We start from the raw sequence: 51,008 nt of genomic DNA, 5'->3' as shown, positions 1-51,008 counted from the left end.
CCCGACCTCACGCCCGCATCCGAGACACGCCCCGCATCGGTTCGCCGCCCGGGGCGATGGCGGCTGAGAGCCACCGACGCGGGCACCGCCCTGCCCTCCGAACCCGCCGGTCAGCCACCGAACGGACCCCCGAAGAGTGCCATGGAGTCACCCCCACTGCACCGAAGGACAGGTGGCGGCTAATGAGCACAAAATAGGAACATTGTCAAGACGACATCGGTGATCAGCCTGCGTCGTCGCGAGCGGAGCGACGGAGTGGATGAGATCTGCCGCTTGGTGCCGTCTGCAATGGGTGGATTTCGTTGAAAAACTCCGGACCGGGTCGAGGCGGCACCGCGAACCGATGCAGATGTAGAAATTCCTGCTATCGAGCCGCCTAGAACTTGCTGAAATAGTAGATCTAGATCGCCTATTAGAGACGAATATTCTCCGGAACGCCGCCTTGGATGACGCTTAATGTGCTGCCTCCGAGTTTTTCAACACAATCGGTGGGAAGGGGAAGTTGGCCTTGATGCCCGGACGCGGACCTTCGGCTTTGCGCCCATCGCGGTCGTTCGAGAAGCCTTCGTCCATTCCCACGACGTGGTGCCGCTCCTCCCCGGCGACGCGGTGTCTTGGACCGGCCGGTGACGCGGTTGGTGGCCGCGCCAGGTCCGGTAAAGCGTCCGCCCTCAGGTGTTCGAGGCTCTGAGATCGCGCGGCGCGGTTCCGAAGCGCCGACGGAAGGCGGTGCTGAAGCCCGATGCGTTGGTGAAGCCGCACCGGAGCATGATGGTCGCGATGCTGTCGCTGGCCTGTGCAGGCGCCGACAACTGGCGATGCGCCCGGTCGAGGCGCGCGTCGCGGATCGCCGCCGCCACGCCCTCGCCCTCGGCGAAGGCGGCGTAGAGACGGCTGCGGGAGACGCACAACGCCCGGTACAGGGCGTCGGGACCGAACCCCGGATCGTGGAGGCTGCGTTCGATGTGCACCGCGGCCAGTGACCGCAATGCGTCGGCTGTGACGTCGCCCGTGGGAGCGCCCACCAAACCCCGGAACAGGTGGAGGATGCCCTCGACCGCGATGCCGGCCTCGGCCTCCGTCATGCCCGGCACCAAGGCCGCGTAGGACCGCAGGTAAGTCGTGAACAGCGCATTGAGGGGGCCGTGGCCGATCAGGCGCCCGGCGTAGGCTTCCGGCTCGCCGACATGGGCCCTGAAGGCCGCGCGCGTCGCGCTAAGCCGGATCTCCTCGTAATCCTCGTAAGCCCCGATCAGGAACGGGCGTCCGGAGTCGGTGATGCTGATGTCGCCGGGAGCCATCCGCCCGCCGCGGGTCCCTTGTTCGAAGTACTCGGTACCGCGGAGGACCAGGGCGATTGTGATGGTGTCGCGCCCGTCTTGGCGGACATGGCGCGCCGAGCGCTCGACATCGACCCGCGGGCCCTCGGTGTGCAGCAAGGTGCTGTGGGTCGTGACGGCGACGAGGCGACTGGCTGCGAACGACCGCCGTTCATCGGCCCCGGCGCTGGAGACGCCGGACATGGCTAGCGCCGTGTCGCGCCAGAACTCGAACGCTCGCTTCGACTCGACCTCGGCCGTGCTCTGCCTCAGCGTTTTGACGCGGGGGCGCTCGGTCAATCTATACTCCCTGGTTCAAACGCTTGGAGATCGAGACTCGCTCTGCCTGCAAGGTATGTCTGTTTGTAAATTAGCAAGACTTCGAATTTAGTATTTTTCGTATACGTATGCACCGCGTGCTGGGTCAGGGCTGGAAGCTAAAGCAGGTCAACGGTTGAATAAGCACCTGTAAATGAAGGTGTCAGAGGCAGGGCCAGCTTTGGTGGATCGACTGTTTCAAAGAAGGCGCACTCCTTTCGGCCAGGAAAAATCACCAAGCTGGGTCAGGTTGCCCGCAAGCGGACCTTCTGAACTTCAGAGAAGGGTCGACTGCAGACGCCACCAAGCGTCGGATTTCGTCCCCTGGATCGCTTCGCGGCACGCGCACGGACGGGGCGTCCCCCCACGCAGCCCCTCAATGAAAATCCCGACTCGGATACATCCGCCGGTCCGGGGGCGCGCCGAAATCCGTGGTCTCGGGCGGCAGCCGCATCCCGGCGGCGCGCAGGTCGCGTAAAGACTCGGTGAGGTCGCGAAACCCCTCGGCGACCAGATGGACCACGCCGCTCGCCCGCTGCACCCGGCCGCGCACGGCGAGGAAGCGGGCCTGCATGGCGGCCCGGCGGTTGGCCTCGAACACCGTTTTCCAGATGATCACGTTGGCGATGCCGGTCTCGTCCTCCAAGGTCAGGAACACCACGCCCTTGGCGGTGCCCGGCCGCTGGCGGATCAGCACCAGGCCCGCCACCGTGACCCGGGCGCCCTGGGGCAGGGCCGGGTCGCAATGGGCCCGAGCCGGGATCGCGCCGATCCGGGCGAGCCGGCCGCGGAAGAACGCGACCGGGTGCCCCTGGAGCGACAGGCCGGTGGCGGCGTAATCCTCGGCCACCGCCTCGGACAGGGGCAGGGCCGGTAGATCCACCTGCGGCTCGTGGCGGAACAGGCCGTCATCGGCGTGCCAGGCGAAGAGCGGCAGCGGCGCGTCGAGGAGATGGCCGCGGCGCTCGGTCCCGTCCGCCTTGGCCGCCTTGCGGGAGGAGGTGCCCTCCAGCGTCCGCACCATCCACAGGGCGGCGCGCCGGTCGAGGCCCAGCGACCGGAAGGCGTCGGCCTCGGCCAGGCGCTCCAGGGCGTTGCGCGGCAAAGCGAGGGCCGCCTGCAGGCCCTCGATGCTGGCATAGCCGTTGGCGCGCAACCGGACGAGCCGGTGCATCGCCGCCTCGGGCAGGCCGCTCACCTGCCGCAGGCCGAGACGCACCGCGTGCCGTTTCGGATCCCCGGCCGGCTCCAGGGTGCAGTCCCAGGCGCTGGCATTGACGCAGACGCCCCGCACCTCGACCCCGTGGGCGCGGGCGTCGCGCACCAGCTGGGCCGGCTGATAAAAACCCATCGGCTGGGCATTGAGGATCGCGGCCAGGAACACGTCCGGGTGCCGGCACTTCATCCAGGCCGAGGCGTAGACCAGGAGCGCGAAGCTCGCCGCGTGGCTCTCCGGGAAGCCGTAGGTGGAAAACCCCTTGATCTGCGCGAAGCAGCGCTGGGCGAAATCCGCCGGGTAGCCGCGGCCGGTCATGCCGCCCACGAACTTTTGCTCGAAGCCGCCGATCGAGCCGACATGCCGGAACGTCGCCATCGCCCGGCGCAACCCGTCGGCCTCGGCCGGGGTGAAGCCCGCCGCCGTGATGGCGATCTGCATCGCGTGCTCTTGGAACAGCGGCACGCCGTAGGTCTTGTGCAGCACCGCGTGCAACTCGTCCGCCGGCCCGTGGTCCGGATGCGGAGCCGGATAGACCACCGGCTCGTCCCCCGACCGCCGCCGCAGGTAGGGATGGACCATGTCGCCCTGGATCGGGCCGGGGCGCACGATCGCCACCTGCACGACGAGGTCGTAAAACTCCTTGGGTTTGAGGCGCGGGAGCATCGACATCTGCGCCCGGCTCTCGACCTGGAACACGCCGACGGAATCGGCCTTCGCCAGCATCGCGTAGGTCGCGGCATCGTCCTGCGGCAGCTCGGCCAGGGTCTCGTAGAATTCGCCGTGGTCCCGTTCCAAAAACTCGAGGCCGCGCTTGAGGCAGGTCAGCATGCCGAGCGCCAGCACGTCGACCTTCATCAGGCCGATCGCGTCGATATCGTCCTTGTCCCACTCGATGAAGGTGCGGTCCGCCATGGCGCCGTTGCCCACCGGCACGGTCTCGTCGAGGCGCCCGCGGGTCAGGATGAAGCCGCCGACATGCTGCGACAGGTGGCGGGGAAACCCGATCAGCTGGTGGGCGAGATCGAGCGCCTGCCGGAGCATCGGGTTGTCGGGGTCGAGGCCGGCCTCGCGCACGTGCTTGTCCGGCACGTCCTTGCCCCAGGAGCCCCAGACCGTGTCGGCGATCGCCGCGGTCACGTCCTCGGTGAGGCCCAAGACCTTGCCGACCTCGCGGATCGCCATGCGCGGGCGGTAATGGATCACCGTGGCGCAGAGGGCCGCGCGCTCTCGCCCGTAGCGGTCGTAGAGGTGCTGGATCACCTCCTCGCGACGCGCGTGCTCGAAATCGACGTCGATGTCCGGGGGCTCGCCCCGGTTCTCGGAGATGAACCGGGCAAACAGCAGCCGGTGCTTGGACGGGTCCACGGCGGTGATGCCGAGGCAGAAGCACACGGCGGAATTGGCCGCCGAGCCGCGGCCCTGGCACAGGATGCCCTTGCTCCGGGCGAACTCGACCACGTCGAACAGGGTCAGGAAGTAGCGGGCGTATTCCATCTGCGCGATGAGCCGCAGCTCCTCGCGCAAAGTCGCCTCGACCGCGGCCGGGATGTCGCCGGCATAGCGCCAGCGCGCCCGCTCCCAGGTCTTCTCCTCCAGGTATTCCTGAGGCGTGCGCCCCGGCGGCACCGGCTCGTCGGGGTACTCGTAGTGCAGCTGCCCAAGGGAGAAGCTGCAGCTTTGCGCGATCTCGATGGTGCGGGCGAGCGCCTCCGGATGGTCGGCGAACAGCCGGGCCATCTCGGCGGGGGGCTTCAGGTGGCGCTCGGCATTGGCCTCCAGGCGATAGCCGGCCTCCCCGATCCGGCAGCCCTCGCGGATGCAGGCCACCACGTCCTGGAGCGGGCGCCGTTCGGGATGGTGGTAGAGCGCGTCCGAGACCGCGACCATGGGCGCCCCGTGGCGTTCGCCCAGCTCGACGAGGAGGCCGAGGCGGCGGCGCTCGTCGCCGCGCCGCGCGTGGCTCGCCCCGAGCCAGGTCCGGCCCGGGGCGGCCGCGGCCAGGGCTTCGAGCCGACCCAAAAAACCGTCCGGGGGGCGCAGGCGCCGGCCCGGCGGCATCGCGATGAACATCTGCCCCTCGGCGGCCTCCAGCATCTCGGCGAAGGTGAAGCGGCATTCCCCCTTGCGGCTGCGCCGGTTGCCCCGGGTGAGCAGCCGGCACAGGCGGCCCCAGGCCTGCCGGTCCGCCGGATAGGTCACGGCCTCGAACCCGTCCTCGGTGACGAGGCGCACCCCCGGCAGGATGCGGATCTTCAAACCCTCCGCCTCCAGGGCCCGCGCCGCCGCATGCGCCCGCACCACCCCGGCCACGGTGTTGCGGTCGGCGATCCCGAGGGCCGCGAGCCGGTAGGCTGCGCCTTGCACGACGTATTCCTGCGGATGCGAGGCGCCGCGCAGAAACGAAAAGTTCGTGGTGAGGGCGAGCTCGGCGTAGGCGGGGCCGCTCACGCGAACACCCCGTGGACGAACCATGCGGCCGGACGGCCAGGGGCGTGCGGTCCGTCGCGGTAGAGCCAGAGCCTTCGGCCGGCCTCGCACTCGACCCGGTAATAATCCCGGGCCTCGGCGGGCGCATGCCACCACTCGGCGGCGATCCGCTCCGGCCCCTCGGCATGGACGATCGCGTGGATCCGGGCGCGCCAGCGGAAGCGCCGGGGCGGCCCCTCGGGCACGGTGGAGAGCACGTCGAGGGCGGCCTCGCCCCGGGGGAACAGCACCAGGGGCCGGGGCGGCAGGTGGTCCGGCCAGGAGGTGGGCGCGCTGGTCCAGGGGTTGTCGGACGCACACGAAGCCGGTCGAGGCGCGAGTGCGGGCGAGGTCTGCTCTCGCAAAGAGCCGGGTGAGGGATGCGACCTCTCCGGAGAGACCTGATCCCTCACCCCAACCCGCTCCTGCACGGGAGAGGGAGCCCGTCGCGACTTGCGCGAGGCGCTGTCTGAACCGTGTAGCGTCCACGGGAGGGTGTGGGCGGCCCGCTCGGGGATGTGGCTCGCCCGCGCCCCGAGGCGCAGGAGCGGCCGACCGAGGCGCTGGGTCAGGGCATCCGCGAGGGCGTCGATGCCGTCGCCCTGAGGCGCCGCGCCGAGCTCCGTCTGGCGGACCGACAGGGTGCCGGTCACCGTCACGGTGAGCGCCACGGTCTCGAAGCCGAAGCCGGCATCGAGACCGGCGCCCAGGCGGTCGAGGCGCAGGGACACCAGGGCGGCGACGCGCTCGGGGCAGCGCTCGGGCCGGGACAGGCCGAGATCGAGCACGCGCATCACCCCGTCGACCCGGTGCAGCACGAGGCGCAGGGCGCAGGCGCCGACCCCGTCCCGCTCCAGCCGGGGGGCGATCTCCGCCATCAGCAGCCGGGCGGTGACGACGATGTCCGACTGCCGGCCGATCGGGTCGAGGAAGCCGCGGGCGGCCCGGTAGGCGGCCTCCTCGGTGAGCGGCGCCAGGGGCTCGGGCCGGCGGCCCATCGCCTGGTCGAGGCGCAGCAGCAGGGCCTCACCGAAGCGACGGGCGAGGGGGCCTCGGGACAGGGCATCGACTTCGCCGACCCGGCGCAGGCCGAGCCGCTGCAGGCCCGAGACCGTGCCGGGATCGAGGCGCAGCGCCGCCACGGGCAGCCCCCGCAGGGGCTCCGCGGCCCCGCCGGGGGGCACGACGACCCGGTCGGAGGCCCCGTAGCAGGCCAGCGCGAAGGCGCCGCCGGGGGTGTCGGCGAGCGCGATCCGGGCGGGAATGTTTGACCGCGCCAGGCGCCCGGCCAGGTCGTCCACGAGCTTCGCCTCGCCGCCGCGCAGGTGGCTCGCCCCGGCGACATCGATGTAGAAGCCGTCCGCCGCCTCGGCGGCCCCGAACGGCGCCACACCGGGGGCGTAGCCCTCCGCCCAGCGGCAGAGCCGCAGCAGCGCCGCCCGATCGGAGTCGGGATCGGCGGGATGGACCTGGAGCGGCACGCCGATCCGCGCCCGGACCCGGCCGAGGGGTTCGCCGGGCCGCAGACCCAGGGCCCGGGCCTCCGGGTCGAGGGCGAGGAGCCGCAGGCCACCGGGCCCCTCGGCCGCCACCGCGAGCGGGCCCCGGTCAGGCGCGAGACCGGCCCGCCGCAGCCGCGTCACGGGCCAGTGGCTCAGGCAGACGCAGACGATGCGCGGCATGGTCCCACTCCAGAAGCCAGTCGCCGCCCCGGCCGTTGCGGCAGCGTTCGAGCCGCGCCCGCCAGCGCGGGTTGTCCAGGGTGCCGAACCGGTCCCGGGTGGCCGGGGCCGAGGCGATCCGCCAGCGGGTGGCGGCGCCGTTGGGCAGCCCGGCCTCGGCGGGGCGCAGGATCAGCAGGAGCGGCGGCGCGTCGCCGTCCGCCCCCCCTTCCGCGGCGAGTTGCAGGCGCCGGCCCGGCTTCAGCGGCAGGCCGTCCGCGAGGAGGCCGACGAGCACCGGCAGGGCGCGGGCGTGGAGCGCGGCCTCGAGCGCACGAAACACCTCCGCGTCGCCCCCGGCCTCCAGCAGCAGCAGCCGGGCCGGATCGAGGCCGAGGCCGGCCAGGCCGTGCCCATGGGGCAGGGGCTGGTTCGGCGCGGCGGCGATCAGCGCCGCGCCTTGCGTGCCGGCGAGCCGGGCGGCGCAGAGCGCCAGGGCGAAGCCCAGGGCGGCGACTGCGTCCGCGGGCTCCATCGGGGCGATCTCGTGCGGCGGCCCGAGGGCCAGGCCGCCGCCGGGCAGATGCGCGTCGATCGCCTCCAGGCCCAGGGACAGGACCGGGCGCGGTGCCGCTTGGCCGCCGGGACCCGCCAGGCGCGCCCGCAGGGCCGCCAGCCGCTCCCGGGGGCTTCCCAAAGCGGGATCCCGCCCGGTCTGGTTCGCAGGGTCCGGCCCCATCTCCGCGTGCTCCGATCATGCCGGACGATAGGAACATAACAGGAACATGTTCAAACTGTTTCCGCACGACGCCTGAATCGGACGCTGGGCCAGCGGCTTGGCCTGTGGATGGATGTGGACGCGTGTGGAATCAGCCCGGCCGCCCGCGACCAAAGCCACGGTTGACCGCATCCGTGAGCCGAGACCACAAGTCGTGTGCCGCGCCAGACGTGGCCGACATGGTCCGAGCATGCGCCCAGCCCTCGCCTTGACGATCCTGCTCGCCCTCTCCGGAGCGGCCTCAGCCCAGCAGCCTTCGGATCCCGGGCCCACCGCCCCGAATGCGTCCGAAGGCCGCCCGCGCCCGGTCAAGCCGCGGCCCCGGCAGGCCCCGGTCCCGAGCCAGCCGATCATGATCTACGACGCCCGGATCGAGGCGGGCGACCTGCGGATCTCGGGCTCGGTGCGCAAGCCCGGGACGATCGTCGTCCTGGACGACGACATCTCGATCCAGGCCGACCGGCGCGGGCGCTTCACTTTCCGGGTCCCCTACCGGCCGCCGACCTGCGTGGCGACCCTCAAGGCCGAGCCGGACGAACGCGAGGCCGTGATCGCGAACTGCGCCGCCGAAGGCCCCCCGGGGCCGCCCGGCCCGCAGGGCGCCGCGGGGCCGCCCGGGGAGGCGGGGCCGAAGGGTGATGCGGGTCCGAAGGGCGACCAGGGGCTCAACGGTGAGCCTGGCGCTCCGGGACTCCCGGGGGCCAAGGGGGATCAGGGCGCCAAGGGCGAAGCCGGTATCAAGGGCGAGCCGGGGGCCAAGGGCGAGCCCGGCCCGGTCGGCGGGGCAGGGGCCAGGGGCGAGGCCGGCGCCTCAGCCCTCCGGGCCGTGCGCAAATCCGACTGCGCGGGCGGCTGCACCATCACATGCCCGTCGGAAGAAACGCTGGTCACCGCCCACTGCCTCAAGGCCGGCACCCCGGTCTATGACGGGGAGGGCGCCACCTGCCCGGCAGAGGCCTCGGGGATCGTCGGGTTCTGCACCCGGCCGTGAGGGCTGCGGGTGTCACACATCTCTGTGAAGAACGCTGGGCTCGCTCTCTACCGCACAGGCTTGATGTTCACACATCGACTTGTACAGGCCACGACGCGCCCCCTCTCCCGTGCGGGAGAGGGTTGGGGTGAGGGACCAGGGTCTTCCGGAGAGGTCGCATCCCTCACCCTGTCCCTCTCCCGCACGGGAGAGGGACCCGCGCCTTGAGCGGAGACGTGTGAGTCCGCTCTGTCCCCGCCGGGCGAGGGAATCCCCTCTCAAGGCAGCGCCCTCGTAGAAAAGATCAGGACCCCGCCGCGCAGATCCGAGCCCCAGGCGGCGCGATCGCCCCGATCACCCGCCGGTCTCGCGCAGCCAGCCCAGCATCCCGGCGGCGGCGGCCCGGCCGCCCGCGAAGGCGCCCTGGAGCAGGTAGCCGCCGGTCGGGGCTTCCCAGTCGAGCATCTCGCCGGCCAGGAACAGGCCCGGGTGGGCGCGCAGCATGGCGCGGGTGTCGAGGGCGTCGAGGCGGACTCCGCCCGCCGTCGAGATCGCCCGCTCGATCGGGGCCGAGCCGGTGAGGGCGAGGGGGGCGGCCTTGATCAGCCCGGCCAGCGCCTCGGGCTCGGCCGGGAGGTTTTGGCCGACCGCCTCGCGCAGCAGGCCCGCCGCCACCGGCGAAAGGCCCGCGGCCTTGCGCAGCCGGGTCGCCGCCGAATCCCCAGGCCGGGCGCCGGAGAGTCGGCGGGCCAGAACCTCCAGGGTCAGGTCCGGGCGCAGGTCGACGCGGAGGCGGGCGCTTCCACGCGCGGCGATCGCCGCGCGCAAATGGCGCGACAGGGCGTAGACCGCCCCGCCCTCGATCCCGGCCTCGGTGATCACCGCCTCGCCGCGCACGTGTGTGCCGTCGCAGGCGAGCGCCACCCGCTTGAGCGGTGCCCCGGCGAAACGCTCCCGGAACAGGTCGGACCACGCCACGGTAAAACCGGCATTGGCCGGCTCCAGGGGCGCGACCTCCACCCCAAGCCCTTCGAGGAGCGGCACCCAGCGCCCGTCCGAGCCGAGCCGCGGCCAGCTCGCTCCTCCCAGCGCCAGCAGGGTTGCCCGGGGCCGGATCTCGACCGCGCCATCCGGCGTCTCGAAATGAAAAACACCCTCGGCGATCGCCGTGAGCCGGTGGCGGGTGCGGATCCGGACCCCGAGGCGGTCGAGCCGCACCAGCCAGGCCCGCAGCAGCGGCGACGCCTTGAAGCTCGTCGGAAACACCCGCCCGCTCGACCCCACGAAGGTCGGCTCGCCGAGATCCGCGCACCAGTCCCGCAGCGCCTCCGGGGGGAAGGCCGCGATGGCGGCGTCCAGGTGGCCGACGGGATGGTAGCGCGCCAGAAAGTCCGCGCGCGGCTCGCTGTGGGTGAGGTTGAGGCCGCCGCGCCCGGCGATCAACAGCTTGCGGCCCACCGACGGCATCCGGTCGTAGACCGTGACCGCCCGGCCGGCCTGCGCCAGCACCTCGGCCGCGGCCAGCCCGGCCGGGCCGCCGCCCACGATAGCGATGTCGTTCATGTCGTCCGGCATCGGCCTGGAGAGCGGCAGGCCACCCGTGCCTGTCAAGATGTGTCCGATGTCGGTCGCGTCTCAGGGGCCGAACCGCCTTACCCGGCACCGTTCTGCGACCATGCGGCTCCCTGAGAGCCTGTTTGTCCGCCCGGTTCCCGTCGCGTGACGGTTCCGGTTGACGGAGATCCCACTCTCCCCCTCATCCTGAGGTGCGGCGAAGCCGCCTCGAAGGAGCCCTCCAGGGATCGCGCGGCTGGCTGGAGGGCTCCTTCGAGGCCTCCGCTTCGCTCCGTCGCCTCAGGATGAGGGCGAGGATGGGAAAGATCGGCCAACAGACTCTAACACAAATCCGATAATGCCGGCCAATGAAGCCGCAAAATCGTCCTGCCGTTCGCGGCCGGGATCTGGGAGATGTTTCGTTCGACAACCTGGCCGCCCATACGCTTGTAGAAGCGAAGGGCAGCCTCATTGGCCTCGAAAACCCATAGGTACAGGCCATTTCCCGCCTGCTGGGCGGCAAGCTTTCGCGCGGCCGAGCGCAGCAGTGCCTCGCCGATCTTCCTGCCCCGCATCTCCGGACGGACGTGCAGGTTATCGACCAAGCTGCCCCATCGCCGATCAAGATCACGATGCGTCGCTACGAAGCCGACAAGTCCTTCATCGGACGTCGGGGCGATCTCGACCATGAAATTCGAGGCCGGCGTGTCGAGCTTTCCGAGCCAATGCGAAAGACGATCGTCTTCGATAGGTCCGGCCAGAAACACCGGGTCGAGGATCGCACGATAGGCATCCCGCCAGCTGGCGACGTGGATCGCCGCGATGGTCGGCGCGTCCGTCACCCGCGCGGCCCGATAGATGATGTCGGCCATCCGCAAAGTATGCGCGGGGCATCGCCCGCAGGCAATTCGCCCCGTGTCACGCACAAGGCAGGTGACCGCAGAACGCGTAGGATCCGGCGCTGCGCATCGTTAAGGCCGTACCGCTTGCGCAACCGTGACGCTGTGGCCTCGTTCCCGTCCAGCCGGCCGATCCGGCGCGAACCAGACAGAGGCTTCCGACCCGTGGCGCTTTCCACCGCCGTCACCGCGACCGATCCGTCCACGCCGGCCCCCACCGCCCGGGACCGCCTCAGCCCGGTCGAGATCCGCGCGATCGTGTTCGGCCTGATGACCGCGATGCTGCTCGCGGCCCTCGACCAGACCATCGTGGCGACCGCGATGCCGACCATCGGGCTCGATCTCGGCGACGCCGCGAACCTCCCCTGGATCGTCACCGCCTACCTTCTCGCCTCCACGGCGGTGACGCCGCTCTACGGCAAGCTGTCCGACATCCACGGCCGGCGGATCATGCTGCTGATCGCCATCGCGACCTTCGTGCTCGGCTCGCTCGCCTGCGCGGTAGCCCCCACGATGGTGACCCTGGCGCTCGCCAGGGGCCTCCAGGGCGTCGGCGGCGGCGGGCTGATCGCCCTGTCGCAGACCATCCTGGCCGACATCATGCCGCCCAAGGAGCGGGCGCGCTACCAGGTGGTGATCGCCGGCGTGTTCGTGGCGGCCTCGGTGGCCGGGCCCCTGCTCGGGGGCTTCTTCGCCCAGCATCTGCACTGGTCGCTGATCTTCTGGATCAACCTGCCGATCGGCTTCCTCGCCTTCGCGCTGACCAACGCCAAGCTGAAGCTGCTGCCGCGCAACGAGCGCCGCCACACGCTGGACTATCCCGGCGCCGTCCTGCTGGTGCTGAGCTCGACCACCCTGTTGCTGGCCCTGAGTTGGGGCGGCGTGCGCTATCCCTGGGGCTCCGCGCCGGTGCTCGGCCTGCTCGCCCTGGCGGCCGTGCTGGGCAGCCTGTTCGCGGCGCGCCTCGCCACCGCGGCCGAGCCGCTGATCCCCACGGAGGTGCTGAAGGACCGGGTGGTCTACAGCGCCACCCTGTCCGCCTGCTTCGCGATGGGCACCTTCATCGGCCTGACCATCTACGTGCCGATCTTCCTCGAAGGCGTGATCGGCCTCACCGCCAGCGAATCCGGCATGGCCCTGGTGCCGCTGATGGTCGGCACCGTCACCGGGGCGACGCTGTCGGGCCGGTCGATGCTGCTGTTCCGGCACTACAAGCGCCTGCCGCTCGCCATGATGAGCCTCAGCATCGTGTGCTGCGCCGTCATCGCCCTGGAGGGGCGAGCGCTGCCGTTCTGGCTGATGGAGGTGCTGTTCGCCCTGCTCTCCATGGGGATCGGGACGATCCTGCCGCTCTCCACCATCGCGATCCAGAACGCGGTGGAGACGCACCAGCTCGGCATCGCCACCGCGGCGATGAATTTCTTCCGCTCGCTGGGCGGCGCCCTGATCGTCGCCGCCTTCGGGACGATCGTGCTCGGCGGCGCCACCGGGACCGGGCACGATGTCGAGAGCCTGATCCGCGGGGGCGACCCCGCGCAGCTCGCCCTGACCTTCCGCTCCGTGTTCGCGGCCGCCTGCCTCGGCCTGGTGGCGGCCTTCGGGTTCCTCGCCTACATGGAGGAGCGCCCGCTGGGCGAGCGTCCTGCGGCGAGGCCCGGCCGCGCGCCGGCCACCGACACCCCATCGTAAGGACCCGATCGTGGCTTGGCTGATCCTGCTCGCCGCCGGCCTGCTGGAGGTGGTGTGGGCCTACGCGATGAAGCGCTCCGCGGGCTTCACGGAGCTCGTCCCGAGCGCCGTGACGGTGGCGGCCGCCCTCGGCAGCTTCGTCCTGCTGGCCTTCGCCATGCGCAGCCTGCCGCTCGGCACCGCCTACACGGTCTGGACCGGCATTGGCGCGGTCGGCGCCTTCCTGCTCGGCATCCTGATGCTCGGCGAGAGCGCGAGCCCCCTGCGGATCGCAGCGGCGGCGCTGATCGTTTCGGGCCTGGTGCTGATGAAGCTCTCCGGGGACGCGTGAGACGCGGGATCATCCGGTCGCCGCGTCCGTGCCCTTGATTCGCCCGGTTCGCCCGCTTAACTCGCCCCTATCGGCTGCGGGCCCCTCTGGCGGGCGCTGTTCAGCGCCCGTGATGTCGGAGCCGATGCTTTCCTTCCGGAATCGCATCAGGTCCCGCACATGATGGACGTTCTCACCGTCGAATGGCTCGGTAAGCCATTGTGGATGTGGCTCGGCTTCCACGTCCTGGTCGGCTGCCTTCTGGCCTTCGATCTCGGGCTGCTGCACCGGGACAAGGAGCACGAGATCGGCGTGCGGGAGAGCCTGCTGCTGACCGGCTTCTATCTCGCCCTCGGCCTCGCCTTCGGCGGCTGGATCTGGTGGTATCTCGGCCCGCAGGCGGGCGAGGAATACGTCACCGGCCTCGTGGTCGAGAAGTCGCTGTCGATGGACAACGTCTTCGTCATCGCCATGATCCTGGCCGCGCTCGGCATTCCGCGCGCCGCCCAGCACCGGGTCCTGCTCTGGGGCATCCTCGCCGCCGTGCTGCTGCGCGGCCTGATGATCGGGCTCGGCGCCGCCCTGGTGCATCAGGTCCACTGGGTGCTGTCGCTGTTTGCCGCCTTCCTGATCTTCGCTGGCCTGAAAATCCTGTTCTCGGGGCCCGAGGAGGAGAGCGACTTCCAGAACAGCGCCGTGGTGCGCTGGATCAAGAAGACCTTCCGGGTCACCCCCGAGCTGCACGGCCAGCACTTCGCGGTGCGCCGGCCCGACCCGGCCACCGGCCGCAAGGCCCTGTGGTTCACGCCGCTGGCCCTGGCGCTGGTGCTGGTCAACGGCGCCGACGTGATCTTCGCCGTCGACAGCGTGCCGGCGATCTTCGCGATCACCACCGACACGTTCGTGGTCTACACCTCCAACATCTTCGCGATCCTGGGGCTGCGCGCCCTCTACTTCGCGCTCGCCGCGATGGTCGACCGGTTCGCCTATCTCAAGACCGCGCTCGCCTTCATCCTGATCTTCATCGGCGCCAAGATCGTGGTCGCAGACACGTTCGGGCTCATCCACGTGCAGCCCTGGGTGTCCCTGGTGGTGACCCTGTCGCTGCTGGCGATCGGCGTGTTGTACAGCCTGTGGCGCACACGCACCGACGCCCCGGCCCAAGCGGCCGCCAGCCCGGCGCACGGGCACGAGGCGCGAGCCCATCGGGCCTGAAGTTCCGGTTTCAAAAGGTCCGGGACCTTTTGCGGGTCCAGGGCGGAGCCCTGGAAGGTCTCGTGGGCTCCGCCCCCGAACCCCGCCAAAGGGCTGAGCCCTTTGGAATCCCACGATTTCTCGGTGCTATGCCGGCAGGGCGGCGATCAGGTCGCGCAGGGTGGTGATGGTCGAGGCATCGGCCACGCCGTCCACCCGCATCTGCCGGAAATGGCGCTGGAACGCCGTGACGACCGCATGCGTGCGCGCGTCGAACACACCGGTCACCGGCAGCTCGTAGCCGTAGAGGGCGAACATCGCCTGCAGCGCCTCCACGGGCTGTCCGGCATCGCCCTGAGCGAAGAACCGGCCGTCCCGCAGGCCGGCCGGCGGCACGCTATGGCCGACGCCCTCCGCGGCGAGGCGAGCCCACGGAAACGTCTCGCCCGGATCCTCCTTGCGCTCGGGGGCCACGTCGGAATGGGCCAGGACCCGTTCCGGCGGGATCGGCCAGCGCCCCAGGATATCCCGGGCCAGCGCGATCACGGCGGCGACCTGCGCGTCCGGGTAGGGCGGCAGCCCGCCGGCATGGCCCGGATGGACGATCTCGATCCCGATCGAACAGGAATTGAGGTCGGTGACGCCTTTCCAGGCACCCCGGCCCGCGTGCCAGGCACGGCGCGCCTCCGGCACCATCTGGACGATGCCGCCATCCTCGAACACCAGGTAATGGGCCGAGACCTCGCTCAGCGGGTCGCGCAGCCGCGCCAGCGCGGCGGCCCCGCTGTCCATGCCGGTGTAGTGCAGGATCAACATGTCGGGCCGCGCTCCGCGGCGCTCGCCATGGTTCGGCGAGGGCGCGACGCGGCGGGCGAGGGGGCTGTCCGGGGTCGGCGTCATGGCTGGCTTGTGCCACGGTCGGCGCCAGGATGCGCCGTCGAAATTTCCGGATCGCGCCGGCCCGTCATTGACGGCGTCCGGACGATGCGCCCACATGCGGGCGACAACGGAGGTCGACGATGGCCGGCCCGGTACGGGACAAGACGGCGCCCCGGCGCATCGGCGTGAAGACGTTTCGGGGCAACATAGACGCCTTCCTGCGCGAGGCCCGGAAGGGCAACACGTTCCTGGTCACGTCGCGCGGCGAAGTTCTGGCCGAGATCCGCCCGCCCGCGGAGGCGGTTCGATCAAACCGAACGCCCGGGGCGCTCCGGGGCCGGATCCGCATGGCCTCCGATTTCGATACGCTCCCGCCCGATGTGCTGGCGGCGATGCAGGGCGAGGAGCGGTGAGGCTCCTGCTCGACACCCACGCCCTTCTCTGGTGGCTCAGCGACAGCGACGATCTCGGGCAGCAGGCGCGGGCGCTGATCGCGGATCCCGGCAACGACGTGCTGGTCAGCGTAGCCTCGCTCTGGGAGATCGTCGTCAAGGTTCGGATCGGCAAGCTGCAGGCCGATATCGAGGACATCGACGCGGCCCTCGCTCGGGACCAGTTCGTCCGGCTCGATATCCGGCCCGCGCATCTCGCAGTGCTCGGCGGTCTCCCGAAGCATCCCGATCACCGAGATCCGTTCGATCACCTGCTCATCGCGCAGGCGATCAGCGAGGACGCCACCTTCGTCTCCGAGGACCGGCATGCCCCCCGGTATCCGGTGCGGGTCGCCACCTGCTCCGACCCTGCGGCCTGAGGCGCTCACCGCTACCCGCGCTCCTGCACGATCCGGTCATAGGCGGCGTTGATCGCGGCGAGCCGCTTCGTGGCGATCGTCACGGCCTCGGCCGGCAGGCCCCGGGCCAGCGCCCGGTCGGGATGGTGCTCGGCGGCCAGCGCCCGGTGGCGCGCCTTCACGGCTGCCTGGTCGGCGTCCCGGTCGAGCCCGAGGACCGCGTAGGGGTCGTCCGGCAGCCGCACGTGCCGGGCCGCGATGCGCTGGAAGGCGGCCTCGTCGAAGCCGAAGATGCTCGAAACGGCGCGCAGGTAGCGCTCCTCCGCCTCGTGAAGCGCCCCGTCGGCGCCGGCGATCTGGAACAGGCCGTCGAGCACGTCTTCGAGGAGGGCCGGCTCGTCGCCGAAGGTCGCCGCGAGTTGCCGCGCATAGGCTTCGAAGCCGCTGGTGGTCTTCTTCGCCAGATCGAACAGGCGCTCGACCCCGGCCCGCGCGGACTCTTCGACGCGGACGACCCGGCCGAACGCCTCGACCTCGGAGGGCAGCACGACGCCGTCGGACTTGGCCATCTTGGCGGCCAGAGCCACCAGCCCGGTGGTGAACACCACATCGCGGGGCGTCGGGCCGAACGGCGCACCGATCCGGTCGACCAAAAAATGGCCTGCGACGCCGCCGATCAGCGCCCCGAGCGGTCCGCCGACGGCGAGACCGAGCCCGGCACCGCCGAGCTTGCCCCAAGGACCCTGAGGCTTACCCTGAGGCTTGGCCCCCTGGCTCATGGGCGGCCCGAGCCCGAGCGGCATCGTGGACTCGGTGCGGTCATGGTCGGCGGCTTCGCGTCCGGCACCGGGGACGCGCCCGGCCGAAGCCGGGATAGCCGCTCCTCAGGCGCCGCGGAAGGGCCGGGACGCGCCCGGCCCCGCCGCGTCGAGCCTTAGCGGCAGTAGATGTTGCCGTAGGCGTCCTGGTAGGTGCCGTAGGGGCAGCGCGGCGCAGTCGAGGCGCCCACGATGGCGCCGCCGGCGCCGCCGATCGCGGCACCCGCCAGGGCACCGCCGGCGCGGCCCGTGGCGGCGGCACCGATGGCCGCGCCGGTGAGCGCGCCGAGGCCGGCACCGCCGAGCGCGCGATCCTCCGGGGTGTTGCAGGCGCCCAGCGACAGGGCGGCGATGGTGGCGAGGGCGGCTGCGGTCAGCTTCTTCATGGTCCCCTGATCTCCCTTGTGCATCCGGTCCGGCCGTCGGCCGTGATCGTCGCGGATCCCCGTGAGCTTAGCAGGAAAGGAATGCCCGCCCTACGGCTAAGGTTCCACACCCGGTGATGGAGTTGCGCCCGCTTCCCGTCTCGCCCTATGCCACCGCCTTGAGGCGGCGCGCCGGCCGGGGCGCCGCGGCGCCATCCCGGAGGGTTTTATGTCGAGAGCCACCACGATCGTCCGCCGGGCCGCGGTTCGCCCCGACCGCGTCGCCGACACGGTGAGCCTCGATCACGCCGCCCGGGCGGCCGCCTCCGGATCCCTGGTGGCGGAAGGCGGTCTCGGCTTCGAGGTGGCGCTCACCAAGGCGGCAGCGCTGGAGGACGGCGACGCCCTGCGCCTGGAGGATGGCCGCCTCATTGCGGTGCGGGCTGCCCCGGAAAATCTTCTGGAAGTGCGCGCCGAGAACCCGGCCCGGCTGACCCGGCTGGCCTGGCAACTCGGCGGCAACCACGTCCCCGCCGAGATCGCCGCCGACGTGCTCTACGTCCCGTCCTCCCCGGCCAATGCCGAACTGGTCCGCGGCCAGGGCTGCACCGCGAGCCCGGTCTCACGCCCCTTCCGGCCCGAGCACGCGGCGCACGACCACAGCACCTGCGGGCATGACCATGGCCACGATCATCACGGACATGATCACGGGCATGACCATGGCCACGATCACGGCCATCACGGTCACGACCACGCCGAGGCGCATGATCACGCCAAGACCCATGACGACCATGGGCATCACGGGCATGTCCACGGTCCCGGCTGCAATCACGACCATTAGAAGCCGCTCAACCGGCGACCACGGCATCAAGAGCTTCCGTGCGAAGCTCCCGCCGCCGTGATGGCACGTGCCGCGCCGCAATCTCGGGCCGCGTGATCCCAGAGCTCGGCGTGACTCCGGCTCGCTTCGCTGTGCGCGATGACGACGCGGGATGATCGGGTGGCGCAATCCACCCGGCGCCGTCCCCGCGCAAGGCCGGCTGGCGCCGAAATGGTCCCGCCGAAGAACAGCCGCAATGCAATTCCGAGTCGCCCGCGATATCGGAGTATAAAAATACAGATTTCTCTTTTATTTTCATTTCTAAACTATTTGCGCCTTGCAATCGTAAGAAGCGCCCCAATAAATCGTTACCTTGCTCGTGCTGTTAAGTGTTGCATCCGTATCACAGACTGTAGGCCAAGCTTTCGATACGAAGGCCAGGAATTCATTTCTTGGGCCACCATTCCATGCGTAAGATCGTTGCTTCCCTGACAGCCTTTACGGCGCTGACGGCCGTCGCTTCCGCAGCGGATCTGCCCCGCCGGGCGTATACGCCGCCGCAGCCGCCCGTGCCGGTCTTCACCTGGGCCGGCCCGTACTTCGGCATCAATGCCGGTTACATCACCTCGACCAAGGACAGCGTGACGACGGCCGGCGTGTTTCCGGTCAACAACGGGGTCCGGGTCGGCGACCGTCCGGCCGCGCTGGGCCTGCCGCGGGACGGCTTCACCGGCGGCGGCCAGCTCGGCTACAATTACCAGTTCACGCCGGGCTCCGGCTTCGTCGTCGGCGCCGAGGCCGATCTGGGCTACACCGACCTGAACCGCACCCGCAGCACCACCGGGCGCCTCGGCGGGATCAGCACCTTCCGCGAGTTGGGCAGCTTCCTCGGGACCGTGCGCGGGCGCGTCGGATACGCCTTCGACCGCACCCTGGTGTACGGCACCGGCGGCTTCGCCTATGCGAGCGAGACCTACCGCGGCGTCTTCCAGACGGCGACCGGTCAGCCGAACTTCTATGGCAGCAGCGCGCACGTCGAGACCGGCTACGCGGCCGGCGGCGGCATCGAGTTCGCGCTGCCCACCGATTCCGTGTTCAACGTCTTCCACTCCAGCGCGGTGACCCTGAAGGGCGAGGCGCTGTACTACGATCTCGGCCGTCGCACCGTCCCGCTCGTGGCGGTCGGGCCGGGCGTCGGCGCCTACGCCGCCCGCTTCCGCAACGAGGGCGTGCTCGGCCGCTTCGGCCTGAACTACAAGTTCGGCAGCTAGGGCATTTCAGCCGCCCGTCCCGGTCAGACGGGCTCCGCGACGGGGCCGGTCCGGCACGGGCGGCCCATGCTTTTCTTCGGCCGGCGCATCCCCAGCCCGATCAAACGGGTCGCCCGGTCGAAGGCAGCCCCAGGAGCCAGCTCCTGGGGCCTTTTGGCATTTACAGCCGCTTCGGCACCGGGCGCCGGCAATAGGCGCGCGCCTCCGCCTCCGCGAGGCCGTCCTGGGCCGCCACGCACTGGTCGAGGGTGAGCCCGATGCTGGCCGCGTAGGGCTGGTTCGGCGACAGGGCCTCGCGAGCGAGGCTCGCGAGGTAAAGCAGGAACGCGGCTGCCGCGAGCAGCAGCGCAGCCACGAGGGCACGGTTCAGCATCGGCTCCAGTCCCGGTCTCGCCGAAGGGCCGTGCGGCGTCACGGGAAGCCGACCAGCAGCTGCGCCAGCGCGAGAAGCACGAGGCCCGCGCAGATCAGCGCGAGGGCGGTGCGATCGAAGCCGGTCCGGCGCATGGCGGGCCAGCCTAGCACCCGCGGCGGGCCGGGACGACATCCGGCGCGGCGCTCACTGGAGCAATCCCCACAGGCCCGTCGCCAGGCCGAAGGTCAGCGACACCATCGCGGCGCCGAGCAGCGCTCGGTCGATGATGCGCGCAACCCGATCCACCGGTTGAAACTCGATCATGGCGCCGTCTCCCTCGGGCCGGAGACTGAAGGCCGCCTGTTGCTGCCCTGTGTCGTCACGCCAGCTCGGCGCGTCGGCGGAGCGCAGGAACAGGCCGGGCGGCCCCCCGTTGGACTCATATCCCAACGCGAGACCCCGCATGACCACCGATCCGCTGCAAAAGTACCCACGTCCGCCCTTCGAGGCGCAGCCGCAGAGCTTTCCGGGCAAGACCGGCCGGATGGCGCCCGAGCCCGATCACGGCGAGGACAGCTACAAGGGCTCCGGCAAGCTCACCGGCCAGGTCGCGCTAATCACCGGCGGCGATAGCGGCATCGGCCGCGCGGTGGCGATCGCCTATGCCCGCGAGGGGGCCGACATCGCCATCTCGTACCTGCCCGAGGAGCAGGCGGACGCCGAGGCGGTGAGCGGCTGGATCGAGAAGGCGGGCCGGCGCGCGCTGCTGCTGCCCGGCGACCTCAAGGACCCGGCCTATGGCCGCTCGATCGTCGCCCGCACCGTCGAGACCTTCGGCCGGCTCGACGTGCTGGTCAATAACGGCGCGTTCCAGCAGCCGAACCAGGGCCTGGATTCCATCGAAGACACCATCTTCGAGGACCATTTCCGCACGAACGTGTTCGGCCCGTTCTACGTGACCAAGGCAGCTTTGGCCCACCTGAAGCCCGGCGCCTCGGTGATCTTCACCTCCTCGGTGAACTCCAAGCACCCGATGCCGTCGCTCCTGGCCTACAGCGCCACCAAGGGGGCACTGAGCAACCTCGTGCTGAGCCTCGCGCAGCTCTTGGCCGAGAAGGGCATCCGGGTGAACGGCGTGCTGCCCGGCCCGATCTGGACGCCGTTCATCCCGTCCGGGATGAGCCAGGATTCGGTCAAATCCTTCGGCGACCAGGTGCCGTTCGGCCGCCCCGGCCAGCCGGCCGAGCTCGCCTCCGCCTACGTGATGCTGGCCTCCGAGGACAGCAGCTACACGTCCGGCGCGCTCATCACCGTGGCCGGGGCGATGCCGGTGTTCTGAGCCGGACCGTTCCTGCTTTCTGCATTCGGGAACACCGCCAGGCGCACCACCCGGGCGGTGTCCCACACCCGAGCGCTTTTCGAGGCTCGTCCGCCCGTGGTATCAACGGGGTCTTCTCCTTGATCCACCGGACGATACCGACCGCGCCCCAAGGTGCGGTGCGCCGGCAGGACACGGGTCAACACGGATCTGGCACACGTGACGGCGGCTGAGATGGGCGGCGCACTTCCGGGATGGCGGTTCTCCGTCGCCCCGATGATGGACTGGACGGATCGGCATTGCCGCGCCTTCCATCGCACCCTGTCGGCGCGGGCGCGACTCTACACCGAGATGGTCACCACCGGCGCGGTGCTGCACGGGCCGCGCGAGCGGCTGCTCGGCTTCTCGGCGATGGAGCACCCGGTGGCGATGCAGCTCGGCGGGTCGGACCCGGGCGAGCTGGCGCAGGCCGCGCGGATCGCGGCAGATTTCGGCTACGCGGAGATCAACCTCAATGTCGGCTGCCCGTCGGACCGGGTGCAGGACGGCCGGTTCGGCGCCTGCCTGATGCGCGAGCCGGCCCTGGTCGGCGACTGCGTGGCCGCCCTGAAGGCCGCCGTCTCCGTGCCGGTGACGGTGAAATGCCGGATCGGCGTCGACGACCAAGACCCGGAAGCGGCCCTCGACGCGCTCGCCGACGCGGTCGTGGCCGCCGGGGTGGACGGGCTGATCGTCCATGCCCGCAAGGCCTGGCTCCAGGGCCTGTCGCCCAAGGAGAACCGCGACGTGCCGCCCCTCGATTACGGCCGCGCCGCGCGGCTGAAGCGGCGGCTCGGCGCCCTGCCGGTGGCGGTCAACGGCGGCCTGCGCGACCTGGATGCGGTGCGCGCGCGCCTCGACGAGGTGGACGGCGCGATGGTCGGGCGGGCCGCCTATACCGAGCCGGCACTGCTGCTCGGCGTCGATCCCGAACTGTTCGGCGTGCCGGCGCCAGTGCCGGACGCGTTCGCGGCCGTCGAGGCGTTCGAGCCTTACGTCGCCGCCGCCCTGGCGCGCGGCGAGCGCCTGCACGCGATCACCCGCCATATGCTCGGCCTGTTCAACGGCCGGCCCGGCGCCCGCGCCTTCCGGCGCCACCTCTCGACCCACGGGATGCGGCAAGAGGCCGGCCTCCAGACCCTGCGGGACGCGGTGGCGACGGTCTCGCGCGAAGTGCCGGAGGCGCGGGCAGCCTGAACGCCTCAGGGCGGGCTCAGGATCAGCCGGTCGCCCCGGACCTCGTAGGCGGACAGGCGCGTCAGGAAGGTCTGGCCCAGCAGGTTGCCGGCGAGCGAGCCGGGCCGCGCCACCATGGCGTTCACCCGCCGCTCGGTGATCGTGCCGATGCGCAGCGAATCCAGCTGGATCGGCGCGGCATAGGCGAGACCGTTGGCGGTGGCGACCCGGGCGGTGAAGTCGGCCGGCGCCGGCGTGAGCCCCAAGGCCGCGGCGTTCTCGGCGGTCAGCACGACGCTGCTCGCCCCGGTATCGAACAGGAACGGCTGCACCCGGCCGTTGACCTCGGCCTCGACCCGAAAGTCGCCGTCCGCCCGGCGGGTAATCGTCACCGTGCCGCCGGGACCGGACACCGCCGAGCCGGGCCGCAGATCGCCGAGCACCCGGGCGCCGACGCCCTGGAACCGGTCGCGATAACTGTAGCCGATCACCAGGGCGAGCCCGATCAGCGCCCAGGCGAAGAGCGCGCGCAGGTTCGGGCCGAGTGCGGACCTGAATTGCCGCCAGTAGCCGGCAACCACCAGGGCCAGGATGCCGCCGGTGGAGGCGAGGGCGGCCAAGTGATCGGGCTCGATCACGCCGCCGAGGCTGTCGCTGCCGTCACTCAAGACCAGCACGGCCGTGACCAGCGCGATGGCGGCGAGCCCGAGATAGATCATAACGGCAGCGGCTCCTCCAGGGGCACGAAACCGGCCGCGCGCATCCGGTCCTGAAGCCCGGCCATGATGGTCCGGCGCGTCGCCTCCGGCATCCCGCCCCAGGCGGCGATCTCGTCGCGGCTGCGCCCGCAGCCGCGGCACAGCCCGCTGGCGGCGTCGAGGACGCAAACCTTGGTGCAGGGGGAGGAGGGTTTGGGCGCGGGCGACATCGCCGATCCTTGGCCGAGGGATCGTGGCCCGATCAAGGCCTCACGGCGGGAATGGCGGCACGCTCGGCCATGCCTCCTCGACCAGAAGACCGCCCGCGATACTCCGCACGAGGCGCCGGCCGTCGAGACTCATCGTGACATGCTGTCCGGGCGCGGTCCTGCGGATGGTGTCGGCGATATCGGCGACCCGCGCCATCACGGCGGAGCGCCGATTGAGCGGTAAGGCGACGACGGTGAGCGTACGTCCGGCGAGACTCTGCTGGTCGGCGATATTCTTGTCGTTCGTCACCAGGACGGCATAGCCGGCGGCCTCCGCGGCTCGGATCAATGCGCCATTGCTGACGCTCTTCCAGGCCGTTCTGAAGCGGTCGGCGTCGACGCCGTGCGCGCGCAACGCGTCCGCGAGCTGCCTCGGCACGCCCTCGTCCAGAACCACCCTCACGCCGCTTCCGAACCCGCCAGGGACCGGGACGCGAGCGTGAGGACCCGGACCACGTCGTCCCGATCGAGGGTCTGATAGGCGTCCAGGATCTCGTCGACCGAGAGGCCGTCGGCCAGGTTCTCGAACAGCACCTCGACGGGCACGCGGGTCCCCCGGAAGACGCGTCGGCCGCTCATGATTTCGGGATCCGAGGTGATGAGATCCTCGAGCGTTGGTCCGCGCTGCAAATCGGCCGTCATGGCGATGGCTCCACGGCTTGCGACAGATCGCCTGTCCAAGGCCATCATGTCGGAACGGCAGACCGGTCTCAATCCGCCGCCACCAGGGCCAGCAGCGCCGCGATCTCGGACACCTGCTGGCAGGCGCCGATCACGTCGCCGGTCTGGCCGCCGATCTTGTGCCGGGCGAGGCGGGTGAGGGCCAGTGCCGCGAGGCCGGCGCACAGGATCGCCAGCGCGACGCCGCGCAGCGGCAGGCCGAGGATTACGCCGGCGAGCGCCACCCCGAGACCGATCCCGAGGGCGATCCAGAGACTCGCCCGGTCCGGGCGGCCGACCGCGGCGGAGAGGCCGCCCGGCCGGGCCGGCGGCAGCAGCACCATCGGGGCGAGCGCCGCGAGCCGCGACAGGGCGGCGACCAGGATCAGCGCGGTCGCGGCCGCGTAGCCGGTGCGGTCGAGGAGCGTCGCCAGCGCGCCGATGCGCAGCGCCAGCGCCAGGACCAGGGCCGCCCCGCCATAGGCGCCGATCCGGCTGTCGCGCATGATCTCCAGGCGGCGCTCGAGGGTGGCACCGCCGCCGAAGCCGTCGGCGACGTCGGCCAGGCCGTCCTCGTGGAGCGCCCCCGTGGCCAGGACCATCACGGCTACCGCCAGGGTCGCGGCCAGGAACGGCCCGAGCCCGATCCACCAGCCCACCGTCAGCGTCAGGGCGGCGGGGAGAGCGAGGATCAGGCCGGCGAGGGGCAGCATGCGGGGGAGGGCGGTGAAATCGGGGACCCGGTGCGGGTCCGGCTCACCGGGCAGTTGCGGCACGGGCAGGCGGGAGTAGAACCGCAGGCACCCGGCGAGGTCGTAGAGGGCGCCGCGCCCGGGCCAATCGGCCTCCCCGCCGGTCTGCCTGTCCATCGCGGTCTCTCCCCCACCGCCCCCGGCGGGGCGAGCCGATCGCGAACGGTCGGGCGGCGCAGGATCACTATAGTCGCCCCGATACGCCGTCGTCTCCCCGTTCGCGGGCGCCCACAGGAAATCATCGCCGCCATGACCGACGCCGCAAAGACAGATCCGGGCCCGTTCGACGATATCCGCAACCTGCTCAAGGCGATGCCGGGCCCCGACCGGGACGCGCAGGAGGCGGTGGCCGCCCGCGACGCGACCCTGACCAAGCCGGCGGGCTCCCTGGGGCGGCTGGAAAACCTCGTGTCCTGGCTGGCGGCCTGGCAGGGCAAGGCGCCGCCGAGCCTCGACCGGCCGCTGGTCTGCGTCTTCGCCGGCAGCCACGGGGTGACGCGCAAGGGCGTCTCGGCCTTCCCGGACGCGGTCAACCGCCAGATGCTCGACAATTTCGCCGCCGGCGGGGCGGCGATCAACCAGATCTGCGCGGCCTACGGGCTCGGCTTCAAGGTGTTCGACCTCGCCCTCGACATGCCGACCGGCGACATCACCGAGGGGCCGGCGCTGGACGAGCGCGCCACGGTGGCGACCATGGCGTTCGGCATGGAGGCGGTGGCCGCCGGCACTGATTGCCTCGGCATCGGCGAGATGGGCATCGGCAACACCACGGTGGCGGCCGCCCTCTATGCCGCCCTGTTCGGGGGCGAGCCCGCCCACTGGGTCGGGCGCGGCACCGGAATCGATCAGGACGGCCTAGCCCGGAAGGTGGCGGCCGTGGAGGCGGCGCTGGCTTACCATGCCGGCCATCTCGGGGACCCGCTCCAGGTGCTGGCCCGGCTCGGCGGCCGCGAGATCGCCGCCATGGCCGGGGCGATCCTGGCCGCGCGCCTGCAGCGCATCCCGGTGGTGATCGACGGCTACGTCGCCACCGCGGCGGCGGCGCTGCTCCACGCCGCCGACCCGTCGGCCCTCGACCATTGCCTGGCCGGCCACGTCTCCGCGGAGGGCGTCCACGCGGAGGTGCTGGAGCGGCTCGGCCTCGTGCCGCTGCTGGCCCTGGGGATGCGGCTCGGCGAGGGCTCGGGCGCCGCCATGGCGATCGGCCTGCTCAAGGGCGCGCTCGCCTGCCACACCGGCATGGCGACCTTCGCCCAGGCGGGGGTTTCGGGCAAGAGCGGCGGGTAGGCGCGCGGGCCACGATTCGATGCTATACCGGGCGGAACCGATAACGGATCCGTCGATCCCGCGTCCCTCCCACCAGATCACCTCATCCTGAGGTGGCGCAGCGAAGCGGAGCCCTCGAAGGAGGGTTTCAGGATTCGCGGCGATCCCTGGAGGGCTCCTTCGAGTCCCGTCGATCTTCGATCGTCGGGCACCTCAGGATGAGGGCGCGGGTGGGATCGCTGCGACGAACATGATGAACATCACCCAAGCCTTCACCTTCGAGGCGGCCCACCGGCTGCCGAACGTGCCCGCGACGCATCGCTGCCACCGGATGCACGGGCATTCCTACCGGGTCGAGCTGACCGTCTCCGGGCCCGTGGATCCGCAGACCGGCTGGGTGATCGACTTCTACGACATCGAAAAGATCTTCGGTCCGCTGCTGGAGCGGCTCGACCACCATTGCCTCAACGAGATCGAGGGGCTGGAGAACCCGACCGCGGAGAACATCGCGGCCTGGATCTGGCATCGGCTGCGGCCGGACCTGCCGGGGCTCGCCCGGGTGCGGGTCGCGGAGACGCCGATGTCCTGGGCGGAGTACGATGGCGACTGACGCTGCGATCATCGGCGACCGGTCGGCGCTGGTGCTGTTCTCCGGCGGCCAGGATTCGGCCACCTGCCTCGCCTGGGCGCTCGACCGGTTCGACCATGTGGAGACCCTGGGCTTCGATTACGGCCAGCGCCACCGGGTCGAGCTCGAACGCCGGGCCGTCCTGCGCGCCGGCATGGGCCGCGTCCAGCCGGCCTGGGTCTTGCGCCTCGGCGAGGATCACACGGTCGCGCTCGACGCTTTGGGAAAAATCTCCGAGACGGCGCTGACCCGGGACGCCGAGATCGGGTTCGAGGAATCGGGCCTGCCCAACACCTTCGTGCCCGGCCGCAACCTCGTGTTCCTGACCTTCGCGGCGGCGCTCGCCTATCGGCGCGGCATCCGGCACGTGGTCGGCGGCATGTGCGAGACCGACTATTCCGGCTATCCCGATTGCCGGGACGATACGATCAAGGCGCTGCAGGTGGCGCTCAACCTCGGCATGGAGCGCCGGTTCGTGCTGCACACGCCGCTGATGTGGCTCGACAAGGCGCAGACCTGGGGTCTCGCCGAGGCGCTGGGCGGGCGCCCGCTGGTCGAGCTGATCGTCGAGGACAGCCACACCTGCTATCTCGGCGAGCGCGGGGCGCGCCACGCCTGGGGCTACGGCTGCGGCACCTGCCCGGCCTGCCGGCTGCGGGCGGATGGGTTTGCCCGCTTCACCGCGTCTGCGGCCTGAGGCCGTCGACCAGCACCGCCAGGGTCCCCGCGAAGGCCGTGGGGCTCGCGAACAGCCGCTCCATCAGCAGCGCCCCCTCCAGGGTGGCGATGACGTAGCGGGCGAGCACCGCGGGCTCCGGACCGGACCGCACGCTGCCGTCCACCTGACCCTCACGCAGGACCGCCTCCAGCCAGGCGAGATGCCCCTCGAAGAACGTCGCGATGTCGCCGCGCAGGCGCTCGGGCAGGGCCTCGCCCTCGATCGCGAGGGCCGCGCACAGGCAGCCGAGCCCTTGCTCGACGCCGCCGAGATAGAGCTTTCCATAGGCCGCGATCCGGCCCGGTCCGTCCGGCACCTCGGCCCGGATCGTCGTGAGCGCGGCGTCGTAGCGGGCCGCGTAGGCGGCCACCAGGGCGGCCCCGAGATCGACCTTGGTGGGGAAGTGATGGTGGATGCTTGCCTTGCGGATGCTCACCGCCTCGGCGAGGTCGGCGTAGCTGAACCCGGCATAGCCGCGCCCCCGGACCAGGGTCTCGGCCTGACTCAGCAGCTCGGCGCGGGTGTCTCGCATCGCTCGGACAACGTCTCTCTCGGCTCGCGCGAACGTGTGACCGCCGGGCGCCGGGCGGCCAATCTGCCACTTGACCGCGCAAAGATCTACCTACTTAATGGTAGGCAATAAGAACACCTCACACATCGCCCGCTGCACTGTCGTGCTCGGCGGGAGAACACCCGGCCACCAGGCCTTGTGTGAGAGACGCCAAACAGGGAGGTTCCGGCATGACGGCATCCGCCGTCCATCCAGGCGAACCCGCCGCCGCGGGCCGCACCCTGTCGCGGCGTCACGCCCTGTTCGCCGGCCTTTGCCTGTGCTGCCTGCCGAGCCTGGGGCGCGCCGCCGAGAGCTTCACGCTGGAGGAGGTCGGCCCGGGCATCTTTATGCGCCAGGGCCTGATCGCCGACGCCACCGCCGACAATGCCGACGCCATCGCTAATATCGGTTTCCTCATCGGCCGGGACGGCGTGCTCGTCACCGAGACCGGCGGCAGCCTCGCGGACGGCCAGTGGCTGCGAGCCGAGATCGCCAAGCGGACCCCAAAGCCGATCACCCATGTGGTGCTCACCCATGTCCACCCGGACCACGTGTTCGGGGCCGGGGCCTTCGTGCAGGACAGGCCGGTCTTCATCGGCCACGCCAAGCTCACCGAGGCGCTGGGTGCCCGGGGCGAGTTCTACCGTCAGCGCCTGGTCGAGTTGCTCGGCGCCGATCGCACCGGCCCGGTGGTCTACCCGACGATGAGCGTGGCCGACACCGCCGAGATCGACCTCGGCGACCGCCGCCTGACCTTCACGGCACACGGGCCGGCCCATACCACCTGCGACCTGTCGATGCGCGATTCCGGCAGCGGCCTGCTGTTCCCCGCCGACCTGCTGTTCGTGAACCGGATCCCGTCGCTCGACGGCAGCCTCAGGGGCTGGCTCAAAGAGATCGAGTGGCTGAAGGGCATGGGCGCGACCCGGGCGGTGCCGGGCCACGGGCCGGTCTCGGTCGATCTCGCCCCCGCGCTCGCCGACCTTTCCGGCTACCTGACGGCGCTGCGCGACGGCACCCGCGCGGCGATCGCCAAGGATGTCCCGATCGACAAGGCGGTGGCCAGCGTCGCCCGGGACCAGCGGGACAAATGGGCCCTGTTCGACACCTATAACGGCCGCAACGTCACCGTGGCCTACCAGGAACTCGAGTGGGAATAGTTTTTTAGAAACGCCATACTGAGAGCACCCGGGAGAAACGCCATGACGCTCAGAACCGCACACACGGCAGCGCTCGCCCTCATCCTCGCCACCTCCGCCCTGGCGGGTCCGGCCCTGGCCGCCGGCGCCTCCGACACCGAGCAGGAGCGGACCGCGCGCTGGCAGGAGATCGCCAAGTCGATCTTCGGCGACCGCGCCATCGAGACCACCAACAGCCTGGTGAAGATCGACGCGCCGGCCCGGGCACTCGACGCCGCCCTGGTGCCGATCACCCTGACCATGCCCGAGCCGTCCCGGATCAAGGCGGTGTCGCTGGTGATCGACGACAACCCGGCGCCCTACGCGGCCAAGTTCGAGTTCGGGCCGGCCGCCGACCCGGCGGAGCTTAAGCTGCGGGTGCGGGTCAACAACTACACCGACATGCACGCCGTAGTGGAGACCCAGGACGGCAAGCTCTACGAGGCCAAGCAGTTCGTGAAGGCCTCCGGTGGCTGCTCCGCCCCGATGGGCATGAGCGACGAGGAGGCCATGAAGGGCATGGGCGACATGCGCATGAAGTTCGCCGAGACGGGAGCCGGCAAGCCCGTGGAGGCGACGCTGATGATCCGTCACCCGAACTTTTCGGGCATGCAGATGAACCAGGTCACCCGCGACTACACGCCGGCCCGCTACATCGACAAGCTCACCGTCTCGGCCGGCGACACGACGGTCTTCACCATGACGGGCGACATCTCGATCTCGTCGAACCCGGTGATCAACTTCGCATTCAAGCCGGACGGCAAGCCGCTCAAGGTCGCGGCGAGCGACAATGCCGGCGGCAGCTGGCAGCACAGCTTCACCCCGCCGAGCCCGACCAACTGACCATGGCGCGTCTGATCCTGATCGGCCGGCTTGCGGCAGCCTTGGCCGCCATCGGCTGCCTCGCCGCCGCCCCGGCGGATTCGCCCGTGAACGTGCCCGAGCCGGAGGGGCTCTATGCCGGCCCGCCGAAGGGCTACACCCCGCAGACGCTGACAGGCGCCGCGGTGATCGATGCCGAAAAACTCGCCGCGCTGATGGCGGGGCCGGACAAGCCGGTTCTGATCGACGTCGCCGCCCCCGACCGCAAACCGTCGAACTTCCCCGCCGGCCGGCTCTGGCTACCGGTGCATCCCTCGATCCCCGGCTCGGTCTGGATGCCGGAGGCCGGGGCCGAGCCCCTGGCCCCGGAGCGCGAGGCCCTGTTCTACGCCCGGGTCGCCGAGCTGACCGGCGGCGACCCGGCCAAGCCCGTCGTGGTGTTCTGCCACGTCGAGTGCTGGGGCAGCTGGAACGCGGCCAAGCGGCTGGTCCGCAAGGGCTATACCGGCGTGCGCTGGTTCCCCGAGGGCGTCGAGGGCTGGCAGGAGACGCACGAGACCACGGCCCTGCGCGAGGATCCGGTGTGGAAGGCGGCGGCCGAGCCGCAGGCGGGGCGCTGACCGGCGGGGCGGGGCGGTGTATATCGCCCGGCGAAAACGCGACGCGCGCTCCTCCCCCTTGCGGGGAGGAGTTGGAGGTGGGGGTGGTGCAGAAGGCACCGTCACGCGCGATCCTGCACCACCCCTGGCCCCTCCCCGCAAGGGGGAGGGGAAAGCGCATGCACTTCAAAGGGTTGGCGTCAGGCGGCAACCTGTGAATCCAGTGGCCCGAACGGGGACGAACCCCGCGCTCGACCGGGATGCCGAAAGAGGTCTGAACCATGTCGCAGGTCGTGCAGTCCCGCCGGCTCCGAGCCATCGACATCGGCAAGCGCAAGGCCGAGGGGCGCAAGATCATCGCGCTCACCGCCTATCATGCCCACACCGCCGGCATCGTCGATCCCTATTGCGACTTCATCCTGGTGGGCGATTCGCTCGGCATGGTGATGCACGGGATGGAATCGACCATTCCCGTCACCCTGGAGATGATGATCCTGCAGGCGCAGGCGGTGATCCGCGGCACCGCCAAGGCACTGGTGGTGGTCGACATGCCGTTCGGCTCCTACGAGGCGAGCCGGGAGCAGGCCTTCCTCAACGCCGCTCGGGTGCTCAAGGAAACCGGGGCGGGGGCGATCAAGATGGAGGGCGGGGCCCATTTCGCCGAGACGGTGGCGTTTCTGGTCCAGCGCGGCGTGCCGGTGATGGGCCATATCGGCCTCACGCCGCAGGCGGTGAACACGATGGGCGGGTTCAAGGTCCAGGGCCGGGCGCCGGACGACGAGCGCCGCCTGCTGGAGGACGCCCGAGCGATCTCCGAGGCCGGCGCCTTCGCGATCGTGCTGGAGGGCATCGTCGAGCCGGTGGCGCGCGCGATCGCGACGTCCCCGCAGGTCACCGCCGCCACGATCGGCATCGGCGCCTCGGCGGTCTGCGACGGGCAGATCCTGGTGCTGGAGGACATGCTCGGCCTGTCCGAGCGCACCCCGAAATTCGTGCGCCAGTTCGGGTCGCTGCGCGGCCATATCGAGGAGGCCGTGAAGGCCTATGCCGACGAGGTGCGGGCCGGGCGGTTCCCGGCGGACGATCATACCTACGGCTAGAGCGCTCGCAGCCGAAGTGGATTCCGGTTCGGCGTCAGCGCGCGCGTTCGATGGTCCAGGCGCGCGACCTACGCTGCGCGGCCGGTCTCGGCCCTATCGGGCAGGAGCGCCATGAGGGCGGACAGGGCGGCGCTGGCCTCCCCTGACCAGACCAGGCGGGTCCGGTTGCGGCGCATGTGCGGCGGCAGCGGATGGCGCTCGACCGCCGTACTCAGCACCGCGTGGTCGAGCACTTCCGCCGGCACGATGGCCATGCCGGTGCCGGCCGCCACGCAGGCCACGATGGCGTGGTACGAGCTCATCTCCAGAACCCGGTCGTAGGACGCCCCCTCTTCGGCCAGCCACTCGATCAGGCGCTGCCGGTAGGAGCAGCCGTGCGGGAACGCCACCAGGGTCCGGCGGCGGGAGCCATCGCCGATCCCGGGCGCATCCCGGCCGGTGATCAGCACCAGTTCCTCGTCGAAGGCCGGCACCGACGACAAGCTTGCGTGATCGACCGGCTCGGAGACGAAGGCCGCCTCGATCTCGAAGCGCTCCAGTTGCCTCAGCATGGCCCGGGTCGTGCCGGTCTGCAGCTCAATCGTGACGTCGGGGAACTGCGCGTGGAAGGCCGACAGGATCGGCGGCAGCCGCGCGCCCGCCGCGCTCTCCAGCGAGCCCAGCCGCAGGACGCCGCGGACGACGCCGCTGCGCAACTCCTGCTCGGCCAGATCGGCCATCCGCAGCAGCGTCTCGGCATGGCCCAGGAGGGTGCGTCCGGCCTCGGTGAGGCTCAGGCTGCGGCCCTCGCGGCGGAACAAGGCGACGCCCAGCCGCGCCTCGAACTGCTTGATCCGGGTCGTAACGTTGGACGGGACCCGATGCAGCCGCTTCGCCGCCCGGGTCACCCCGCCCTCGCGCACCACGCTGCGGAAGATGTCGAGGTCGTCGAGGTCCATCGTTCTCATGACGAGAAACGTACGTCACAAAAATTCATTTTCCAAGAACATCGGGAGGGTGTTCAAGGGGTGCCGACATGAGCACGCTCCAGCACGCCCCAACCGATTCCGAACGCGCGCCCTGGCCGGTCGTCGGCAGCGGCCTCGTCGCCCTGGCGGTCGCCATGGGCATCGGCCGATTCGCGTTTACGCCGCTGATGCCGCTGATGATGCGCGACGGCACCCTCAGCGCCGCCGCGGGCGCCGAATGGGCCGCGGCGAACTATGTCGGATATCTGGTCGGCGCCCTGACGGCCTCGTGGTTCGCCGGCAATCCGCGGCTGGGCCTGCTCTTGAGCCTGGCCGGCGTGGCGCTGATGACGGTGGCGATGGCGGCGGTCGATCACGACGCGCCGGCCGCTCTCGGGGCCGGGCTGCGGGCCTTGGCCGGGGTGTTCAGCGCCTGGGCCCTGGTCTGCGCGAGCGGCTGGTGCCTCGCCGAGCTGGCCCGGCGTCGGGTCGGCGCGCTCGGGGCCTGGATCTACACCGGCGTCGGCTTAGGCGTCGCGCTCGCCGGCACGCTGGCCTGGCTCGGCGGGATCCAGCCGGCGGCCCGGCTGTGGCTCGAACTGGGGCTGGTCGCCGGGCTCGGCGCGCTGCTGGTCTGGTCCCTGTCCCGGGGGCAGGGCACGGCCCCGGCCGAGATCGAGGAGCGCGAAGCCGCTTCTTTCGCCCGTCCCCTCCGCAGCGGGCAGGCGGCCCTGGTCCTGTGCTACGGCATCTTCGGGTTCGGCTACATCGTGCCGGCGACGTTCCTGCCGGCGATGGCCCGCGAACTGGCCTCCGACCCAAAAGTGTTCGGCTTGACCTGGCCGCTGTTCGGCCTGGCCGCGGCCCTGTCGGTCGCGGCCGTGGCCCGCTGGCTGACGCGCGTGCCGCGCCAGCGCCTCTGGGCGGCGGCGCAGGGCGTCATGGCGCTCGGCACCGGCCTGCCCCTGGTCGCCCACGCCCTCTGGGCGGTCGCGGCCTCGGCCGTTCTGGTGGGCGGCACGTTCATGGTCGCCACCATGGCGGGCCTGCAGCTGGCCCGCGAGGCGCGGCCCGACAACCCGACGCCGCTTCTCGCCCGCATGACCGCCGCCTTTGCCGCCGGACAGATCGTCGGCCCGGTTCTGGTGCGCCTCCTCGGTCCCGGCCGCTGGGCCGGCTGGGACGCCCTGGACTGCACCGGCGCCGTCGCCACTCTGCTGCTGGTGCTGACGGCGTTGTGGCTGTGGCGCGCCGCGCGGCCCTCAGCGGATATCCTGATGCCCGCCTGACACGACGTGGGGTAAAATGCCGCTTCCACGATCGGCTTTGCCGGCGCAGCAGGGTGACCCGGCGCCGGCTACGTTCGGCATCAGCGCCGCAGCAGTCTGTGATGGACGGACCCTGGTGCTGACATACACGCTCGGCCTGTCCGAGCGCTCGCCAGAGCTATGTGTCCGTTCGGACGGATGCGGGGTCATATTGAAGAGGCGATTAAGGCCGACGCAAACGAGGGACGGATCGGTCGATTTCTGAACAGGAATCACCTCTACAGGTAGCGGTTCCGGTTAGGATGCCAGCAAATCTGCGGCCATTTAAGGTCTATTACAGCCAATCTTAGCTGTATTCGAATATCCTGAAAATTGCCTTCCGACCGTAGGCCCTGTGCGATACGATTAGGCATGAGCATCAACGAACCGAAAGACAGCAGTTATTATAAACTCATTCCCCTGGAATGGCTTAGCGATGCCACGATAGTTGGCGCTGTGGTGCGAGGCTACTCCAGCGGCATAGCGGAATTTCCAGATCTCTACGAGCCAGCAATCGCAGCGGTAAAATCTCTAATAGTCCCGCTGGGAGGTAAATTTGCGATGTGTTTCAGGGCAATTGCGAAACAGGAACCTCAATTGATTTTTGAAGAAGTCGTTACTTTTCATGGCGAAGAAATAAAGACTAATCTCAATGTACGACAAGGCGTGGTTCCAGCTGGGCATTACGCCTTCCTAATATTGCCTATCTGCAATGAGAACGAAGACTACATCAGGCGTCGTGCAGATTCTATTAGAGGCTTGTTGACTCTCGTTGCCGGTCACACAGCAATGCTTGATTTAGTATTCGAGCAAAGATTCGATCTCTCCAAACCAGACCAAATTTCTCGTGTATCGAAGGTTGTAGAGAATCACGTTCATCCAAACACATGGCGCATTTTTAGCACTGACACATTACAAGCGGCGAAAGAAGCCTTCGAAAATTGCCCCACCGAAATTAGATCGCGCGCAGAGTTAGCATTCGGATTTATCGCCCGATCGACAAATGTAATCGATCAATCCTCTCGGTATGCAAATATTTGGATAGCTTTAGAAATTGCGGCCGGCGGGAACAGCGCACTAAAAAAATTCTTAAATAGTCTCGATCCTGCATTTGCAAAAGAGGCCAAGAGATTTATTGATACACGCAATAATTTATTCCATGAAGGACGACATCCTACCGTCAATCAGACGGACGAACGCTTCCTATGCGCATGTGTCGTGGCGCTCATTCTCCGGCAGATTGGAATAACAGACCCTGCATTCAACGATTTAGTCAAAGAAAGATTAATATCTCGCGCCGCCTATGAATAAGGTCGGCAGTGGTTTTTGAACGCATGGGCGATTTTTGCACTGAAAACTTCATTATATCCGCTTCCTGAAATATATTAAGCGAACGATGCATCAATAATTAATTATACTTGCCGTGTTTAGATTTTAAATATCATATTTTATGATAACATCTCATTGATACTGAAAATAGACCGAGCAAGAAGCTACGTACAACAAATCTCGCACGATCACTACGCAACCATTGCTCATCCACCCATCACCCCACCCGCCGCAACGGCAGCCGCAGCCCCGGGGCCGGGCGCTCCAAAAGAACCTCCCGGCGGAAGCGCACCAAGCGTGCCGGCCGGCCGGCGGTGCCGCTGGTCAGGGCTTCGGTCTCCTCCACCAGCCCCTGCTGGGCCACGAGCCGGCGAAAATTCTGCTTGTGCAGCTGCGTGCCCGACAGCGCTTCGACGGTGCGCTGGAGCTGGAGCAGGGTGAAGGCCGGGGGCATCAACTCGAACACCACCGGGCGATACTTGATCTTGCCGCGCAGGCGGCCGATCGCGGTAGCGAGCACCCGGCGGTGGTCGAACGCCATGGGCACGCCGGTCGGGTCGTTCTGCACCGCCGGGCCGGCATTGCCGCGCGCCTCCGGGATCAGGCCGGCCTCGAACAGCAATTCGTAGCGCTCCAGCACCCGCTCCTCGTTCCAGGTGCCGCCGTTCATCCCGAAGGTGAGGCCGAGCCGGTCGAGGCGGCGGGTCCGGATGGCGCAATCCTCGGGCTCGGCCGCCCAGGCCGCGAGCCGGCTCTCGATCGCGTCGAGCTGGGGCGGGCGGCCTTTGCGGAAGTCCTCGTACGGGAGGTAGCGATACCAGTTCTGCCAGGCCGCCTCGGCGAGGCCGGCCGGGCGCTCCTCGCGGACCAGGGCGAGATAGGCCACCGAGAGCGCGTGCGCCTCCGGCGCCTCGTCCCCGCCGGAGCGGTCGCGGTCGCCGAAGGTATAGAGCTGCTCGACATAGCCGAGGCGCTGATGGGTCTGCCGCTCCACCCAGGCGCGCAGGCCGCGCTCCAGGGTGGCGTGCTCGGGCACGAGCGGCCCGGCCGGCAGGCCGTCGCCGCGGCCCGGCGCCTGGTCCGGGACCCGGATGGTCAGGGCACGCGGCTCCCCCTTGGTCGCCGCGACGATCACCGCGACGAGGCCCACGGAGGAGCGCTCCGGCAGGGCCTGTACCCCGCGCGCACCCGTCTGCGCCTCGCCGACCGTCATCGCCCCTCGAAACCCTCTCCCGCCGGGCGCGGGATTTTTTCAGACCGGATCCGTCCCTATAGGGGGACAGGATCGCCCCGCGTCAACGCGGCCGTGTGACCGGACGGGTTGCCAAGCCGGCGGGCGCTGCCCAAACAGGGCCGCCCGAGATGGGCCGGCGTAGGGCCGGCGCGGGGTCAATTCCGGCGGGAGCAGGCGACCACGATGGCAGCGAGCGCGATCTCCGCGACGGCCGGGAGCCGGCCCGTCGACCTGCGGCTCTACGGTCTCCTCGATGTCGGAATCTGCGGGGCGGACGGGGACCATCTCGCCCGGCTCGCCGCCGACGCGGTGACGGGGGGCGCCACCCTGCTTCAATACCGCGAGAAGGACATCCCGGATGCCCGCGCCGCCCTGGCGCGGATCCGGGCGATCCAGGCCGCCGTGGGGGGCCGGGTGCCGGTTCTGGTCAACGACCGGGTCGATCTCGCCCTGGCGGCGGGGGCGGATGGCGTCCATCTCGGCCAGAGCGATCTCCACCCGGCCGAGGCGCGCCGCCTGCTGGGGGAGGGGGCGATCATCGGGTTGACCGTCAAGACCGCCGCCCAGGCCGACGAGCTGTACCGGCTCCCGGTCGATTACGCCTGCATCGGCGGCGTGTTCGCCACCACCAGCAAGGACAATCCCGACCCGCCGGTCGGCCTCGATGGGTTTTCGCGCATCGCCTTCCGGGCCCGGCTCGCCCGGGGCGCGGGCCTGCCGCTCGGCGCCATCGCGGGGATCGGCCTGCACAACGCCGCCCCGGTGATCGCCGCGGGGGCGGACGGCGTGGCGGTGATCACCGCCCTGTTCGGGACCGAGCCGGTGCGGCAGCGCGCCCGGGAGCTGCGCGCGGCCATCGACGCCGCCCTGACGGCGCGGGGAGCCGCCCGATGAGCGGCGCTAGCCCGATCGCGGTCACCATCGCGGGCTCGGATTCCGGCGGCGGCGCCGGCATCCAGGCCGACCTCAAGACCTTCTCGGCGCTCGGCGTCTACGGCGCCAGCGTGATCACGGCACTCACGGCCCAGAACACAAGGGGCGTCCAGGGCATCCACGACGTGCCGGCCGATTTCGTGGCTCGGCAGATCGACAGCGTCTTCTCCGACCTCGCGGTCGACGCCGTGAAGATCGGCATGCTGTCGCAGATCGCGGTGATCGAAGCGGTCGCCGACGGGCTGGCACGGCAGGCCGGCAAGATCCCGGTGGTCCTCGACCCCGTGATGGTCGCCACAAGCGGCGACCGGCTGATCTCGGAGGATGCCGTGGCGGCGCTCCGGGACCGGCTGCTGGCGCGGGCCGACCTGATCACCCCCAACCTGCCGGAGGCGGCGGTGCTGCTCGGCGAGGCCGTGGCCGAAGACGAGGCGGGTGCCGCGGCCCAGGCCCGGCGGCTGGTGGCGCTCGGCGCCCGCGCCGTGCTGATCAAGGGCGGCCATGGGACCGGCGCCATGAGCGTCGACCATCTTGTAACCGCCGACGGTCACGCGCAGACCTTCGCGGCCCCGCGCCTCGCCACGCGGAACACCCACGGCACCGGTTGCACTCTGTCCTCCGCGATCGCGGCCGGGCTGGCCCGGGGCCTGACGCTGCCGGAGGCTGTGGCGGCCGCCAAGGATTACCTCACGGCGGCGCTCATGGCGGCGGATCGGCTGGCGATCGGCTCCGGTCACGGACCGGTCCACCACTTTCACGCGATCTGGCCCTAACTTAAGGGGGGCGCCCGCCTTGCGTCCGGACGGCGATTGCGTTTGAAGAAGCGCACGATCGTTCGGATAACGGAACGGCCTGGGTGGACCGGTGACGATGCAGGACCAGGCGGAACGGCCCGACCGGGCGCGCGGACGCGACCTGTTGACCGGGGCGCAGGTGCTCTCCGGCCAGCTCGGCAAGACGATCCAGCGCCTGCGCAAGGCCTACAACCTCTCGCTGTCGGAGCTCGCCGAGCAATCGGGCGTGGCGAAATCGATCATCAGCCAGATCGAGCGCAACGAGACCAATCCGACGCTGGCGACGATCTGGCGTCTGTCCCAGGCGCTCGACGTGTCGATCGACCGGGTCCTGGCGGCCGGCGACGAGGAGCCGTTCATCGAAAAGACCTCCCGGGCGGACACGCCGATCCTGGTCTCGGAAGACGGCAAGGTCCGGCTGGCGATCACCGGCTGGATCAAGACGATCGAGTGGCTACAATGGTACGAGGTCACGGCCGATCCCGGCGGCGTGCTCGATTCGGACCCGCACCAGCGCGGCTCGGTGGAATCGCTCTCGGTGGCCGAGGGCGCGTTCGAGGTCGAGATCGGCGGCAGCGTGCAACGCGCCCGGGCCGGCGAGTCCCTGCGCTACCGCTGCGACCGCCCGCACCTCGTCCGCTGCACCGAAGGCCCGGCCCGGGCTACCATGGTGGTGATCCTGAAGGCGGCGGTGATGGAGTGACCGTGTCGCGGCTCAAGCCGCGCCACGTCACCGCCCGGTATTCACCCACCGCACCACGTCGGCCAGCACGATGGTCAGCGCCTGGTCGAGGGCTTGGGCGCCGTTGCCGGCATCGATCTTCGCCACCGGCACCCGGGCGGTGAAGATCCGGGCGGCGGTGACCTTGCCGGTGCCGTCGGCCACCAGCTTCAGCGACAGGTCGACCACCGCCTCCCCGGTCGTCGCCTGGATGTCGAAGGCGCGGATCTCGCTGATCAGCTGGTAATCGGCCACGACCTTGTCGCCGGGCCGGCTGACCGAGCGGAGCCGGCCGGAATTCTCCAGGCTCTGGAGAAGGCGGGTCTGGATCAGCCGCGGCAGCCGGTCGGCCCATTGGCCGCCGCCCAGGAAGGCGAGGGCGCCGCCGCCTTCGCGCACGATGATCCGATCGGCCTCGAACGGCTGGATGCCCACCGGCTCCGAGACCGCGATCGAGCGGCCGGCCGCGACCGGGCGCCCGGCCGGGGGCAACGCCGCGAGATCGAAGGTCAGCGGTGCCGCGCCGCCACCGCAGCCGCCCAGCAGGGTGGCGAGCAGCGCAGCGGCGGCGAGGAGGTGGGACGAGCGGGCCATACGCACAACCTGAGGAACCCCGCCGACGCGCGGCGGAGCTGTATAAGCTATGCCGCAGAAACTATCCCTCGCCCGTATCCGTGCCGTGCGCCGGGACACATCGACCCGGCGCGCGGCACTTTCACCGGCCGCCGTTGTATTCGGGCAACGATGGCTTGCCGCCGAAGATCACCTGGCTCGGGTCGCGCTCCAGGCTGCGCACGGTGCGGTTCAGGGTGTTCAGCGTGCGCTGGCCGTCCCCCGACAGGGCCTCGACCTCCCGGCGTCCGGTGCCGCTGAGCCGGCCGAAATTGGTCGAGATGCTGGCGGTGCGCTTATCGAGGTTCTCCGACATGACGCGGAAGGCCTTGCCGGCGTCGCGCACCGAGACCGCAGCGGCGCGGATCTCGGTGAACGTGCTGGAGCCCTCCTGGCCGGCGGCGGAGCCGAGGAAGCTCTGAGCGCCGTTGAGCACCCCGTCGATCTTGTCGGCGGAGGCGTTGAGCTTGGCCGCGAGCGAACGGGCATCGTGCACCGCCCCCTCGATGTCGGGGCTGGACTTGGACAGGGCCGCCGAGAAGCGGTCGGCATTGTCGATCACGTGGCCGAGCTTCACCCCATCCACCGCCTTGACCAGGGTCGCGATGTTCGGGCCGGCCTCGGCCAGCGTCTTCGAGAACGCCTCGACGTTGGTGAGCGCGCGGTTGATCGCGCCCTCGTTGCCGGCCACGATCCGGTCGAGGCGGGCCAGCATGTCGTCGGCGCGCTGCGCCACCTGGCGGGCCAGCGCCATCATGTCCTGCATGTCGGAGGAATCGGCGAAGATCGTCGGCGGCTCACCGTTGGCCATCGGCGTGAGCACCGGCGCGTCGGCGTTGCCGCCCGACAGGGAGATCACCGAGACGCCGGTCAGCATCGCCGAGTCGAGGCGGGCGCGGGTATCGGCCCGGAGCGGCGTCGAGGGATCGACCTTGATCTGGGCGAGCACCCGGCGCGGGTCCTGGGGGGCGAGGCGGATATCGGTGACCTCGCCGACCTTGATGCCATTGAAGTTCACGCTCGATCCGCGGGAGAGGCCCCCGACCGAGCCGGAGAACACGATGCGGACGGTCTGGCTGACCTGCCGCGACGAGCCGCCGGAGAGCCACAGCACGGTGCCGAAACCCGCCAGGATGACGGCGAGGGTGAAGGCCCCGATGAGGGCGTAGTTCGCGCGGGTTTCCATGCGGTCAGCCTGCGGTTCCGCTCGGCGAAACAAGTCCGGCCGAGCTGCGTGTCGCCGATCCCGGACGGGAGCGGGACGGGATCAGGGGGAAGGGACGGTCAGGCATGCGCCGGCACGCCTGTGGTGATGGCGCGGGCGCGCTTGCCGTGGAAATACGAACGCAACCAGGGATGGTCGCTCGCCAGCATCTCCTCGATCGTCCCGGCGGCGATGATCTGGCCGTCGCCGAGCGCCGCGATGCGGTCGCAGGCGGTGTAGAGGCTGTCGAGGTCGTGGGTGACCATGAACACGGTCAGGCCCAGCGTCTCCTTCAGGGTGGAGACGAGGTCGTCGAACTCGCCCGCGCCGATCGGGTCGAGACCCGAGGTCGGCTCGTCCAGGAACAGGATCTCGGGATCGAGGGCCAAGGAGCGGGCGAGCGCCGCGCGCTTGATCATGCCGCCGGACAGCTCCGAGGGCAGCTTGTCGGCGGCGTCCGGTTGCAAGCCGACCATCTCGATCTTGAGCCGGGCGAACTCGTCGAGCAGGCGCTCGGACAGGTTCAGGTGCTCGCGCATCGGCATCTGGATGTTCTGCTTGACCGTGAGCGCCGAGAACAGGGCGCCCTGCTGGAACAGCACGCCCCAGCGCTGCTCCATGCGGCGGCGCTCGGCATGGGTCATGCCGTCGACGTCGCGGCCGAACACCTCGATCGTGCCGGCCCGTTTCGGCGTGAGGCCGAGGATCGTCCGGGTCAGCACCGACTTGCCCTGGCCCGAGGGCCCGACGAAGCCCATGATCTCGCCCGCCCGGATGTCGAGGTTCAGACCTTTCAGGATGTTGCGGTCCCGGAAGCCGACCACGAGGTCGCGCACCCGGATGATGGGCGCGGGGCCGGCTTCGGTCTCGGGCATGGCGGGGGCGATCATCAGGACGGGCTCAGAAATCGATCGCGGCGAAGAACACCGCGAACAATCCATCGAGGACGATGACCATGAAGATGGACTTCACGACTGAGGCGGTGACGTGGCGGCCGAGCGATTCGGCCGAGCCTTCCACGGCGAAGCCCTCGATCGTGGCGAGGATCCCGATGATCAGCGCCATGAACGGCGCCTTGATCAGGCCGACCATGACGTGGTGCACGCCCACCGCCGCCTGGAGCCGGACCAGGAACTGATCCAGCGTCAGGCCGCCGTACAGCATGGCGGTGAGGCCGCCGCCGGTGAGCGCGGCGATGTCGCCGATCAGGGTCAGCATCGGCAGGCCGACCATCAGGGCCAGCACCCGCGGCACGATCAGGATCTCGACGGGATCGAGGCCCATGACCCGCAGGGCATCGACCTCCTCGCGCATGCGCATCGAGCCGATCTCGGCGGTGATCGCCGAGCCGGACCGGCCCGCGACCATGATCGAGGTCAGCAGCACGCCCATCTCGCGCAGGATCAGCAGCCCGATCAGGTTCACCACGAAGGTCTGGGCGCCGAAGCGCTGGAGCTGGAAGATGCCCTGCTGGGCGACGATGCCGCCGACCAGGAACGAGATCAGCACGATGATCGGCGTGCCATTGAACGCCACCTGCTGGATCTGATTGACCAGCGCCGTGCCCCGGAAGGTGCCCGGCCGCAGGGCGACCCGCCCGCAGGCGGCGATCACCTCGCCCAGGAAGGCGAGGGCGGTGACGAATTCCCGGCCGCCGCGCACGGTCTCGCGGCCGACCGTGTCGAGGGCGCCGAGGATGCGGCCGGGCCGGGCCGGTGCCGCGGGGTCGGGCTCGCGCAGGCGGACCTCGCCCAGCAGGGTGCGGTGCTCGGGCCGCACGCCGACATAGGTCAGCGCGCCCCCCGCCTGCGCGATCTCGGCGCGGGTCCGCTCGAGCACCCAGGCGCCCAGCGTATCCAGCCGTTCGATCCCCGACAGGTCGACCGCCACGGCGCCGGCCCGGCCGGCGGCCAGGAGACGCGCGGCGTTCGCCTCAACGGTCGGCGCCTGATCGGCGGTCCAGCGCCCGTCGAGCGCCAACCGGCCTTCCGCCGGCCGGTCCCGCAGCGACGCGCCGGGAACCATGCCCTCGCTCAGCAAGACCCTCACTCCTCGATTGGAGGCACCACCCTGCCGTGGGGTTATGTCGACATTACGGTTGACGATCCGTGTCCAACGTCACCCCCTCGGCGCGGCCGGAGGCGAGCGCCAAGCCCAGCCCGCAGGCGGCGAGCGGCGCCATCAGCAGGAAGGCGAGGGGGCCGCCGGCCCGGTAGGCAACGCCGCTCAGCAGGGTCGCGCCCACGGAGATGCTCGCGTTGACGGCGCTGAGCGTGCCCTGCGCCCGCCCCCGGGCGCCCTCGGGGGCGAAGGCCGACACCGCCGCCATCGCGCCGAGCTGCGTCGCCCCGAAGGTCAGGCCGTGCAGGCCCTGGAGCGGGACCAGGGCGGCCAGGTGGTCGCCGAGGAGGTACATGCCGACGGCGCGCAGGATCGCCGCACCGGCGCCGAGGGTCAGGAGACGCACGGGGCTGCGCCAGGACGCGGGCAGGGCAGTGATGCCGGCAAACAGCGCGATCTCGGCCAGAACGCCGGTGGCCCAGAGCGCGCCGACCCAGACCGGCGATATGCCCTGGCTCGTCCAGTAGATGCTGCCGAACCCGTAGATCGCTCCGTGGCTCGCCTGAATCGCCGCCGCCGCGCCGATGCACAGCCAGAGCGTCAGCGGCAGGCGCGGCCGGACGGCGCCGGCCGGGACCTGGGGCAGGGCCACGACCGACCGGCTGCGCCAGGCCACGAGTCCCGCCGCCAGGGCGAGGCCGGTGAGCAGCAGCGGCACCGCCAGTTGGCCGCCGAGCGCCGAGAGCAGGAGGCCGCCCGCCAGGTTGGCGAGCAGGAACGCGATGGAGCCCGCCATCCGGATCCGGGCATAGACCAGGCGGGCGTCGCGGCGCACGGCCGCCAGGGTCAGGTAGTCGATGCACGGGACCAGTGGCGCACCAGCCACGGCGTTGAGGATCACGAGCATCGCGAGAAACGGCCAGCCGATCCCGGCGGCGCCGGGCATCAGCGCGTAGGTCAGGCTGAGGGCGAGGCTGCCGAGCAGGATCAGCCGGCGCGGGCCCAAGCCCCGGTCGAGCAGGCTCATCAGCGGCGCCGTCGCGACGATCCGGGTGGCGATCGGCAGGGCCAGGAGCACGCCGATCACGCCGGCATCGAGGCCGAGGCCATCGAGCCAGAGCGGCATGAACGGCATCGCGATGCCGATCTCGGTGAAGACGACGGCGTAGAGCAGCGACAGGCGCGCCGGGCCGGATGGACGAAGCACGGATGGGGGTTTCTCGGACGAGGCGGGTTCGGAGCCCGGACGCCGTAAGCGCCCGTTAAACCCTCCCTGTCAATTTGCGGACCTCCGGGTCGTGCCGTGTGCCGGCCGTCGCCGCACCGGCCTTTCGGGTTCGGAGGGATCCCATGTCCGGTTCTGCCCCCGCGAGTGCCCCGGCCGAATACGAAGCGATCGAGGCGACGATCGGCCTCACCGAGCGCGGGCGCTGGTTCCTGGCCGAATACGCCCGCCGCAACCGCGCCGCCGAGACCGAGATGCTGCTCGGGGCGATGAGCCGGCTCGAACGCGCGGTGACCACCGACCGGGACCACCAGACCTTCGGGCAGTTGCACGGCAATCTCGTCGAGATGGCCGCGGCGATCAGCCAGACCAAGGCCGAGATCGCCGCGATCAGCGCCCGCGACAGCAAGCAGACCCGCCTCACCCAGGCTTCCCTGGCGCTGGACGCCATCGTGCGGGAGACCGAGCAGGCGACCTCCGACATCCTCGGCTCGGCCGAGGCGATCCAGGAAGCGGCCTGGACCCTGCGCGAGCGGGGCGCCGACGCCCCGACCTGCGACACCCTCGATCGGCACGCGACGGCGATCTACACCGCCTGCTCGTTCCAGGACCTCACCGCCCAGCGCACCGCCCGGATCGTCTACACCCTGCGCTACCTCGAAGACCGGCTCGCGTCGATGATCGCGATCTGGGGCGGCGAGCCCGAGCGGGTCCCGCCGATGCCGCGCGATCCGGCGATCGGCCCGGAAGCCCCGCCGTCCGATCTCTGCCAGAGCGACATCGACCGCTACATCGCCCTCGAGGTTCCGGCCGTCACGGCGGCGGCCCGCGTCGCCCACCCCGGCAGCCCGCCGCTCCACGAGGACATCGTGTTCCTGCCAGTCTCGGACCGGGAGGGGGCCGAGGCGGTCGAGGAAGCCGAGATGTTTGACGCGGCCGAAGCGCCCGCCCCGGTCATGCTCGACGACGACGTGGTCGATCAGGACGATGGTGCCGAGTCAGCACCCGAAGAGGACTGGCCCGACGCGGATTGGGCCGACCCTGACACCGCCGCCCCGGAACCCGCCGCCGAGCCGGAGGCGACGATCCTGAGCTTCGCGGCGATCGACGCGCTGCCGCCGGAGCAGCGGCTCGCCCTGTTCGCCTGACGGCGCCGAGCGGCCCTGCTATCAGGGGCGCCCGCCCGCCGAGGGTCGTGAGGCAGAAAACCCCCGTGGCCCTGAACCTGATCAAGCTCTGCGTCGGACCCGCCTCCATCGCCGACCTCGAAGCCCGTCAGGAGCGGTACCGGGCCGAGGCCCTGCGCGAGGGCCGGCCGGCCGGCCCGTTCCACGTCACCCGCACCCTGCCGAAGCGCCATCGCGAGATTGCCGGCAAGGGCTCGATCTACTGGGTGATCCGCGGGACCCTGTCCTGCCGGCAGGCGATTACCGCGATTGAGAAGCTGACCGACGAGGACGGTATCCCGCGCTGCCGGCTGGTTTTCGACCCGCGCCTCGTTCCGGTGTCGCCCCGCCCCTGCCGCCCGTTCCAGGGCTGGCGCTACCTCACGGCCCACGACGCGCCGGCCGATCTCGGGGCCGGGCAATCGGGCGACCTCGCCGAGATGCCCGAAGCGCTACGCCGCGAGCTGGTCGGCCTCGGCCTCCTGTAAAGGGCTGTCCGGCCGATCTTTCCGACCAAAGCCCTCATCCTGAGGTGCTGCGTAGCAGCCTCGAAGGAGCCCTCCAGCCAGCCGCGCGATCCCTGGAGGGCTCCTTCGAGGCCTCCGCTACGCTTCGGCACCTCAGGATGAGGGGGGAGATTGAGATATTCATTGGCCGGAACCGTCATACGACTGCCATCGGGCGGTCAGACGGGCTCTGGCACCGTTTCGCCGGTGCGGGCGCTTTGAGCGCCCGCACCGATTGTGGTCCTACGCCCCGTCGAAGCGCCCGCTGGCATGGGCCAACATCGTGTAGACCTTGCCGGTCTCCGAGGTGAGGTAGGCGTCGGTCCGCTTGGCGTCGCTGTCGTTCTTGACCACGTCGCCCAAGAGCCGCTCGAACTCACCCACGTAGCGGTCGACGCTGCGGCGGAACTCCGCATCCGACCGGTAGCGGCGCTGGATCTCCGCGAAGGTGGTCCGGCCCTGCGGCGTGTAGATGCGCGGGTCGAACAGGTTCGGCTCGCCCCGGCGATAGCGCTCCCACAGGTCGACCACGGTCCGGTGCTCGATCATCCGGGCGATGTCGGTCGAGATCGTGTCCAGGGCGATCCGGCCGGTCTCGGCAGGAGCCTGGGACGTTGCCTGGGCCGGTGTCTGGGACGGGCGGCCCGCCGGAGCAGCGCCGTTGGTCGCCTCCGCCTCGGCATCGTCGTCCTCATCCAGGGAGGCGCGGGTCAGCAGATCGGACAGCCAGCCGCGCTTGGCACCGCCGGCCGTCATGGCGACGGGGCGGGCGGTCGCGGAGGGCCGGGGCGCCTCGATCCGGGCCGGGGCTGCGGTGGACCGCGCCGGAGCCGCGGGCGCCGGCAGGGCCGGAGCCGACACGGTCTGGACAGGCGCCGCGGACGGGGCCGGAGCGCTGCTGGCCTGCGGCGCCGCGACGGCGCGGGAACCGCCCTCCGCCACCCGCCGCTGGGCCTGCGGCTGGGCGACGTCCACCGAGCGGGTGGTGCGGGAGACCAGGGCCGACAGCTCGTTGAGGGCCTTGATCTGGTCGGCCACCACCCGGCGCATCTCGCCGGTGGCATCCTGTGTCTCGCGCGGCAGATCGAGGACGCCCCGGGCGAGTTCGGCGCGGGTCGCGTCGAGTTCGCCCCGGATCGAGCCCGCCATCTCCCGCAGGGACGACACGGAGGCGCCGAACTTGGTCTGCGCCTCGTCGAGACCGCTGCGCATCTCCCGCGCCGCCTCCTCGATGGCCTGGCGCACGCCCTGGGCTGCCTTCTCGCTCTCGGCGCCGGCGCTGTCCTTCAGGCCCTCGAAGGCGCTGGTGACCGAAGCCCCCGCACCCTCGGCCGAGCGCGTCAGCGACTCGCCGACGGCGCGGGCGCGCTCCTCGGCACTGCGCAGCGTGCGCTCGATCGTCTCGGCGAGCGCGCCGCCCTGCTGCTCCAGGGCGCTGGCGCGGGTCTCGAAGCCGGCCAGCGCCTCGGCCAGCGCCGCCTCGCGGCCCGACAGGGTCGCCCCAAGCCGCTCCTCGATCGCCGCGAGCGAGGACGCCGCCCGGTCGAGCGCCGAGACGTGCACGGACGTCTGCTCGCTCAGCGCGCGGCCCCGTCCATCAAGGGTCTCGGCGAGGCCGGACGCCTCGCGAAGCGCCGTATTGGCGACCTCGCGCAGGGCCTCGACCTGGGCCGCGACGCCCGCGGTGGCGCGGCCGGTCTCGGCGGCGATGCGCTGCAGCGCCGACTGGACCTGCTCGACCCGGCCGGCCAGACCCTGCTCGATCGCGCCGAGATTGGTGCCGGCACCGGACACCAGCTCGCCGAGCGCCGCGTTGGCGCCCTCGATCCGCTGGAGGACGGCGCCCAGCTCCCGGCCGAGCCGGTCGTTGGTCTCGAACAGCTCGGTGAGGGCGCGGCCCGCACCGTCGTCGATGGCGGCCCGGAGCAGCTCGGCCGAGGCCCGCGACTGCGCGGCGAGTTCCTCGGTCTGCAGCCGCAGGGTCTCGGCCAGCGGCACGCCGGTCTCGATCAGCACACGCTCGATCGAATCGGCCCGGTCGGCCAGGGCGCGGGACAGGTCGAGCATCGGCCCGTCGATGGCGGCGCGCAGGCGGGCGACATGCCCTTCCAGGCTGTCGCCGACCGCACGGCCGCTGCCGTCGACGCTGGCGATCAGCGCCCCGCCCTTCTCCTCGATGGCGCGGACCAGCGCCTCGGCGCTCTCCGCGAGACGGCGGGACAGGGCCTCGCCGCGGGCATCGACCAGGGCGCCGAGCGCGGTGGCGCGGCGCTCGAAGCCGGCCCCCAAAGCCTCGGTGCGGGCATCGATTAGGCCCGCCAGCGCGGCCTCGCGCCGGCTGAGCGTCTCGGCCAGCGCAGCGTTATGCGCGTCGACCTGCTCGGCATGCGCCCGCGCCCGCTCGTCGAGGGCGGCCACCAGGCTGGCGGTGCGCTCGTCCATGAGGCCGGCGAAGGCGTCGTGGCGGTCGTCGAAGGCGTTGGCCAGCGTCTCGGCGCGCTGGGCGACCAGGGTGGCGAACAACCGCATGCGGCTGTCGATGCGCTGGGTGAAGGCGTCGGCGCGGGCGTCGACGCCCCGGGCCAGCGCCTCGGTCTGCGTCTCGACGGAGTGCACCAGAGCGGCGGTACGTCCTTCGACCACGCCGTCCAGGTCACGGATCCGAGCGTCGAAGGCCTCGACCAGCGAGCCGGTGCGGCCTTGCGCGGCGTCGAGCAGCGACTGGCTGCGCTCGTCGACGAGCGCCTCGATCGCCGAACGCGCCTCGTCGAAGGTCGCGCGCAAGGTCTCGATCCGGGCGTCCAGGAGGGCGGCGACGCCCATGGGGGCCGCGTCGAGGAGGTTGCGCAGGTCCTGCGTGCGCGCCTGGACCGCCATGGCGATCTCCCGGCCGCGGTTCTCCACGGAGGTTTCGAGACTGGCCTGCGCCCGCTCGAACAGGGTCCGGAGCTGACCGCTGCGGGCCTCAAGGGTCTCGGCGAACTGGGTCTCGCGCGCTTCGAGCAGGCCGGCGATGGCCGGGCTTGCCTGCTCGATCGCCCTCTGCAGGGCCTCGGTCCGATGCTCGATCGTCCCGGCGATCTCGCGGCTGCGGCCATCGACCATGCGGTCGATCTCGGCCTGAGCCCGCGCGAACAGGGCCTCGAGCTGGCCGCTGCGGGCCTCGAAGGCCTCGGCGAGCTGGTGCTCCCGGGCCTCCATCAGGCCGGCAATGGCCGGGCTCGCCTGCTCGATCGCCGTCTGCAGGGCCTGGGTCCGATGCTCGATCGTCCCGGCGATCTCACGGCCACGGCCATCGACCATGCGGTCGATCTCGGCTTGAGCCCGCTCGAACAGGGCCTCAAGCTGCCCGCTGCGGGCCTCGAACGCCTCGGCGAGCTGGTGCTCCCGGGCCTCCATCAGGCCGGCGATGGCCGGGCTCGCCTGCTCGATCACGCTCTGCAGGGCCTGGGTGCGGTGCTCGATCGTCCCGGCGATCTCGCGGCTGCGGCCATCGACCAGACGGTCGATCTCCGACTGCGCCCGCTCGAACAGGGCGCGCAGGTCGGCGAAGCGCGCGTCCAGCAGGTCGGCCATGTCGGTGGGAGCGGCGTCGAGGGTCTGGCGCAGGCCCTCGGTCCGGGTCGTGATCGTGTCGGCGAGTTCCTGGCCGCGTACCTCCACGAGGTCGCGCAGGCCGGCCTGGGCCTCCTCGAACAGGGCCCGCAGGCGCTGCGTGCGGCTGTCGAGGGTGGCGGCGAGCTGGCGCTCCCGGGTCTCGACCAGGGCGGTGACGGCGGCGGGCGCCTCCTCCAGCATCGTCCGCAGGGCCTGGATCTTCGTGTCGACCGAGGCGGCGAAGCGGCCACCGCCGCCTTCCACCACCGCGTCGAGGGCGTTGTGGGCTTCCTCGAACAGGGTCCGAAGGCCCTGGGCGCGGGCCTCCAGGGTCTCGGCGAGGCGGTTGCCGCGGCCCTCGACCAGGTTCTCCAAGTGGCCGAGACGCTCGTCGAACAGGCTGCCGAGGGCCTGCGTCCGGGAATCCAGGCTGCCGGCGGCGTTGCCGTAGGCGTCCTCGACGGCAGCGATCAGGGCACGGCCGCGGCTGTCCAGCGCCTCGTTGAGCGGGCCCATGCGGCCGTCGAGGGTGCTGGCCAGGGTGCCGGCATGGCCGTCCAGCATCACGCGGATCTGGTTGGTTCGGTCGTCGAGCAGGCCGTGGACCGAGCGCACGCCCTCATCGAGCAGGCCGCTGATATCGGCGGTGCGGCTCGACAGGGTGTGGCCCAGGCGTCCTTCGCCGGCCTCGAGCATCCGCTCGGCATCCGCGATGGTCTGCTGCAGCTTGGAAAGGACGCTCTCGCCACGCTGGTCGATCAGCTCGGCCAGCGAGGTGCCGCCGCGGTCGAACAGGCGCGCCAACTCGGTGATGCGGCCGCCGATCGCGCCGAACACGCTCCGGCCCTTCTCGTCGAGCTCGCTCGACATGGCGGTGATGCGCTCGTCGATCAGCTTCGCCAGCAGTTCCGAACGCTCGGCGAAGGCCGCGCGCACGGCCTCGGTCCGGGCGGACAGGGCGGCGTCGGCGCTCTGGGCGCGCTCGTCCACCAGCTGGACGATCTCCTGCACGCGCCCCGACAGCGAGGCTTCGAGAACGCGCGTCGATTCCGCGACGGCGCCGGTGAGGGTGCCGATGCTCTCGGCCATCGCCTTGTCGATCCAGCCGGTGCGGTCGGTGATCGTGGCGACCAGGTCGCGGGTGCGGCCGGCCAGTTCCTCGTCCACGGCGCGGGTGCGCGCCTCGATCAGGCGGATCGCCTCGAAGGCCTGCACGCCGAAGCTCTCGTCCACCAGGCGGGCGCGCTCCTCCAGGGCGTTGGCGATCTCCTGCAGGCGGCTGATGACGCCGGCATCGAAATGCTCCGCGCTGCCCGCGATGCGGCGGGCCATCTCGGCGGTGCGCCGGTCGATATCCTGCCCGAGCCCTTCGGCCCGGCCGTCGAGCACCGCGACCAGGTTGCGGCTGCCCTCTTCCATGATCCGGGCCATCTCCCCGGTCCGGGCGGCCAGCGCCTCGTTCAGGGCCTTGCCGCGGGAGTCGATCCGGCCGTCGACGTGGTCGACCAGGTTCGCCACGACCTCGCCGATCTCGGCCGCGCGCTGGGCCGAGCGCGCCTCCAGATTGCCGAGATGGGTCTCGACCAGGCTGCCAGCCTCGCGGGCGCGGGTCGCGATGGTCTCGGCCACCGCCTGGCCCTTGACGGTGATGAGGCGGTCCATCTCCTCCAGACGGGCTCCGACGGTCTCGCCCAAGGTCGCGGTGTCGCGGCCGATGCGGTCGGCCAGGATGTCGCCGCGGGCGATGGTCTCCTGCAGGGCGGAGAGGCGGCTGCCCAGCGTCTCGTCGATGGCCCGGACGCGCACGTCCGCGGTCTCGGCGAAGCTCGCGCCGGTCTGGCTGAGGGTGTCGGCGATGCGCGCGCCCTGGCTCGCCACCGCGAGCACGATGTCGCGGCCGGTGCCGCTGATCCGGGTCTGG

At 70.7% G+C, this 51,008-nt stretch carries 49 protein-coding genes; 24 read left to right on the top strand and 25 right to left on the bottom strand.

The window, feature by feature from the left end; genetic code table 11:
- Positions 1-671 precede the first annotated feature (671 nt).
- The 4 genes from MKK67_RS08170 to MKK67_RS08155 all read right to left on the bottom strand — a co-directional run bounded on the left by MKK67_RS08170 (position 672) and on the right by MKK67_RS08155 (position 7,722).
- Positions 672-1,619 (bottom strand): helix-turn-helix domain-containing protein, encoded by a 948-nt coding sequence (locus tag MKK67_RS08170; RefSeq protein ID WP_243963327.1) that lies wholly within the window; start codon positions 1,617-1,619, stop codon positions 672-674.
- Between the two features lie 394 nt (positions 1,620-2,013).
- Positions 2,014-5,328 carry an error-prone DNA polymerase gene (locus MKK67_RS08165; RefSeq protein ID WP_243963326.1) on the bottom strand — a complete coding sequence of 1,105 codons (3,315 nt, stop codon included), beginning with the start codon at positions 5,326-5,328 and terminating at the stop codon, positions 2,014-2,016.
- The gene (locus MKK67_RS08160; protein WP_243963324.1) at positions 5,301-7,004 is read right to left on the bottom strand and encodes a DNA polymerase Y family protein; all 1,704 of its coding nucleotides are present in this window, start codon (positions 7,002-7,004) and stop codon (positions 5,301-5,303) included. Before MKK67_RS08160 ends, MKK67_RS08165 begins: the two co-directional genes overlap by 28 nt.
- Positions 6,931-7,722 (bottom strand): ImuA family protein, encoded by a 792-nt coding sequence (locus tag MKK67_RS08155; RefSeq protein WP_243963322.1) that lies wholly within the window; start codon positions 7,720-7,722, stop codon positions 6,931-6,933. Before MKK67_RS08155 ends, MKK67_RS08160 begins: the two co-directional genes overlap by 74 nt.
- A 229-nt stretch (positions 7,723-7,951) precedes the next feature.
- Between MKK67_RS08155 and MKK67_RS08150 the strand changes: the two genes are divergently transcribed.
- Positions 7,952-8,752: a collagen-like protein gene (locus MKK67_RS08150; protein ID WP_243963320.1), complete on the top strand. Its 801-nt coding sequence runs from the start codon at positions 7,952-7,954 to the stop codon at positions 8,750-8,752.
- Between the two features lie 333 nt (positions 8,753-9,085).
- Here the strand turns inward: MKK67_RS08150 and MKK67_RS08145 are convergent, their stop codons facing one another.
- A complete protein-coding gene (locus MKK67_RS08145; RefSeq protein WP_243963336.1) occupies positions 9,086-10,306 on the bottom strand; it encodes a TIGR03862 family flavoprotein in 1,221 nt (406 codons plus the stop codon).
- Positions 10,307-10,626: 320 nt separating this feature from the next.
- Positions 10,627-11,157, bottom strand: a complete 531-nt coding sequence (locus tag MKK67_RS08140) for a GNAT family N-acetyltransferase (protein ID WP_243963318.1) — start codon at positions 11,155-11,157, stop codon at positions 10,627-10,629.
- A 192-nt stretch (positions 11,158-11,349) separates the two neighbouring features.
- Here MKK67_RS08140 and MKK67_RS08135 point away from each other — a divergent pair, with 192 nt between their 5' ends.
- The 3 genes from MKK67_RS08135 (at position 11,350) to MKK67_RS08125 (ending at position 14,398) form a co-directional block, all read left to right on the top strand.
- Positions 11,350-12,873, top strand: a complete 1,524-nt coding sequence (locus tag MKK67_RS08135) for an MDR family MFS transporter (protein WP_409568380.1) — start codon at positions 11,350-11,352, stop codon at positions 12,871-12,873.
- Between the two features lie 10 nt (positions 12,874-12,883).
- Complete coding sequence (gene sugE, locus MKK67_RS08130; protein WP_243963316.1) at positions 12,884-13,204, top strand: quaternary ammonium compound efflux SMR transporter SugE; 321 nt, start codon at positions 12,884-12,886, stop codon at positions 13,202-13,204.
- 159 nt (positions 13,205-13,363) lie between these two features.
- Positions 13,364-14,398 (top strand): TerC family protein, encoded by a 1,035-nt coding sequence (locus MKK67_RS08125; protein ID WP_243963315.1) that lies wholly within the window; start codon positions 13,364-13,366, stop codon positions 14,396-14,398.
- Between the two features lie 126 nt (positions 14,399-14,524).
- On the opposite strand, the gene MKK67_RS08120 is transcribed toward MKK67_RS08125, so the two are convergent.
- Positions 14,525-15,277, bottom strand: coding sequence for an N-acetylmuramoyl-L-alanine amidase (locus MKK67_RS08120; protein ID WP_243963314.1), 753 nt, complete (start codon positions 15,275-15,277; stop codon positions 14,525-14,527).
- Between the two features lie 119 nt (positions 15,278-15,396).
- Between MKK67_RS08120 and MKK67_RS08115 the strand changes: the two genes are divergently transcribed.
- Together MKK67_RS08115 and MKK67_RS08110 are read left to right on the top strand one after the other, a co-directional pair.
- A complete protein-coding gene (locus MKK67_RS08115) occupies positions 15,397-15,669 on the top strand; it encodes a prevent-host-death protein (protein ID WP_243963313.1) in 273 nt (90 codons plus the stop codon).
- The gene (locus MKK67_RS08110; protein WP_243963312.1) at positions 15,666-16,067 is read left to right on the top strand and encodes a type II toxin-antitoxin system VapC family toxin; all 402 of its coding nucleotides are present in this window, start codon (positions 15,666-15,668) and stop codon (positions 16,065-16,067) included. The genes MKK67_RS08115 and MKK67_RS08110 overlap by 4 nt, the downstream gene beginning before the upstream one ends.
- Before the next feature lie 11 nt (positions 16,068-16,078).
- Here the strand turns inward: MKK67_RS08110 and MKK67_RS08105 are convergent, their stop codons facing one another.
- Together MKK67_RS08105 and MKK67_RS08100 are read right to left on the bottom strand one after the other, a co-directional pair.
- The gene (locus MKK67_RS08105) at positions 16,079-16,825 is read right to left on the bottom strand and encodes a J domain-containing protein (protein WP_243963333.1); all 747 of its coding nucleotides are present in this window, start codon (positions 16,823-16,825) and stop codon (positions 16,079-16,081) included.
- A 155-nt stretch (positions 16,826-16,980) separates the two neighbouring features.
- The gene (locus MKK67_RS08100) at positions 16,981-17,250 is read right to left on the bottom strand and encodes a hypothetical protein (protein ID WP_243940570.1); all 270 of its coding nucleotides are present in this window, start codon (positions 17,248-17,250) and stop codon (positions 16,981-16,983) included.
- A gap of 208 nt (positions 17,251-17,458) precedes the next feature.
- On the opposite strand from MKK67_RS08100, the gene MKK67_RS08095 reads away from it, so the two are divergent.
- Both MKK67_RS08095 and MKK67_RS08090 read left to right on the top strand, forming a co-directional pair.
- Positions 17,459-18,070 (top strand): urease accessory protein UreE, encoded by a 612-nt coding sequence (locus MKK67_RS08095; RefSeq protein WP_243963311.1) that lies wholly within the window; start codon positions 17,459-17,461, stop codon positions 18,068-18,070.
- Between the two features lie 446 nt (positions 18,071-18,516).
- Positions 18,517-19,320, top strand: coding sequence for an outer membrane protein (locus MKK67_RS08090; protein WP_243963309.1), 804 nt, complete (start codon positions 18,517-18,519; stop codon positions 19,318-19,320).
- Between the two features lie 160 nt (positions 19,321-19,480).
- Here MKK67_RS08090 and MKK67_RS08085 read toward each other — a convergent pair whose 3' ends face one another.
- On the bottom strand, positions 19,481-19,693 hold the full coding sequence (locus MKK67_RS08085; protein ID WP_243963307.1) for a hypothetical protein: 213 nt from the start codon (positions 19,691-19,693) through the stop codon (positions 19,481-19,483).
- A gap of 186 nt (positions 19,694-19,879) precedes the next feature.
- Positions 19,880-20,140 carry a hypothetical protein gene (locus MKK67_RS08080; RefSeq protein WP_243963306.1) on the bottom strand — a complete coding sequence of 87 codons (261 nt, stop codon included), beginning with the start codon at positions 20,138-20,140 and terminating at the stop codon, positions 19,880-19,882.
- On the opposite strand from MKK67_RS08080, the gene MKK67_RS08075 reads away from it, so the two are divergent.
- Both MKK67_RS08075 and dusA read left to right on the top strand, forming a co-directional pair.
- On the top strand, positions 20,139-21,014 hold the full coding sequence (locus MKK67_RS08075) for an SDR family oxidoreductase (protein ID WP_243963305.1): 876 nt from the start codon (positions 20,139-20,141) through the stop codon (positions 21,012-21,014). The two genes, MKK67_RS08080 and MKK67_RS08075, sit on opposite strands and share 2 nt — an antisense overlap.
- A gap of 213 nt (positions 21,015-21,227) precedes the next feature.
- Positions 21,228-22,229, top strand: coding sequence for a tRNA dihydrouridine(20/20a) synthase DusA (dusA, locus tag MKK67_RS08070; RefSeq protein ID WP_279601502.1), 1,002 nt, complete (start codon positions 21,228-21,230; stop codon positions 22,227-22,229).
- 5 nt (positions 22,230-22,234) lie between these two features.
- On the opposite strand, the gene MKK67_RS08065 is transcribed toward dusA, so the two are convergent.
- The 5 genes from MKK67_RS08065 to cobS form a co-directional block, all read right to left on the bottom strand.
- Positions 22,235-22,927 carry a TIGR02281 family clan AA aspartic protease gene (locus MKK67_RS08065; protein ID WP_243963304.1) on the bottom strand — a complete coding sequence of 231 codons (693 nt, stop codon included), beginning with the start codon at positions 22,925-22,927 and terminating at the stop codon, positions 22,235-22,237.
- Entirely contained in the window at positions 22,924-23,136 is a 213-nt protein-coding gene (locus MKK67_RS08060) for a DUF1289 domain-containing protein (protein WP_243963302.1), read from the bottom strand. Before MKK67_RS08060 ends, MKK67_RS08065 begins: the two co-directional genes overlap by 4 nt.
- A gap of 40 nt (positions 23,137-23,176) precedes the next feature.
- Positions 23,177-23,572 (bottom strand): DUF5615 family PIN-like protein, encoded by a 396-nt coding sequence (locus MKK67_RS08055; protein ID WP_243963300.1) that lies wholly within the window; start codon positions 23,570-23,572, stop codon positions 23,177-23,179.
- 2 nt (positions 23,573-23,574) lie between these two features.
- The gene (locus MKK67_RS08050; protein ID WP_279601498.1) at positions 23,575-23,817 is read right to left on the bottom strand and encodes a DUF433 domain-containing protein; all 243 of its coding nucleotides are present in this window, start codon (positions 23,815-23,817) and stop codon (positions 23,575-23,577) included.
- Between the two features lie 68 nt (positions 23,818-23,885).
- Positions 23,886-24,704, bottom strand: coding sequence for an adenosylcobinamide-GDP ribazoletransferase (gene cobS / locus MKK67_RS08045; protein WP_243963296.1), 819 nt, complete (start codon positions 24,702-24,704; stop codon positions 23,886-23,888).
- Positions 24,705-24,836: 132 nt separating this feature from the next.
- Here cobS and cobT point away from each other — a divergent pair, with 132 nt between their 5' ends.
- The 3 genes from cobT (at position 24,837) to queC (ending at position 27,178) form a co-directional block, all read left to right on the top strand.
- Positions 24,837-25,874 carry a nicotinate-nucleotide--dimethylbenzimidazole phosphoribosyltransferase gene (gene cobT, locus MKK67_RS08040; RefSeq protein WP_243963294.1) on the top strand — a complete coding sequence of 346 codons (1,038 nt, stop codon included), beginning with the start codon at positions 24,837-24,839 and terminating at the stop codon, positions 25,872-25,874.
- Positions 25,875-26,106: 232 nt separating this feature from the next.
- Complete coding sequence (queD, locus tag MKK67_RS08035) at positions 26,107-26,463, top strand: 6-carboxytetrahydropterin synthase QueD (protein WP_243963331.1); 357 nt, start codon at positions 26,107-26,109, stop codon at positions 26,461-26,463.
- A complete protein-coding gene (queC, locus tag MKK67_RS08030) occupies positions 26,453-27,178 on the top strand; it encodes a 7-cyano-7-deazaguanine synthase QueC (protein WP_243963292.1) in 726 nt (241 codons plus the stop codon). Before queD ends, queC begins: the two co-directional genes overlap by 11 nt.
- On the opposite strand, the gene MKK67_RS08025 is transcribed toward queC, so the two are convergent.
- The gene (locus tag MKK67_RS08025; RefSeq protein ID WP_243963290.1) at positions 27,159-27,731 is read right to left on the bottom strand and encodes a TetR/AcrR family transcriptional regulator; all 573 of its coding nucleotides are present in this window, start codon (positions 27,729-27,731) and stop codon (positions 27,159-27,161) included. The two genes, queC and MKK67_RS08025, sit on opposite strands and share 20 nt — an antisense overlap.
- 209 nt (positions 27,732-27,940) lie before the next feature.
- Here MKK67_RS08025 and MKK67_RS08020 point away from each other — a divergent pair, with 209 nt between their 5' ends.
- The 4 genes from MKK67_RS08020 to panB all read left to right on the top strand — a co-directional run bounded on the left by MKK67_RS08020 (position 27,941) and on the right by panB (position 31,451).
- Positions 27,941-28,912, top strand: a complete 972-nt coding sequence (locus MKK67_RS08020) for a quinoprotein relay system zinc metallohydrolase 2 (RefSeq protein WP_243963289.1) — start codon at positions 27,941-27,943, stop codon at positions 28,910-28,912.
- 42 nt (positions 28,913-28,954) lie between these two features.
- A complete protein-coding gene (locus tag MKK67_RS08015; protein WP_243963288.1) occupies positions 28,955-29,773 on the top strand; it encodes a quinoprotein dehydrogenase-associated SoxYZ-like carrier in 819 nt (272 codons plus the stop codon).
- 2 nt (positions 29,774-29,775) lie between these two features.
- Positions 29,776-30,372, top strand: a complete 597-nt coding sequence (locus MKK67_RS08010; RefSeq protein ID WP_243963287.1) for a rhodanese-like domain-containing protein — start codon at positions 29,776-29,778, stop codon at positions 30,370-30,372.
- 260 nt (positions 30,373-30,632) lie between these two features.
- Positions 30,633-31,451 (top strand): 3-methyl-2-oxobutanoate hydroxymethyltransferase, encoded by an 819-nt coding sequence (panB, locus tag MKK67_RS08005; protein WP_243963286.1) that lies wholly within the window; start codon positions 30,633-30,635, stop codon positions 31,449-31,451.
- A gap of 68 nt (positions 31,452-31,519) precedes the next feature.
- On the opposite strand, the gene MKK67_RS08000 is transcribed toward panB, so the two are convergent.
- Positions 31,520-32,389 (bottom strand): LysR family transcriptional regulator, encoded by an 870-nt coding sequence (locus tag MKK67_RS08000; protein ID WP_243963285.1) that lies wholly within the window; start codon positions 32,387-32,389, stop codon positions 31,520-31,522.
- Positions 32,390-32,466: 77 nt separating this feature from the next.
- Here MKK67_RS08000 and MKK67_RS07995 point away from each other — a divergent pair, with 77 nt between their 5' ends.
- Together MKK67_RS07995 and MKK67_RS07990 are read left to right on the top strand one after the other, a co-directional pair.
- Positions 32,467-33,687 carry a YbfB/YjiJ family MFS transporter gene (locus MKK67_RS07995; RefSeq protein ID WP_243963284.1) on the top strand — a complete coding sequence of 407 codons (1,221 nt, stop codon included), beginning with the start codon at positions 32,467-32,469 and terminating at the stop codon, positions 33,685-33,687.
- A 390-nt stretch (positions 33,688-34,077) separates the two neighbouring features.
- Positions 34,078-35,016 (top strand): hypothetical protein, encoded by a 939-nt coding sequence (locus MKK67_RS07990; protein ID WP_243963282.1) that lies wholly within the window; start codon positions 34,078-34,080, stop codon positions 35,014-35,016.
- Between the two features lie 235 nt (positions 35,017-35,251).
- Here the strand turns inward: MKK67_RS07990 and MKK67_RS07985 are convergent, their stop codons facing one another.
- Positions 35,252-36,247, bottom strand: a complete 996-nt coding sequence (locus MKK67_RS07985; protein ID WP_243963281.1) for an NUDIX hydrolase — start codon at positions 36,245-36,247, stop codon at positions 35,252-35,254.
- 204 nt (positions 36,248-36,451) lie between these two features.
- On the opposite strand from MKK67_RS07985, the gene thiE reads away from it, so the two are divergent.
- The 3 genes from thiE to MKK67_RS07970 all read left to right on the top strand — a co-directional run bounded on the left by thiE (position 36,452) and on the right by MKK67_RS07970 (position 38,698).
- On the top strand, positions 36,452-37,162 hold the full coding sequence (thiE, locus tag MKK67_RS07980) for a thiamine phosphate synthase (RefSeq protein WP_243963280.1): 711 nt from the start codon (positions 36,452-36,454) through the stop codon (positions 37,160-37,162).
- Positions 37,159-37,974 (top strand): bifunctional hydroxymethylpyrimidine kinase/phosphomethylpyrimidine kinase, encoded by an 816-nt coding sequence (gene thiD, locus MKK67_RS07975; protein WP_243963279.1) that lies wholly within the window; start codon positions 37,159-37,161, stop codon positions 37,972-37,974. The genes thiE and thiD overlap by 4 nt, the downstream gene beginning before the upstream one ends.
- A gap of 97 nt (positions 37,975-38,071) precedes the next feature.
- Positions 38,072-38,698 carry a helix-turn-helix domain-containing protein gene (locus MKK67_RS07970; RefSeq protein ID WP_243963330.1) on the top strand — a complete coding sequence of 209 codons (627 nt, stop codon included), beginning with the start codon at positions 38,072-38,074 and terminating at the stop codon, positions 38,696-38,698.
- Positions 38,699-38,725: 27 nt separating this feature from the next.
- On the opposite strand, the gene MKK67_RS07965 is transcribed toward MKK67_RS07970, so the two are convergent.
- From MKK67_RS07965 to MKK67_RS07945, 5 genes are all read right to left on the bottom strand, one after another.
- Complete coding sequence (locus MKK67_RS07965) at positions 38,726-39,310, bottom strand: ABC-type transport auxiliary lipoprotein family protein (RefSeq protein ID WP_243963278.1); 585 nt, start codon at positions 39,308-39,310, stop codon at positions 38,726-38,728.
- Between the two features lie 121 nt (positions 39,311-39,431).
- Positions 39,432-40,514, bottom strand: a complete 1,083-nt coding sequence (locus MKK67_RS07960; protein ID WP_243963277.1) for an MlaD family protein — start codon at positions 40,512-40,514, stop codon at positions 39,432-39,434.
- A gap of 98 nt (positions 40,515-40,612) precedes the next feature.
- Complete coding sequence (locus tag MKK67_RS07955; RefSeq protein WP_243963276.1) at positions 40,613-41,422, bottom strand: ABC transporter ATP-binding protein; 810 nt, start codon at positions 41,420-41,422, stop codon at positions 40,613-40,615.
- Between the two features lie 10 nt (positions 41,423-41,432).
- Positions 41,433-42,557, bottom strand: a complete 1,125-nt coding sequence (locus tag MKK67_RS07950) for an ABC transporter permease (RefSeq protein WP_243963329.1) — start codon at positions 42,555-42,557, stop codon at positions 41,433-41,435.
- A gap of 67 nt (positions 42,558-42,624) precedes the next feature.
- Positions 42,625-43,800, bottom strand: coding sequence for an MFS transporter (locus MKK67_RS07945; protein WP_243963275.1), 1,176 nt, complete (start codon positions 43,798-43,800; stop codon positions 42,625-42,627).
- A 143-nt stretch (positions 43,801-43,943) separates the two neighbouring features.
- Between MKK67_RS07945 and MKK67_RS07940 the strand changes: the two genes are divergently transcribed.
- Entirely contained in the window at positions 43,944-44,966 is a 1,023-nt protein-coding gene (locus MKK67_RS07940) for a hypothetical protein (protein WP_243963273.1), read from the top strand.
- A 65-nt stretch (positions 44,967-45,031) separates the two neighbouring features.
- Positions 45,032-45,472 carry a DUF1489 family protein gene (locus tag MKK67_RS07935; RefSeq protein ID WP_243963328.1) on the top strand — a complete coding sequence of 147 codons (441 nt, stop codon included), beginning with the start codon at positions 45,032-45,034 and terminating at the stop codon, positions 45,470-45,472.
- Positions 45,473-45,733: 261 nt separating this feature from the next.
- On the opposite strand, the gene MKK67_RS07930 is transcribed toward MKK67_RS07935, so the two are convergent.
- On the bottom strand, positions 45,734-51,008 hold a 5,275-nt coding region (locus tag MKK67_RS07930), incomplete at its 5' end, for a hypothetical protein (protein WP_243963271.1).

It is taken from the genome of Methylobacterium sp. J-072 (assembly GCF_022829425.1).
Classification (GTDB): domain Bacteria; phylum Pseudomonadota; class Alphaproteobacteria; order Rhizobiales; family Beijerinckiaceae; genus Methylobacterium.
Note: the sequence above shows the minus strand (reverse complement) of the source record. Positions and strands in the feature narration are given on the sequence as shown.

What these genes read in the sequence shown, in the direction of transcription:
- MKK67_RS08020 (WP_243963289.1), top strand. Translation starts at nt 27,941, where the DNA reads ATGACGGCATCCGCCGTCCATCCAGGCGAACCCGCCGCCGCGGGCCGC.
- thiD (WP_243963279.1), top strand. Translation starts at nt 37,159, where the DNA reads ATGAGCGGCGCTAGCCCGATCGCGGTCACCATCGCGGGCTCGGATTCC.
- thiE (WP_243963280.1), top strand. Translation starts at nt 36,452, where the DNA reads ATGGCAGCGAGCGCGATCTCCGCGACGGCCGGGAGCCGGCCCGTCGAC.
- MKK67_RS08010 (WP_243963287.1), top strand. Translation starts at nt 29,776, where the DNA reads ATGGCGCGTCTGATCCTGATCGGCCGGCTTGCGGCAGCCTTGGCCGCC.
- MKK67_RS08150 (WP_243963320.1), top strand. Translation starts at nt 7,952, where the DNA reads ATGCGCCCAGCCCTCGCCTTGACGATCCTGCTCGCCCTCTCCGGAGCG.
- MKK67_RS08065 (WP_243963304.1), bottom strand. Translation starts at nt 22,927, where the DNA reads ATGATCTATCTCGGGCTCGCCGCCATCGCGCTGGTCACGGCCGTGCTG.
- MKK67_RS07965 (WP_243963278.1), bottom strand. Translation starts at nt 39,310, where the DNA reads ATGGCCCGCTCGTCCCACCTCCTCGCCGCCGCTGCGCTGCTCGCCACC.
- panB (WP_243963286.1), top strand. Translation starts at nt 30,633, where the DNA reads ATGTCGCAGGTCGTGCAGTCCCGCCGGCTCCGAGCCATCGACATCGGC.
- queD (WP_243963331.1), top strand. Translation starts at nt 26,107, where the DNA reads ATGAACATCACCCAAGCCTTCACCTTCGAGGCGGCCCACCGGCTGCCG.
- cobS (WP_243963296.1), bottom strand. Translation starts at nt 24,704, where the DNA reads ATGGACAGGCAGACCGGCGGGGAGGCCGATTGGCCCGGGCGCGGCGCC.
- MKK67_RS08125 (WP_243963315.1), top strand. Translation starts at nt 13,364, where the DNA reads ATGATGGACGTTCTCACCGTCGAATGGCTCGGTAAGCCATTGTGGATG.
- MKK67_RS08095 (WP_243963311.1), top strand. Translation starts at nt 17,459, where the DNA reads ATGTCGAGAGCCACCACGATCGTCCGCCGGGCCGCGGTTCGCCCCGAC.
- MKK67_RS08050 (WP_279601498.1), bottom strand. Translation starts at nt 23,817, where the DNA reads ATGACGGCCGATTTGCAGCGCGGACCAACGCTCGAGGATCTCATCACC.
- MKK67_RS08075 (WP_243963305.1), top strand. Translation starts at nt 20,139, where the DNA reads ATGACCACCGATCCGCTGCAAAAGTACCCACGTCCGCCCTTCGAGGCG.
- MKK67_RS07955 (WP_243963276.1), bottom strand. Translation starts at nt 41,422, where the DNA reads ATGATCGCCCCCGCCATGCCCGAGACCGAAGCCGGCCCCGCGCCCATC.
- MKK67_RS08140 (WP_243963318.1), bottom strand. Translation starts at nt 11,157, where the DNA reads ATGGCCGACATCATCTATCGGGCCGCGCGGGTGACGGACGCGCCGACC.
- MKK67_RS07940 (WP_243963273.1), top strand. Translation starts at nt 43,944, where the DNA reads ATGTCCGGTTCTGCCCCCGCGAGTGCCCCGGCCGAATACGAAGCGATC.
- cobT (WP_243963294.1), top strand. Translation starts at nt 24,837, where the DNA reads ATGACCGACGCCGCAAAGACAGATCCGGGCCCGTTCGACGATATCCGC.
- dusA (WP_279601502.1), top strand. Translation starts at nt 21,228, where the DNA reads ATGGGCGGCGCACTTCCGGGATGGCGGTTCTCCGTCGCCCCGATGATG.
- MKK67_RS07950 (WP_243963329.1), bottom strand. Translation starts at nt 42,557, where the DNA reads ATGGTTCCCGGCGCGTCGCTGCGGGACCGGCCGGCGGAAGGCCGGTTG.
- MKK67_RS08115 (WP_243963313.1), top strand. Translation starts at nt 15,397, where the DNA reads ATGGCCGGCCCGGTACGGGACAAGACGGCGCCCCGGCGCATCGGCGTG.
- MKK67_RS07960 (WP_243963277.1), bottom strand. Translation starts at nt 40,514, where the DNA reads ATGGAAACCCGCGCGAACTACGCCCTCATCGGGGCCTTCACCCTCGCC.
- queC (WP_243963292.1), top strand. Translation starts at nt 26,453, where the DNA reads ATGGCGACTGACGCTGCGATCATCGGCGACCGGTCGGCGCTGGTGCTG.
- MKK67_RS08155 (WP_243963322.1), bottom strand. Translation starts at nt 7,722, where the DNA reads ATGGGGCCGGACCCTGCGAACCAGACCGGGCGGGATCCCGCTTTGGGA.
- MKK67_RS07995 (WP_243963284.1), top strand. Translation starts at nt 32,467, where the DNA reads ATGAGCACGCTCCAGCACGCCCCAACCGATTCCGAACGCGCGCCCTGG.
- MKK67_RS08160 (WP_243963324.1), bottom strand. Translation starts at nt 7,004, where the DNA reads ATGCCGCGCATCGTCTGCGTCTGCCTGAGCCACTGGCCCGTGACGCGG.
- MKK67_RS08025 (WP_243963290.1), bottom strand. Translation starts at nt 27,731, where the DNA reads ATGCGAGACACCCGCGCCGAGCTGCTGAGTCAGGCCGAGACCCTGGTC.
- MKK67_RS08100 (WP_243940570.1), bottom strand. Translation starts at nt 17,250, where the DNA reads ATGAAGAAGCTGACCGCAGCCGCCCTCGCCACCATCGCCGCCCTGTCG.
- MKK67_RS08080 (WP_243963306.1), bottom strand. Translation starts at nt 20,140, where the DNA reads ATGCGGGGTCTCGCGTTGGGATATGAGTCCAACGGGGGGCCGCCCGGC.
- MKK67_RS08105 (WP_243963333.1), bottom strand. Translation starts at nt 16,825, where the DNA reads ATGAGCCAGGGGGCCAAGCCTCAGGGTAAGCCTCAGGGTCCTTGGGGC.
- MKK67_RS08090 (WP_243963309.1), top strand. Translation starts at nt 18,517, where the DNA reads ATGCGTAAGATCGTTGCTTCCCTGACAGCCTTTACGGCGCTGACGGCC.
- MKK67_RS08120 (WP_243963314.1), bottom strand. Translation starts at nt 15,277, where the DNA reads ATGACGCCGACCCCGGACAGCCCCCTCGCCCGCCGCGTCGCGCCCTCG.
- MKK67_RS08000 (WP_243963285.1), bottom strand. Translation starts at nt 32,389, where the DNA reads ATGGACCTCGACGACCTCGACATCTTCCGCAGCGTGGTGCGCGAGGGC.
- MKK67_RS07970 (WP_243963330.1), top strand. Translation starts at nt 38,072, where the DNA reads ATGCAGGACCAGGCGGAACGGCCCGACCGGGCGCGCGGACGCGACCTG.
- MKK67_RS07990 (WP_243963282.1), top strand. Translation starts at nt 34,078, where the DNA reads ATGAGCATCAACGAACCGAAAGACAGCAGTTATTATAAACTCATTCCC.
- MKK67_RS08165 (WP_243963326.1), bottom strand. Translation starts at nt 5,328, where the DNA reads ATGGTTCGTCCACGGGGTGTTCGCGTGAGCGGCCCCGCCTACGCCGAG.
- MKK67_RS08085 (WP_243963307.1), bottom strand. Translation starts at nt 19,693, where the DNA reads ATGCTGAACCGTGCCCTCGTGGCTGCGCTGCTGCTCGCGGCAGCCGCG.
- MKK67_RS07985 (WP_243963281.1), bottom strand. Translation starts at nt 36,247, where the DNA reads ATGACGGTCGGCGAGGCGCAGACGGGTGCGCGCGGGGTACAGGCCCTG.
- MKK67_RS08145 (WP_243963336.1), bottom strand. Translation starts at nt 10,306, where the DNA reads ATGCCGGACGACATGAACGACATCGCTATCGTGGGCGGCGGCCCGGCC.
- MKK67_RS08015 (WP_243963288.1), top strand. Translation starts at nt 28,955, where the DNA reads ATGACGCTCAGAACCGCACACACGGCAGCGCTCGCCCTCATCCTCGCC.
- MKK67_RS08060 (WP_243963302.1), bottom strand. Translation starts at nt 23,136, where the DNA reads ATGTCGCCCGCGCCCAAACCCTCCTCCCCCTGCACCAAGGTTTGCGTC.